Consider the following 57,671-nt stretch of genomic DNA (forward strand, 5'->3'; position numbering starts at 1 on the left):
ACTCCCGAAGCACAGGGGGGACCACTCGCGCCCGGAGGCAGACGAGTGGGGGTAGTGGGCCCGCCTACGGGGATCGCCCCCGCGTCGGTTTTCGGACTCTAACCCTTGGCCACCGGTGAGGGGCGCTGTGACAGAAAACTTCCCCCTGGGGAGGGAACCCTTGCTTTCCCTTTCACCGGGCGCTACGGAACTTCACCAGTCGCTTCGGGATGAGGACGAGCTGGATATGAACTTCCGTACGACGTAGACGAGTCCACCCACCAGGGCCACGAACAGCAGCAGCTTGAAGAGCAGGGTGAAGACGAAGCCGACGACGCTCGCTATCAGCCCGCCGAAGACCACCAGCGCGATGACCGGCACCGCGATCCACTTCACCCACCACGGCATACCCGCGAAGATCTCTCGCATTGCCCTCGCCCTTACCTTTCTCCGCAGATTCTGTTACCGCCCGCGCTTCGACCGCGCTACGACAGCTGTCGCGGTGCCACGGGATCTCCGCGACCGCCGGGAAACTCCGCTCCTGTGCAGATTTCCCACTTCACGCATTCGATGCTAGGTCGGAAAAAGCCAGTTCGGGGCCGTGCGATCCCTTGCCCTCCCCTGACTCGCCCCCTAGGGAACCCTGAGTCCGAGGCCCTGAGAGCCGGGCGGGCGCGAGGCCGGAGCGCCCGGAGCGCCGCGCTGCCCCGAGCCCCGCCTCACCGCTCCGGCGGCGAGAACACCACGAGAACCCGCAGGTCCTCGCTGATGTGATGGAACTTGTGGGGCACCCCGGCCGGCACGTACACCACGCTGCCGCGGGCGACCTCCGTCGTCTCCATCCCGACCGTGATCGACGCACGGCCGCTGACCACCATGTACACCTCATCCTGCCGGTGCGGCTGCTGCGGGTCGCTGTCGCCCGCGTCCAGCGCGTAGAGCCCGACCGACATGTTCCGCTCCCGCAGAAACTGCAGATACGCGCCGTCGTTCGCGGCCCGCTCCGCCTCCAGCTCGTCCAGTCGGAATGCCTTCATCGCTCTTCTGCGCCCCTTGCCCCAGGTCGTGGACCGACCACTGTTTCCTCGCGTCTGCCACGATCAGACACATGAAGAATTTCGTAGTCAAGACGATCGCCAACGCGGCGGCCCTGGCCGTGGCCGTGTGGCTGCTCGACAAGATCACGCTCACCGGAGACAACACCGGCGAGAAGACCCTCACGCTGCTCGTCGTCGCCCTGCTGTTCGGCCTGGTGAACTTCGTGGTCAAGCCCGTGGTGCAGGTCCTGACCTTCCCCCTGTTCGTCCTGACCCTCGGCCTGATCACACTGGTGGTCAACGCCCTGATGCTGCTCCTCACCTCGTGGCTGGCCGACAAGCTCGACGTCAGCTTCCACGTCGAGGGGTTCTGGACCGCCGTACTGGGTGGCCTGATCATCTCGATCGTGTCCTGGGCGATGAACGTCGCCCTCCCCGACCACAAGGACTGACCCCACCCCATGCCCCACGCCTCCGCGCCCGCGCCGTCCACCGGCCCCGTCCCCGTGCCGTACGCCGTGTGCTTCGTCTGCACCGGCAACATCTGCCGCTCGCCCATGGCCGCGTCGGTCTTCCGCACGCTCGTCCGTGACGCGGGCCTGGACGGACTCGTCGTGGTGGACAGCGCGGGCACCGACGGCTGGCACGAGGGCGACCCCGCCGACCCCCGCACCGACGCCGCGCTGAAGTCCGCGGGCTACGAGACCGGCCACACGGCCCGTCAGTTCCAGGCGGACTGGTTCGCCGGACGCGACCTGGTGATCGCCCTGGACCACGGCCACCAGCGCACCCTGCGCCGCCTGGCCCCCACCCCCGCGGACGCGGACAAGGTGCGCCTGCTGCGCTCGTACGACCCGGATGCCGGCGACCTGGACGTCCCCGACCCGTACTACGGCGACGCCGACGGCTTCGTCGAGTGCCTGACAATGGTGGAGGCGGCGAGCGAGGGCCTGCTCGACGCGGTACGGGACGCGGTGGAGGGACGGGCGGCATGACGGACGAGGAGCGGGCACCGGAGCGGATACCGGGGCGCGCTGCGGCCCCCGCGCACACCGACGAAAGCACCGGCGCGCCCCTGACCGGCGAGGACAGCACCACGCCCGCCTTCGGCGACGGCACCCGCGCCGTGCGGGCCGGCCTCCCCGAACCGGCGAAGCACGAGCCGACCCTGCCGGGCCCCGTGTTCGCCGCGCACTTCCACCTCCCCGGCGAGCCGACCGGACCGTACACGTACGGCCGCGACGAGAACCCGACCTGGACCCACCTGGAGCGCGCCATCGGGGAGCTCGAATCCCCCGCGGACGACTCCGTGGAGACCCTGGTCTTCGCGTCCGGAATGGCCGCGATCTCGGCGGTGCTCTTCTCCCAGCTCCGCGCGGGCGACGCCGTGGTGCTGCCCGACGACGGCTATCAGGCGCTGCCGCTGGTGCGCGAGCAGCTCACGGCGTACGGCATCGAGGTCCGTACCGCGCCCACCGGCGGCGACGCGCAGCTCGACGTCCTCGACGGCGCCCGCCTCCTGTGGCTCGAGACGCCCTCCAACCCCGGCCTCGACGTGTGCGACATCCGCCGCCTCGCCGACGCTGCCCACGCGCGTGGCGCCCTGGTCGCCGTCGACAACACCCTCGCCACCCCGCTCGGCCAGCGTCCCCTGGACCTCGGCGCCGACTTCTCCGTGGCCAGCGGCACCAAGCAGCTCTCCGGGCACGGCGATCTCCTGCTCGGGTACGTGGCCTGCCGCGACGCCGAACTGACGGCCGCCGTCCGGCGCTGGCGCAAGATCGTCGGCGCCATCCCGGGCCCCATGGAGGCCTGGCTCGCCCACCGCTCGCTCGCGACGCTCCAGCTGCGGGTCGACCGGCAGAACGCGAACGCCCTGGCCCTGGCCAAGGCCCTGCGCGACCGCGCCGACGTGACCGGCCTGCGCTATCCCGGCCTGCCCGACGACCCCTCGTACAAGCTCGCGACGCGGCAGATGCGGCGTTTCGGGTGCGTGGTGTCGTTCGAACTGCCCTCACGCGCGGGTGCCGAGCGTTTTCTCGGCGCGCTGCGGCTCGTGGACGACGCGACAAGCTTCGGGGGCGTACGGTCCACCGCCGAGCGGCGCGGGCGCTGGGGCGGGGACGCCGTTCCGGAAGGCTTCATCCGCTTCTCCGCGGGCGCGGAGGACGCGGACGACCTGGTGGCGGACGTGCTGCGGGCGCTGGACGAGGCGAGGGACTGACACCGGCCGCCCCGCCTCGCACAGGCGAACCATTCCGGCTACGTACAACGGACAGTCCGAGCCTCCCCCCTCGTGGCTCGGACTGTCCCGGTTCCGCGCGCGAAGAACCGCGCGAACAAGGCTAGTTGACTCTGTGTCAGTGTCCAATCACAGTAGCGACAGCAACCTATCGACAAATTTATAGTTGGCGGGCGCCGGGGGCCGACAGGGGGAGCTGAAGGAGTAGGTGGCGACATGGATCTGGCCCTGTTGCGGACCTTTGTGACCGTGCACCGGGCGGGGTCCTTCACCCGGGCCGCGGCTCTCCTCGGCCTGTCCCAGCCCGCCGTGACCTCCCAGATCCGCACGCTGGAACGGCAGGTCGGACGCCCGCTCTTCCTGCGCCAGGCGCGTGGCGTGACCCCCACGACCACGGGCGACGAACTCGCCCACAAGGCCGCCCCGCACCTCGACGCCCTCGTCGAGATCGCCGAGACCGGGATCGACAAGGACTCGTCGGTCCGTACGCTCCACCTCGCCGGACCACCGGAGTTCACAGCCGAGCGCGCCCTGCCCGCCCTCACCGCGCTGACCGGCGACGACGGACAGGGACTCGCGCTGCGCGCCTCGTTCGGCAACGCGGAGGAGGTCCTGGAAGGGCTCGCCGCCGGGCACCACGACCTGGCGATCACCACGGCCCGCCCTCGCGGCGCCCTGCTCACCGCGACCCCCCTGTGCGACGAGGAGCACGTCCTGGTCGCCGCTCCGCCCTGGGCCGCCCGGATCGGCCCCGGCAAGCTGCGGCGCAAGGGCGCGAGCACGGTGGAGAACCTGCCGGTGGTCGAGGTGCACGAGTCGCTGCCACTCGTCTCGCGCTACTGGGCCGCCGTCTTCGACTCCCGACCCGCCACGTCGGGCACCGTGATCGTGCCGGACCTCCGGGCGGTGCTCGCCTGTGTGACCACGGGCGCCGGGCTCGCCGTCCTGCCGCGCTATCTGTGCGCCACCGCCCTCAAGAACGGTGAGGTCGTGGCGTTGCTCGAACCGGCAGTGCCGCCCCTGCGGACCTACTTCCTCGTCGTACGCACCGGCACACTCGCCATGCCGCACATCGCGCGGGCGCACGAATGGCTGCTGCGTGCTGCCGCCGAGTGGACCTGAGGACGGTCCAGCGCGGGTCGCGATGTTTCACGTGGAACAGTCCGGGCCACATTTCTCCCATGACCGTCCGACCCGTGGTCAAGCGCACCGCACGTGCCGTCCTCCTCGACGGGGACGACCTGATCCTCATCAAGCGGACCAAGCCCGGCGTGGATCCGTACTGGCTCACCCCGGGCGGCGGTGTCGAGGAGGAGGACGCGACCGTCATCGACGCGCTCCACCGGGAGGTCCACGAGGAGCTGGGCGCCAAGATCGTCGACGTGGTGCCGTGCTTCGTGGACACCGTCGAGCACATCGGCGAGGACGGCGGCGCGACCGGTGTGAAGGTGCAGCACTTCTTCGTCTGCCGGCTGGAGTCCATGGACCTCGCCCAGCGGCACGGCCCCGAGATCGACGAACCCGCCGGTGAGTACGAGATCGTGCGGGTGCCGTTCACCCGGGTCGGGATCGCCTCGGTGCATCTGGTGCCGCTGTCGCTGCGGCACTATCTGGACGGGAACATCGAGGGCGTACGGGCGATGCACGCGCCCGACCTGGGCTGACCGCTCAGCCGCGGGGTGAGCGCCCCCGGCTCGCGGGTCAGTCGCCCGCCGCGACCAGTTCCTCCACCGAGTCGTGCCGGATGCGGCCGACCGGGATGCCCACGTCCCGCAGCGCGTCCACGCCGCTGCGGATCATCCCGGGCGGGCCCGAGAGATAGGCGTCGTACTCGTTCCACGGTCCGTACTCGCGCACGGCGTCGGGCAGTTGGGCCCGGTTGTCGACGACCGGGCGGACGGCCAGCCATGGGTGGGTCTGCTGGAGGCGCAGCATCGTGTCGATGTCGTACAGGTCGTGGTCGGTGCGCGCGCCGTAGAAGACCTCGACCGGTCGCCGCCTGCCGTGCTCGGCGACGTCCTCCACGAGCGCCTTGATGGGCGCTATGCCGGTCCCCCCGCCCAGACACAGCAGCCCGCTGTCGGTCGAGTGGTCCACGGTCATCGAACCGCCGGGCGGGCCGAGCCGGACCACGTCGCCGGGGCGGGCGCGGTGCACCAGGGCGTTGGAGACCCAGCCCGCCGGGACCGCCTTCACATGGAAGGAGAGCAGTCCGTCGGAGCGGGGCGCCGAAGCGAACGAGTAGTGCCGCCATATGCGCGGCCACCAGGGCGTCTCCAGGCTCGTGTACTGGCCGGCGAGGAACGGGTAGGGCTGGTCGGGGCGGACGGTGACGACAGCGATGTCAGGTGTCCTGAGGTCGTGCGAGACGACCTCCGCGTACCACCAGGCGGGCGCCCGCAGTTCGTCCTCGGCGGCCGCGTCGATCATGACCTGGGAGATCGTCGTGTACGCCCGCACCCAGGCGGCCTCGGTCTCCTCGTCCCAACTGGCGCTCGCGTACCGGCTCAGCGCGCCGATCAGACACTCCCCGACGGCCGGGTAGTGCTCGGGCCGGGTGCCGTACTTGCGGTGTCCGCGGCCGAGACCGCGCAGATACGTGACGAGTACGTCGGCGTGGTCGATGTTCTCCGCGGCGGTGAGCAGCGCCTTGAGCAGCCGGTCGCGCTGGGTGTCCATCGCGGCCGGGAACAGGTCGCGCAGCTCCGGGTGGCGGGTGAACAGGAGCGCGTAGAAGTACGAGGTGACCTTGTCGGAGACGGGTGCGATCTCGGCCATCGTGCGCTGGACGAGGACGGCGTCGGGGGAGGCGGTCGACTGGCTGCGGGTGGGGGCCGTGACGGCCGGGGCGGCATCAGCGGGAGCGGCTTCTACCAGGGCGACTTCAGCGGGGATCGCTTCAGCGGGGACCGCTTCAGCCGGGATCGCTTCAGCCGGGATCGCTTCAGCGGCGCCGGGCGTGTCGGTGCGGGTGTCCGTCTGCGTGTGCCCGTGCGTGTCGGCGGCCGGGACCTCCGGCGTCGGCGTGATCTCGGCATCCGGTGCAGGCCGCACCTCGGCGTGCGTGACGCCCACCATCGCGTCCGCGTCCGCGACAGGGTCCTCGTCGGCCACCGCGTGCGCCACGTCCTCGTCGGCGTACAGCACCTGCGACTTGGGCGCCGGTGTGGATATCCGCCCCGCACCCGGCTCCGCCGCGTCCGTGGCTGCCGGTCTGCCGAGGGGGCGTATCGCCGACACCCGCCGCCCCGAGGGCGCCTCCCGGACCCCCTCCTCGGGTTCGGGCGCCGACTCGGCCTGCTCCGCCGTCCGCGGCCCCTGCGCACCCTCCTGAGGCGTCGGTGACCTGCGTGGTGTGAACCAGCCGCCAGAACCGCCGCTGTCCCCGGAAGAGCCGTTGCCCGCCGACGTGGTGGTCGGAGCGTCCATGCTGTGCCTCGCCTCGAACATCTCTGGTCGGTCGTGCACTTCCTCAGCGGAAGGTGCGTGCTTCCCTCGCTCTGTCCCGCCGGCCCATGTCGATCACATTGAACCCCGGCGCCCCAAGACCTACGGACAAGTAGGGAGAGAATGTGACATTGGCCGCAGTCACCTCATCCGCAGCATCGCAGCCGCGCCCCTTGTGCGGAGCGCAAAGCCGGAAGTACGGGTTGTCGATCTCTTTACCTCGTTAGGCTTTGTTGATCTGCGTCCGCGCCCCCTCGGTTGCGCCTTCCACGCCCCTGGCTCGAACCGTTCTCCCCCCCTGGCTTGAACCGGAGTCGACCATACCGGCCGCCGCTCAACGCACAAGTGCCCTTCTTTCACTCGGAATTCAGGGCTCCACCCCCATCAATTGCCTCGATTACCGGCGTGCGCACCAATTCGTACGCCTTCCACAAATCGCGCCCGACATACGTGTGTGTGGCCAGGTCGATCAGCCGCGGATCCGCGTTGACCCCCACCGAGACGGGCACCGCAGCGAACAGGGCCAGGTCGGACAGTGAGTCTCCGTACGCAACGCAATCGGCCGGACTCACCCCGAACTCTTCACAGAGCCGGTTCGCGATCTTCACTTTGGCCGCCGGGTCGAGGATGCCCGCGGGATTCACGGGCTCGGTGAACGGCACGGCCGGGAAGCGCGAGCCGTACGCGGCATGGGCGCCCCACCCCAGGAGGCGCTCCACGAAGAACGACGGGGAGAGCGAGACAACGGCGCAATAGTCGCCGTTCGCACGGATCTCGGCCCAGGTGTCCCGGATGCCACCCAGCCACGGCGCCCCCTCGAAGGCCGCCGTCACATGGGCGTCGGTGAGGTCCGCCCACAGCGCGTGCACCCGCACCGCGTACTGCGCCGAGTCGATCTGCCCGGCGATGAACTCCCGCTCCAGCTCGGCGATCTCCCGCTCCAGGCCGAGCTGACGCGAGATCTCCACGGGCGCGGCCGTGCCGTACAGCAGCGTGCCGTCCAGGTCGAAGAGGTGTAGGCGTGCCATGTACGCCGAGGCTAGTACCCGCGGTTACTCCCGCTGTCAGACGCCCCGCACCGCTGCTCCCGGCACCGTGTTTCACGTGAAACTACGCCGCCCCGCACGCCGGGCCACCCTCGTCGTCCACGTCGCCGCCTCCGCCGGCTGGCTCGGGCTCACGCTCGGCCTCGTCGCGCTCGCCGCGGCCGCGATCACCACCGATTCCGCCCCGACCATCGAGGCCTCCGTCCGCTCGATGAAGGTCTTCACCGACTGGCTGGTGCTGCCGCTGGCCTTCCTCACGCTGCTGAGCGGAGTCCTGCTCTCCCTGGGCACACCCTGGGGTCTCGCACAGCACCGCTGGGTCTATACGAAGTTCTGGCTGACCCTGGTCACCGTGACCGCGTCGACCTTCGCACTGCGGCCGGGAGTCAACGACGCGGCGGCGACCGTGTCGGCCGGAGAGCAGCTGGCCGACTCGACGGACCTCATCGCCGGGCCCATCGTCTCGATGAGCGCATATCTGTTCATGATGGTCATCTCGGTCCTCAAGCCCTGGGGCCTGACCCGGCGCGGCCGGCGCCTGCGCGCAGCCCACCGCACTGACCAGAAACAACTTGGCCAAAAGCAGCGTGCTTCTACCCACAAAAAGGTGGACGCCGAGGTCATGCGTCAGACAGCCTGACCCGCGTGTCGACACCTACCCTCTCCGCACTGCCCATCCGCAGGCTGACTCCCCGTGACCTCACGGCCTGCGCCGATCTGTCCGAGGACCGCGGCTGGCCCCGCGAGGAACACAAATGGGGCCTGCTGCTCTCGGCCGGAACGGGCTACGGCATCGACGACCCCGACGGCCCCGGCCTGATCGCCGTGTGCGTCGTCACCCAGTACGGACCCCATGAGAACCCTGGACTCTCGGCGATCGGCATGGTGCTGGTCGCCGAGAGTCATGCCCGCAAGGGCATCGGCCGCCATCTGATGCGCAACGTCATCGAGGCCGCGAGCACCACCCCGCTCACCCTGCACGCGACCCCGAACGGCCGCCCCCTCTACGAACAGCTCGGCTTCAAGACGACCGGCCGCGTCGAGATGGTCACCGGCCACTTCACGCCCGCCACCTCGGACGATCAGGCTCCGGGCATCACCACCCGGGCGGCGACCGCGGAGGACCTGCCCACCCTCGTCAGGCTCGACACAGAGGTCTTCGGCCTCGACCGCACCCACGTACTGACCCGCCTCCCGGCCTTCACCGACCAGCTGAGGGTCGCGGAGGCCGACGGCGAGATCATCGGCTACGCGGGCGCGTGGCCGAACATGCAGACGCACGTCGTCGGCCCGCTGATCGCCCGCGACACGGAGACGGCGAAGGCGCTCATCGCGTCCCTCGGTGCCCACACCGACCGGCCGCTGCGCACGGACATCGACGTGCGCCACGAGGAACTGCTCACCTGGGTCAAGGCGCGGGGCCTGGAGACCGTGGCGTTCAACGCCGTGATGACGTACGGAATCCCGGAGCTGCCGGGTGACTGGACGCGCCGGTTCGCCCCGCTGACGGTTGCCGCGGGCTGAGCCCGCTCGTCGCCGCGGGCTGACGCGCAGTCCGCCGTGCGCGAGCACGTCGAGGCCCGCCCTCAGGTGCCAGGTTCGTCTGGCGCGTGAGGGCGGGCCTCGTTGTGGCCTGTACGCGTCCGCTCGGGGCCGTACTACGGCGGGAGTACGGCCCCGTACGGCCGGGACGCCTGGTGTGGCCGGGCGTCCGGGCGGCCCTGCTACGCGAGGTTCCGCACGGCCGTCGTCGCGAACTCGTGGTCCTGCTCGGGCGCGCCGCCACCGACACCGATCGCGCCGATCAGGCGGCCGTCACGGTGGACGGGCACGCCACCCGCGATGAACAGCAACGGCCGGTCGAGGGCGGTCGGCAGGGTGTGGAAGGGCGCACCGGGCTGCACCGCGTCCACGAGGTCGGCCGTCGGGGCGTTCAGCTGAAGGGCGGTGAACGCCTTGCGGGTGCTGGTCTCGCCGGAGATCAGCACGGCCCGGTCGTCGCGCCGGAAGGCCAGGAGGTGGCCACCGGCGTCGAGGACGGTGACGCTGACCGTGACGTCCGCGGCCTCGGCGGCACGGCGGGCGGCGGTCACGAGGACCTCGGCGTCACTGGTGGTCAGCGGGGCGACGGCGGCGGTGGGGGTGGTCGTGCTCATGAGGGGTTTCTCCTTGGGGGTTCTGCTTGGGGGTTCTGCTTGGGGGTTCTGCGGGGGCGGTGGGATCCGGCGTGGGGTGCGGGGTCCCGGGGCCGGATCCGGGTCCTGCGGGATGTGGTCAGTGGTGGACGGGCGTCGGGGCCTCGGCCAGGGGCACGGCGCCGGTGACGACCTTGCCGGGGGAGGTGGACCGGCGCTCCAGGGCGGCCGAGAGGAAGGCCAGGCCGAGGGCGGAGCCGGCGAGTGCGGCACCCACCCAGTTCGGGGCCGTGTAGCCGAAGCCGGCGGAGATCACGAAGCCGCCGAGCCAGGCCGCGAGGGCGTTGCCGAGGTTGAAGGCGCCGATGTTGGCGGCGGACGCGAGCGTCGGTGCCGCGGCGGCCTGGTCGAGGACCCGCTTCTGCAGCGGCGGCACGGTGGCGAAGCCGAAGGCGCCGATCAGCGCGACGGAGACGGCAGCCGCGACCTTGTTGTGCGCGGTGAGCGTGAACAGGGCGAGCACGACGGCGAGGGCACTGAGCGAGACGTACAGCATCGGCATCAGGGCGCGGTCGGCGAACTTGCCGCCGATCAGGTTGCCGCCGACCATGCCGAGGCCGAAGAGGACCAAGAGCCAGGTCACGGAGGAGTCCGCGTAGCCGGCGACTTCCGTCATCATCGGCGTGATGTACGTGATGGCCGCGAACACACCGCCGAAGCCGAGGACGGTCATCGCCATGGCGAGGAGCACCTGTACGTTGCGGAAGGCGCCCACCTCGTCGCGGAGCCGTACGCCTTCGGGCTTGGGCAGGTCCGGCACGAGCTTGGCGATACCGGCGAGGCCGAGCACGCCGAGGGCAGCCACGATGACGAACGTGATGCGCCAGCCGACGACCTGACCGACGAACGTGCCGAGCGGGACACCGACGACGTTGGCCACGGTCAGACCGGTGAACATCATGGCGATCGCACCCGCCTTCTTCTCCGGGGCGACGAGCTCGGCCGCGACGACCGAACCGATCCCGAAGAAGGCGCCGTGGGCGAGCGAGGCGACGACGCGGCCCGCGAGCATCACGCCGAAGCTGGGCGCGAGGGCGGAGAGCAGGTTGCCCGCGATGAAGAGACCCATCAAGAGCATCAGCATTCGCTTGCGGGAGATCCGCTGGCCGAGGACGGTCATGAGCGGGGCTCCGGCGACGACACCGAGGGCGTAACCGGTGACGAGCAGACCGGCGGTCGGGATGGAGACGTTGAAGTCACCCGCGACCTCGGGCAGCAATCCCATGATCACGAATTCCGTGGTGCCGATTCCGAAGGCCCCGATCGCGAGGGCCAGAAGCGCGAGAGGCATGGAACTACCTTCCAGACGGTTGCAAGAGCGCTTAACGTGCGTCCACAATAGTTGCATGCGCGGGTTAATTGCAAGCGCTGGATATTGCAGCGGTGGACTATCCTGGACGCAGCCGCTCAAGGACGCGGGCAGCGGCCGGTCACGGCCGCGGGAAGTCACCCGGAGTACGGGACCCGTCCGAGCCGTAGGAAGGCGTCCGGGACGCAGGAAGACGGAGGAGAAGTCATGACAGCGACAGACCCCGCACTCACCGCCCTCGCCCAGGGCTGGTGCGCTCTCTCCCTGCTCCACGGGAAGATCGAGGCCCATGTAGAGCGGGCCCTGCAGGCCAAGCACAGCCTGAGCGTGCGGGAGTACAGCCTGCTCGACGTCCTGAACCGCCAGCACGACGGCGAGGGCGGCCATCTGCAGATGAAGCAGGTCGCCGACGCCGTCGTCCTCAGCCAGAGCGCCACCACCCGCCTGGTCACCCGCCTCGAGGAGCGCGGACTCCTCTCGCGCTACCTGTGCCCCACCGACCGGCGCGGCATCTACACCGAGGTCAGCGAGAGCGGAGCCGCGCTCCTCGGTGAGGCCCGCCCCACCAATGACACGGCGCTGCGCGAGGCCCTGGACGAGGCCGCCAAGAACCCCGAGCTGGCACCGCTGGTCCAGGCGGTCGAGGCGGTCCGCACACCCGCCTAGGTCCACGGTCCGCACAGTCGCGTAGGTCCGTACGTGCCTGCCTGGGGCCATACGTCCGGGGCGCCCGTCCGCCTGGGCCCGGCCGTCCGATCAGCGCCCGCATAGGCTGCGGCCATGGGAGATCTTGAGATACGACCCGCCGTGCCCGATGACATCCCCGCGATCGTGGCGATGCTCGCCGACGACCCCCTGGGTGCCCAGCGCGAGTCACCGGACGACCTCACGCCCTATCTGCCGGCGTTCCAGCGACTCGCCGAGGACCCGAACCAGAACCTGGTCGTCGCTGTGCGCGAAGGCCGTGTGGTGGGCACGCTGCAGCTCACGATCGTGCCGGGCCTCTCCCGCAAGGGCGCGGTCCGGTCGATCATCGAGGCCGTCCGCGTGCACGCGGACGAGCGGGGCAGCGGGCTCGGCACCCGCTTCATCGAGTGGGCCGTCGACGAGTCCCGGCGGCAGGGCTGCCAGTTGGTGCAGCTCACCTCGGACGTCAAGCGCACCGACGCGCACCGCTTCTACGAGCGCCTGGGCTTCACGGCGTCGCATGTGGGCTTCAAGCTTCAGCTCTGACTACGTGAGGGCTCAGACCACGTGAAAGGTCCGGTCATGTGCGGACCCATGTGGAGGCTCCGGCCGCCTGCTGGTCCACCTGGAGCTCGCGCCACACGCGGGTCCACCTGGAGCGCGCGCCACACGCGGGCTCTGATCGCGGGGCTCCAGCCCTGACAACGCCCACCGGGGTGTCCTGTTTCACGTGAAACAGGACACCCCGGACGACCTACGCGAGCCCGCGCCACCCCTCCGGGTCCACCCCGCCCGGCACCGGCGCCCCCGCCTCGTACGGCTCACGCGTGAAGACGAACGACGCGAGGTCGAGGTGGCTCACCGAACCGTCCGCCCGCCGCACGGCCTCGAGCCGCTCGCCCGCGAAGTACCCGTCGAGCCCCGTCCACGTCCCGTCCCCGTTGGGCCGGAACCGCGAACTGCGTCCCCCACCCGTCAGCGGCCCCAGCTCGACCGCCCCGTCGGCCGCGAGGCGCAGCACAGACACATTGGTCCCCCAGTACCAGGGCCCGGCCAGCTCCAGGACCGCCGGGTCGACCTCCGGCAGCGGACGCCACGGCTCGGGGATGCGCGGCTCGGCCTCCGCGACGATCTGCAGGAGTTCCGCGGCCACGAGGGCCACCGGCACCCCGGACGTGCAGTTGGCAAGGACCACCGCGACCACCCCGTCCTTCTCGCTCGTCCACAGCGACGCGATGAACCCGGGAAGTGAGCCCGAGTGACCGGCCAGCGTGTAGCCCTTCCCGCCGACCAGGTCCACGCCCAGGCCGTACGTCCGCTCCCAGTTCCCAGCCTCCGCAGGCGCCGCCGGCGTCTTCATCTCGCGGACCGAATCCACGCCGAGCACTCGGTCGTCACCCTGGATCAGGAAGACGCCGAACCGCGCCAGGTCGGCGGTGGTGGACCACAGCTGTCCGGCCGGTGCCATCAGCCCCAGGTCCTCGGTGGGTTCGGGCAGCAACACGTCCGCCCAAGGGTGTACCGCCCAGCCACCGGCGGACGGGGCTTGCGGGTGCCCACTGGTGCGGGTCATACCGAGCGGCTCCAAGACCTCACGCCGCAGCACGTCCTCCCACGGCTCCCCGCGCAACGCCTCCACCAGCGAACCGAGCAGTGTGTAGCCGGGGTTGGAGTAGTGGTGCCGACGCCCGACGGGGTGCTTGAAGGGCTGCTCGCCCAGCACATCGCTCAGCTCGGGGCGCAGCGAGGCCGAGCTGCGCTCCCACCAGACACCCGGCGTCTCCGCTCCCAAGCCGCCCGTGTGCCCGAGGAGTTCCGCGATGGTCACCTCGCCCACGCCGGTTCCCGGCAGATGCTTCTCCAACGGATCCGAGAGGTCGAGCACACCCTCGTCGCGCAGTCGCATCACGAGGACCGCGGTGAACGTCTTGGTGATCGACCCGATGCGGTACTGAACGTTCTCGTCCGGCGCGTGTCCCGCCACCGAGGTACGGGCCCCGGTCCACACCAACTCACCGTCCCGGGCGATCGCAGCGACCAGCGAAGGAGCCCTCCCCTCCGCCTGGGCGGTGGCGATGCGATGGGTCAGGGACCTGCGGGTGCTCGGCAGCAGCTCTTCATGAGTCATGGGGCCAGTCCATACGGGCGGGTGGCGCGCGTCGAGTCATTTCCGACACCACCGCGTGACCTGACCAAACGTGTTTCACGTGAAACACCCCTGCGCGCACGTCCCCCGCCCCTCGCTGCCGCCCCTGGCCGAAGCACCCCCACTCAAGGGACCACTTCACGCCGTTGTGCGCACTCTTTGCAGCCGGTGCGTAACGCGACGCTCTCCATACCTACCGGGCGGCGGGAGTTTCATGATCGCCTCGGGACACCAGATCATCGAGCACAGGATCGACCGGTCTTCGCATGACCTTCGTACCGCCCGCGACGAGCGAAACCCACCCGCGCCGCTCCGCTAACATGATCCGACTCACGACGATCGCCTCGATCGCCCGCGTTCACCGAAATGCACGTCAGCCAGCACGAAGAGTTACCCAATAGCTAGCATCTACCAAATCGGCCAAACAATTGATACCTCACACGTCGCGGGCATTCTCGCGAATAAAAAGCAGAATTAATTTCACCGCGTGGCGTCAACCACGGCCGATGCTATGGGCCGCAGCAACTCTGGTGGCCCTGGGGTTCCTCATCGCGCTGGAGATCGCCGCGCGGCATTACGGTCTGCCGGGACCGATCACTAACCAGGCGCAAGAGGTGATTTTCGCGCCCAGTTCGGGTCCGCTGTTGTACGCCGGCATGGCGTTGATGATGGTGGTCCTCACCTGGCGGCAGCGGTTCATCGCGCTCGGCGTCGCGGTCTGCATCGACATCCCCTTCTTCCTGGGGCGCTGGGCAGTCGACTCCAAGCTGACCTTCGGCAACGGCGCGTTGTGGGTGATGCTGGGCTGCGCGGTCATCGCACTCACACGCCGCACTGGCCGGGAACGCACCCTCCTGCTGAAGGGCGTCGGCCTCGGCCTGCTGCTCGTGGCGGGCCGCAAGACCGGCGACGCCTGGCTGCTGATCACGGCGAAGACCCGCCCGACGGTGCTCGACCAGTACGTGGCCACGGCCGACCACGCGCTGGGCAACCCGTCGTGGGTGGTGGGCCGACTGGTCGCGGCCACCGGCCCGACGGGCATCCGTCTGCTCGACTTCGTCTACGTCCAACTCGCGGTGGCCGCAGTCGTGGTCGCCCTGTACCAGCTGCGCCGCGTGTCCGTGGAGCGCCGCTTCCCGCGGCACCATCTGGTGCGCACGTTTCTGGTCATCGGCCTGCTCGGCCCCGGCATCTACATGATCTTCCCCGTGGTCGGGCCGATCTTCGCCTACGGCACCGGAAGCGAGCACTGGACCAACCCCGATCTGTGGCCCAGCACGCCTCCCACCGCGCAGTGGGCGGTGGCGGATCTGTGGCCGGACACACCACCGTCGATCAGCACCCCGCAGGCGTTCCCCTTCGACGAGGTCACCCCGCGCAACTGCATGCCCAGCCTGCACACGGCATGGGCCACAGCAATCTTCATTCATTCCCGAAAGGGTCCGCGAATTCTCCGGTACGCGGGCACATTCTGGCTTTTGGCCACTCTAGGCGCGACGCTGGGATTCGGGTACCACTACGGCGTGGATATCATCGCCGGAGTGGTCTTCACCCTCACGATCGAAGCAGGACTGCGCACCCTCGACCGCGGCTGGGACCGCTCGGGAGTTCGGTTCACCGCTTACGGTGCGACGGTATTCACCGCGCTTTTGCTGTCGTATCGCTTTCTGCCGGTGGAAATGGGCAAGAACCCGTGGCTGTTCGGACCACTACTGCTGCTTGCAATGGGCTCAGTGATCTACGGCTACGTACGGACCATGAAACTGTGGGAGCCGAAGGCGACACTGATCCGGCAACGCGAACCGGAATCGCAGCCGGAACTGGTTTGAGCCACGCGGTTGCAGACGTAGGGCCCGTCCCCGGGTGGGGGCGGGCCCTACGTCTGTCACGGGAGGGCGGGGCCCTACGTCTGTGCCATGTCCACGAAGCGCGAGTAGTGGCCCTGGAAGGCGACCGTGATCGTCGCGGTCGGACCATTACGGTGCTTGCCCACGATGATGTCGGCCTCACCCGCGCGGGGTGACTCCTTCTCGTACGCGTCCTCGCGGTGCAGCAGGATCACCATGTCCGCGTCCTGCTCGATGGAGCCGGATTCACGCAGGTCGGAGACCTGGGGCTTCTTGTCGGTGCGCTGCTCGGGACCACGGTTCAGCTGCGAGAGGGCGATCACCGGCACCTCGAGCTCCTTGGCGAGGAGCTTCAGGTTTCGCGACATGTCCGAGACTTCCTGCTGCCGGCTCTCGGCACGCTTGGAGCCACCGGACTGCATCAGCTGCAGATAGTCGATGATCACGAGCTTGATGTCGGCGCGCTGCTTGAGGCGACGGCACTTGGCGCGGATCTCCATCATCGACAGGTTCGGGGAGTCGTCGATGTAGAGCGGGGCGGCCGACACCTCGGGCATCCGGCGGGCGAGCCGGGTCCAGTCTTCGTCCGTCATCGTGCCGGAACGCATGTGGTGCAGCGCCACCCGTGCCTCCGCGGACAGCAGACGCATCGCGATCTCGTTGCGCCCCATCTCCAGGGAGAAGATGACGCTGGGCAGGTTGTGCTTGATGGACGCGGCCCGCGCGAAGTCGAGCGCCAGCGTCGACTTACCCATGGCGGGACGGGCCGCGATGACGACCATCTGGCCCGGGTGCAGACCGTTGGTGAGCGAGTCGAAGTCGGTGAAGCCCGTCGGCACACCCGTCATCTCGCCGCTGCGCGAGCCGATCGCCTCGATCTCGTCGAGCGCGCCCTCCATGATGTCGCCGAGCGGCAGATAGTCCTCGCTGGTGCGCTGCTCGGTGACGGCGTAGATCTCGGCCTGTGCGCTGTTGACGATCTCGTCCACATCGCCGTCGGCCGCGTACCCCATCTGCGTGATGCGTGTGCCGGCCTCGACCAGGCGGCGCAGGACCGCGCGCTCGTGGACGATCTCCGCGTAGTACTCGGCATTCGCCGCCGTCGGGACGGTTTGGACGAGCGAGTGGAGGTACGAGGCGCCGCCGACCTTGGTGATCTCACCGCGCTTGGTGAGCTCGGCGGCGACGGTGATGGGGTCGGCGGGCTCGCCCTTGGCGTACAGGTCGAGGATCGCGATGAAGATCGTCTCGTGCGCCGGGCGGTAGAAGTCGTGGCCCTTGAGCACCTCGACGACGTCCGCGATGGCGTCCTTCGACAGCAGCATGCCGCCGAGCACGGACTGCTCCGCATCGAGGTCCTGCGGCGGGACGCGCTCGAAGGACGTGCCGCCGCTGTCCCAGCCGCCCTCCCTGCCCCGCTCATGCTGCTCCTGGCCACGTCCGCCGTCGCGGCGCGGGCGGGAGACGGGCAGACGGTCCCCCGGACCGCTGTCGGCCCACGGGTCGTCCAAGGGCTCGGAAATACTCACCGGGCCACCTCCTCCCGTCCGCCACGCGGACCTCGCCGTGCCTCTCTTTCCTACGGCACGACACTGACAAATAAGGGGGCCCAACTCCGGTTCTGACGCGTCGGATTTGCGGGGTTTCCGGGATGGCAGGACGAGGCGGGCGCCGGACCACGGTAGGCCCGCAGGCACCGTCAGCCAATCTGGTTATCCACAGGCGGTGTGGATGACGGGCGTGATGCTGTGGAGAACCCCGCAAAACCTGTGCACGGTCCGGTGGACAGCCCTGTGAACAAGCCCTCATGACCTTTTCCACACCCACTTTGACCTGCACCTTTACCGTCCACCGGCTGTGCAGAAGAAAAACTTCCCCAGTCGGCCCAAGATCTTGACGAACCAGGCCCCGCCCGATGCGCACACCCGAACCAAGTAAGGGTCCTAAGTCAGTTGCATCTCTTACCTGTGGAAGATTAGATTGATGCTCATGACACAGGCTCCCGCGGCGCCCAAGGCCGCCCGGCGACGGCACGACCGAGAGATCGTCGCCCTCGCCGTCCCCGCCTTCGGCGCACTCGTGGCCGAGCCCCTCTTCCTGATGGCCGACAGCGCCATCGTCGGCCATCTCGGCACCGCGCAGCTCGCCGGCCTCGGCATCGCCTCGGCCCTCCTGGGAACGGCCGTCAGCGTCTTCGTCTTCCTCGCGTACGCCACCACGGCCGCCGTCGCCCGCCGCGTCGGCGCCGGAGACCTCCAGGCCGCGATCCGCCAGGGCATGGACGGCATCTGGCTCGCCCTGCTCCTCGGCGCCGCCGTCATCGCCGTCGCCCTGCCGACCGCTCCCGCACTGGTCGACCTCTTCGGCGCCTCCGAGTCAGCGGCCCCGTACGCGGTCACGTACCTGCGGATCTCCATCCTCGGCATCCCTGCGATGCTCGTCGTGCTCGCCGCCACCGGCGTGCTCCGCGGCCTGCAGGACACCAAGACGCCGCTGTACGTCGCCGTCGGCGGCTTCGTCGCCAACGGCGCCCTGAACGTGCTCCTCGTCTACGGCTTCGGCTTCGGCATCGCCGGTTCCGCCTGGGGCACCGTCCTGGCCCAGTGCGGCATGGCGGCCATCTACCTCTACGTCGTCGTCCGCGGCGCCAAGCGGCACGGGGCCTCCCTGCGCCCCGACGCGGCCGGCATCAGGGCCTGCGCCCAGGCCGGAGTCCCCCTCCTGGCCCGCACGCTCGCCCTGCGCGCCATCGCCCTGATCGCGACAGCCGTGGCGGCACGCCTCGGCGACGCCGACGTGGCGGCCCACCAGATCGTCCTGTCCCTGTGGAGCCTGCTCTCCTTCGCCCTCGACGCCATCGCGATAGCCGGGCAGGCCATCATCGCCCGGTACCTGGGCGCCAATGACCCACAGGGCGCCCGCGACGTCTGCCGCCGCATGATCCAGTGGGGCTTCGTCTCAGGCGCCGCCCTGGGCCTGCTCGTCGTCGCGGCCCGCCCCGTGTTCGTCCCGCTGTTCTCCGGCGACGCCGCCGTCCAGGACGCGGCGCTGCCCGCTCTGATGGTGATAGCCCTCGCGCAGCCCATCTGCGGCATCGTCTACGTCCTCGACGGCGTCCTGATGGGCGCGGGGGACGGGCCGTACCTCGCCTGGGCCATGCTGGCCACCCTCGCGGTCTTCGCCCCCGTGGCGCTCCTCGTGCCCACCCTCGGCGGCGGCCTGACCACCCTGTGGGCCGCGATGACGCTCATGATGACCGTGCGGGCACTGACCCTGTGGCTCCGGTCGCGCTCCGGGCGCTGGATCGTCACGGGCGCCACGCGCTGACGTCCGGGCACCCACCCGCCGAGCCGCAGCGAGCGAACGTACCGAGTCTCCTCGTGCCGTGTTTCACGTGAAACACGGCACCCCCAGCAGCGCACAGCAAAGGGGCCGCACCCGTAGGTGCGGCCCCTTCACTCAGTCCTGCGAGCGCATTGCTGCGACTCAGGCAGAGACGACCTCGACGTTGACCTTCGCGGCCACCTCGGGGTGCAGACGCACGGACGTCGCGTGGGCGCCCAGGGTCTTGATCGGCGCGCCAAGCTCGACACGACGCTTGTCGATCTTCGGGCCACCGGCAGCCTCGATCGCCGAAGCGACGTCAGCCGGGGTGACGGAGCCGAAGAGACGACCGGCGTCGCCGGAGCGGACGGCCAAGCGGACCTTGACGGCCTCGAGCTGGGCCTTGATCTCGTTGGCCTGCTCGATGGTCGCGATCTCGTGGATCTTGCGAGCACGACGGATCTGCTCGACGTCCTTCTCGCCACCCTTGGTCCAGCGGATAGCGAACTTCCGCGGGATCAGGTAGTTGCGGGCGTAGCCGTCCTTGACGTCTACGACCTCGCCGGCGGTGCCGAGGCCGGAGACCTCGTGGGTGAGGATGATCTTCATGTTTCGGTCACCCTTCCCTTATCGCGCGGTGGACGTGTAGGGCAGCAGCGCCATCTCACGGCTGTTCTTCACGGCCGTGGCGACGTCACGCTGGTGCTGCGTGCAGTTGCCGGTCACGCGGCGGGCACGGATCTTGCCGCGGTCGGAAATGAACTTCCGCAGCATGTTCGTGTCCTTGTAGTCCACGTACTGGACCTTGTCCTTGCAGAAAGCGCAGACCTTCTTCTTAGGCTTGCGCACAGGCGGCTTCGCCATGGTGTTTCTCCTGTGTGATCAAGAAGTGTGGGTACGACCCGCCTTCTCGCTCTGAGGCCCAGAGGCCCGAGGCTTAGAAGGGGGGCTCGTCCGAGTAGCCGCCGCCGGAGCCGCCGGAGTTTCCACCCCAGCCGCCACCGCCGCCGCCCTGCTGCTGGCCGCCGCCACCGGCAGGCGCACCGGTCGCCCAGGGGTCGTCGGCGGGAGCACCGCCGCCACCCTGCTGCTGACCGCCGCCGGAGCCACCGCCCCAGCCGCCGCCCTGCTGGCCGCCGCCACCGCCGCCGTACCCACCCTGGCCGCCGCGACCGGTGGTCTTGGTGACCTTGGCCGTGGCGTTCTTCAGGCTGGCGCCGACTTCCTCGACGTCCAGCTCGTAGACCGTGCGCTTGATGCCCTCACGGTCCTCGTAGGACCGCTGCTTCAGCCGGCCCTGCACGATGACGCGCATGCCTCGCTGGAGCGACTCGGCGACGTTCTCCGCCGCCTGACGCCAGACCGAGCAGGTCAGGAACAGGCTCTCGCCGTCCTTCCACTCATTGGTCTGCCGGTCGAAGGTGCGGGGGGTGGACGCGACACGGAACTTCGCGACCGCCGCACCGGACGGGGTGAAGCGCAGCTCGGGGTCGTCGACAAGATTGCCGACAACCGTGATGACGGTCTCGCCTGCCATTGGGGGAACCTCTCGGCGGGTTTGCTGCTGGCTGCTTTTACTGCTGCTACTCGGATCCCGAGTGCCGTCGAGCCCGAGGGCTCAACGGGCCTGAGCCAGAGGACTCAGTGCATCTCGGGGCGGAGGACCTTGGTCCGGAGGACCGACTCGTTCAGGTTCATCTGGCGGTCGAGCTCCTTGACGACCGCAGGCTCGGCCTGCAGGTCGATGACCGAGTAGATGCCCTCGGGCTTCTTCTTGATCTCGTACGAGAGACGACGACGGCCCCAGGTGTCGACCTTCTCGACCTTTCCGTTGCCCTCACGGACGACGGAGAGGAAGTTCTCGATCAGCGGGGAGACAGCGCGCTCCTCGAGATCGGGGTCGAGGATGACCATCACCTCGTAGTGACGCATGTGGAACCCACCTCCTTTGGACTCAGCGGCCACGGTCGTTCCGTGGCAGGAGGGTCGTGATGCGTACGCAACGGTATCGGCCGCCACTGACAATCGGCCCCCGCGGACGGGGGCTCGTGCTGTGGCCTGGGCAGACACCGGTGCAGACGGTACAGACTACCTGCACCTTGCCTTCCGGTTGAAATCCGGCGGTGGGCGGGCAGAATCTGTACACATCGGGTGTGTATGGCGCTACGATGCGCCGCCTTCCGCAGGAGGTGCCTCCATGGCACAGGCAATGCGACGTGACACCGCAGGCTCTCTCTTCGCCACCGACGGCAAGCCCCATCCGCTCCAGGACACGCTGCTCGGCGTGACGCTGGTGCTCGGGGCCATCGCCTTCGTGACCGCGATGTTCCACAACCTGCACCTGCTCAGTTCCTGGACCGGCCTGGTCGGGATCTTCACGGGGGCCTACGGCCAGTTCATCTCGGTGACGACCCGCGAGCGGTTCTTCCTGATCGTCGGGCTCGGCGCCTCGGCGGTCGGCTTCTTCCTGGGCATGGCGCACGGCGGACTCTTCGGGGGACTCTGGTAGCCGGCGAACTCCGGTGAACACACGGCGGACCTGCCGCTGAGGAACCCGCACCGTCCCTGGTCGGAGCACGACCGGGGACGAAGGTTCCATACGCCCAGACGGGGCGCTCGCAGGGCGCAGTAGGCTTCGGCGCGAGAGCCGGAGCCCCTGTACCCATGGGGACACACCAGCCCGAGGAGCGCCGCGAATGAGCCTGACCCTGAGGACCATCAGCCGAGAGCAGCATCTGGCGTACATCCAGAGCCTGCCGTCGGCAAGCCATTGCCAGGTCCCCGCATGGGCAGACGTGAAGAGCGAATGGCGCTCGGAGAACCTGGGCTGGTTCGACGACAGGACCGGCCAGCTCGTCGGCGTGGGCCTCGTCCTCTACCGCCAGCTGCCCAAGGTCAAGCGTTATCTCGCGTATCTGCCCGAGGGTCCGGTCATCAACTGGTACGCCCCGAACCTGGACGAGTGGCTCCAGCCGATGCTGGCGCACCTGAAGAAGCAGGGCGCCTTCTCCGTGAAGATGGGCCCGCCGGTCGTCATCCGCCGCTGGGACGCCCCCGCGATCAAGTCCGGCATCCAGAACCCGGACGTGAAGCGGCTGCGCGATGTCGAGCCGACGACCATCGAGCCGCGCGCCTTCGAGGTCTCGGACAAGCTCCGCCGCATGGGCTGGCAGCAGGGCGAGGACGGCGGCGCCGGCTTCGGTGACGTGCAGCCCCGCTATGTCTTCCAGGTGCCGCTCGCCAACCGCGCGCTTGAGGACGTCCTCAAGAACTTCAACCAGCTGTGGCGCCGCAACATCAAGAAGGCCGAGAAGGCCGGTGTCGAGGTCGTCCAGGGCGGCTACCAGGACCTCGCCGAATGGCAGCGCCTCTACGAGATCACCGCGATCCGCGACAAGTTCCGCCCGCGGCCGCTGGGCTACTTCCAGCAGATGTGGCAGACCCTCAACACCGAGGATCCCAACCGCATGCGGCTGTACTTCGCGCGGCACAACGGCGTGAACCTGTCGGCGGCGACGATGCTCGTCGTGGGCGGCCACGTCTGGTACTCCTACGGCGCGTCCGACAACATCGGGCGTGAGGTCAGGCCCTCGAACGCGATGCAGTGGCGGATGCTGCGCGACGCCTACGCACTCGGTGCCTCCGTCTACGACCTGCGGGGCATCTCCGACTCGCTGGACGAGACGGACCACCTCTTCGGCCTGATCCAGTTCAAGGTCGGCACCGGCGGCGAGGCCGTGGAGTACGTCGGTGAGTGGGACTTCCCGCTGAACAAGCTGCTGCACAAGGCTCTCGACATCTACATGTCGCGTCGCTGATCCCGCACCGCTTCCTTCCGCATTTCCTTCCATACCTCTGTTACACCGCAGACACCAGAAAGGTTCCGGGACCAGCCATGGCGCTCACGCTCTATGTCGACACCGCGCGCTGGCGGGCACACCAGAAGCACATGCTGGAGCAGTTCCCGGGCATCGTCCCGGTCTGCAAGGGCAACGGCTACGGCTTCGGTCACGAGCGGCTCGCGGAGGAGGCCACGCGATTCGGCTCGGACGTGCTCGCCGTCGGCACGACCTACGAGGCCGCCCGGATCAAGGACTGGTTCGGCGGTGACCTGCTGGTCCTGACGCCGTTCCGCCGGGGCGAAGAGCCTGTGCCGCTGCCCGACCGCGTCATCCGCTCCGTGTCGTCGATCGACGGCGTGCACGGCCTCGTGGGCGCCCGCGTCGTCATCGAGGTCATGTCCTCGATGAAGCGGCACGGCGTCAGCGAGCAGGACCTGCCGCTGCTACACGCGGCGATCGAGGACGTACGCCTCGAGGGCTTCGCCATCCACCTGCCGCTCGACCGCACCGACGGCTCGGACGCCGTCGAGGAGGTCATCGCCTGGATGGACCGGCTGCGCGCCGCCCGCCTGCCCCTGCACACGATGTTCGTCAGCCACCTGAAGGCCGGCGAACTGGCCCGCCTCCAGCAGCAGTTCCCGCAGACCCGCTTCCGCGCGCGCATCGGTACGCAGCTGTGGCTCGGCGACCACCACGCGACCGAGTACCGGGGCGCCATCCTGGACGTCACGCGCGTCATGAAGGGTGACCGTTTCGGCTATCGCCAGCAGAAGGTCGCCTCCGACGGCTGGCTGGTCGTCGTCGCGGGCGGTACGTCGCACGGCGTCGGCCTGGAGGCCCCGAAGGCACTGCACGGCATGATGCCGCGGGCGAAGGGCGTGGCCCGCGCGGGCCTCGCGACCGTCAACCGCAACCTGTCGCCGTTCGTCTGGGGCGACAAGCAGCGCTGGTTCGCCGAGCCGCCGCACATGCAGGTGTCGCTGCTCTTCGTGCCGTCGGACGCGCCGGAGCCGAAGGTGGGCGAGGAGCTGGTGGCCCACCTGCGGCACACGACCACGCAGTTCGACCGGATCGTCGACCGCTGACTCGTCGGCTCGAAGGGTCGCTCCAAGGAAATGCCGAAGGGCCGGTACGCCTCCCGCGTACCGGCCCTTCGTCTTGCTCGGCGGGGCGGACCCGCGCCCGCCGAACACCCGCTCTCACTGCCTTGTTCGCTCAGGGCGAACGGTCGCTCCCCGTCCCCCACTGAACGCACGAGCCCGCTCCGTCCGGCGCAGCCTGCTGCGGCGGATGCGCCGCCGGACCGAGCACGAAGACGTCCGGAGCGCCGTCGAGGACCCCTCCGGAGGGGTCGTCCTCCCCGGTCCGCCGCACCACGTCCCGCTCCGGCATGAGGATGTCGCGCACCACCACGGCGCACAGGTACAGCGTCCCCAGCAGGTGGACCGCGATGGCCAGTTGGTAGCCCTCGGTCGGCAGGCCCTTGTGGGCGTCCCCGCTCGTCGTGAACGCGAGATATCCCCAGATCCCCAGGAAGTACGCGACCTCGCACGCCTGCCAGATGAGGAAGTCGCGCCAGCGGGGACGGGCCAGCGCGGCGAGCGGAATCAGCCACAGGACGTACTGCGGCGAGTAGACCTTGTTGGTGAGGATGAAGGCGGCGACCACCAGGAAGACCAGCTGGGCAAGGCGTGGGCGGCGCGGCGCGGTCAGGGCGAGGGCGGCCACTCCCAGACAGCAGAGGATCATCAGGGCAGCCGCGAGCTTGTTCACCGTGTCCGTGGTCAGCGGGTCGTCCATGCGCTGGGAGAGGATCAGCCAGAACGACCCGAAGTCGACCCCGCGCTCCTGGCTGAAGGTGTAGAACTTCGCCCAGCCCTCGCGGATGTGGAAGCCCGTCGAGTCGTGGCGGATCATCACCGGCAGGTTCACCGCGAGCCAGGCACCCACCGCGCTCCCCGCGGCCAGCCAGAAGGCCCGCCAGCGCCCGGCCCGCCAGCACAGCACGAGCAGCGGCCCGAGCAGCAGCGCCGGATAGAGCTTGGCGGCCGCCGCGAGGCCGATGAGGATCCCCGCGGGCACGGCCCGCCCACGCGACCACATCAGCATCGCCAGGGCCGTCAGAGCGACCGCGAACAGGTCCCAGTTGATGGTGGCCGTCAGGGCGAAAGCGGGGGCCAGGGCGACGAGCAGGGCGTCCCAGGGCCGGCGCCGGTGGATGCGGGTCACACAGACCGCGATGATGACCGTGCAGATCATCAGCATCCCGGCATTGACCATCCAGTAGAACTTCTCCTGGTGCTGGATGGATCCGCTGCCCGGCGTCAGCCAGGCGGCCACCTGCATGAAGAGACCGGTCAGCACCGGGTACTCGAGGTACTCCATGCCGACGTCGGCAGGCAGCTTGTCGAAGTACGGCACCAGTCCGTCGGCGAAGCCGCGCCCCTGGTAGAGGTGAGGGATGTCGGAGTAGCAGGCGTGCGTGTACTGCGAGCTCGCGCCGACGAACCAGGCGCCGTTGTAGCAGGGCATCTTCTGCACCATGCCGAGTGCGAACATGCCGATCGCGACCAGTGCGATGACGCGTACCGGGGTCAGCCAGGCCATCGCCAGAAGGGCTCTACGGCCGATCGGTCCGCCGATCAGCTCGCTGCCGGCCGCGGCGACCTCGTCCTGTTTCGTGGGGAGCACAGGCTGCGGCGCCTGCTCGGGTACGGACTGATGCGCGCGTGTGGGGGGCATCTTCTCTGCGCTGGGCATGGCGCACATCCTGCCGTACAGCTCTGAGAACTCCGGCTGTACGTGCCCGAGAACCCTCCGTACCGCCGACAGACGGCTGAAAGGCCCTGCCCGAAGCCCTACGGGCGGGCCGTACGACAGCGCGACAAGGCCGCCGCACCCTTGCCGGATGCGGCGGCCTTGTTTCACGTGAAACATGCCGTTTCCGTGGATCACGCCGTTTCACGTGAAACGTACGCGGGACTCGGCTCAGCCGGTCGGACCGGCCCAGAACCCCCCGTCGTTGTCGTTGCCGTTGTTGCCGCCGTTGTCATTGCCACCGTCGGGCTCACCGGTCGTCGGTGATGGCTCACCGCCCGGACCACCGTTGTTGCCGCCGTTCTCAGAGCCGCCGTCCGTCACACCACCGTCGTCCTCACACCTGGGGTCCCAGGGCTTGCAGGACTCGGTCGGGTCGGGGGACTCAGTCGGCTTCGGAGGCTCGGACGACTTGGTCTCGGACGGGGTCGGCGACGGGGAGTCGCTCGGCTCGGGCTCCTCGCTCGGCGTCGGGGAGGGCGGCGGGATGTCTCCGACGATCTCGCCGATCGGGCCCGGCTCGGGGAACGGGATGGCGCGCTTCCCCTTGAGTGCCTCTTCCATGTAGTCCTGCCAGATCTGCGCGGGGAAGGAGGCGCCGTGGATCTTCTTCTCGCCACCAGTCCCGAACATCTCCAGGAACTCGCGCTTGCTGTTGTTCTCGTCGTCGTCGAGCCGGTACATGCTGATCGCCGTCGACAGCTGCGGGGTGTAGCCGACGAACCAGGCGGACTTGTTGCCGTCGGTCGTACCGGTCTTGCCCGCCACTTGGCGGCCGGGCAGCTGGGCGGAGGTGCCCGTGCCCTTGTCGACCACAGTCCTCAGCACGTCGGTGACATTGTTCGCCACCTCAGGGGTGAAGGGGCTCTTGACCTGTTCCTTGTGCTGGAAGACCGTCTCACCCTCCTTCTTGACCTCCTTCACCGAGAACGGATCCCGCTGCTTGCCCTGGTCGGCGAACGTGGCGTACGCCCCTGCCATGCGGATCGCGCTCGGTGACGAGGTACCGAGGGAGAAGGACGGGTAGGTGGCGCCCGCCATGGACTTGTCGTCCTTGAGGCCGGCGTCCATGGCCGCAGCCTTCACCTTGTCGAGCCCGACGTCCATGCCGAGCTGGACATAGGCGGAGTTGACCGACTCCCGCATGGCCTCGCGGAGGTCGATCCTGTAGGACGGCGGGTTGTACGACTGCTGACCGTCATTGGTCTGCAGCCACTCCTTGCCGTCCTTGTCCTGCCAGACGGAGCCGTTGTAGTTCTTGATCTTGAGCTTGTTCTTGCCGCTGTACTTGCTCTTCGGGTTGACGATGGTGCGCTCGGTATCGCTCTGCGACTCGCCACCGTCCTTGTCACGGACGCCGTTCTTGAAGGCCGCCGCCAGCACGAAGGGCTTGTACGTCGAGCCGACCTGAGCACCGGTCGTGTCCGCGTTGTTGGTGAAGTGCTTCGTCGCGTCCTCACCGCCGTAGATGGCCTCGATCGCCCCGTTATTGGGGTTGACCGACGCGCCACCGAACTGAACGTGCGTGTCCTTGTCCGGGCGCAGCTTCGGCTTGATCTTGGCCTTGCGGACCTTCTCCACCGCGTCCTCGAGCTGATCGACCTTCTTCTTGTCGAAGGTCGTGTGGATCTCGTAGCCGCCCTGTTCGAGCTGCCCGGCGGTGACATTGCTGTTGTTGATGACGTACGCCTTGGCGAGCGAGACCAGGTAGCCGATCTGGCCGCTCAGCTTGACGTTCGAGCGCGGGCTCTCCAGCTTCGGGAAATCCGTGTACTTGTTGCGGACCTCGGCACTGAGGCGGCCGTCCTTGACCTCCTCGTCGAGGATCCACTTCCAGCGCTTCTCGGCCCGCTCCCGGTTGGCCTTGGGGCTGGCCGCAGGGTCGATCTCGGGGTAGCCGGCCGGGTCGTAGTACGTCGCGCCCTTGAGCACGGTCGCGAGGAGTGCGCACTGGCTCGGGTTCAGGTCCTCGGCGTCCTCGCCGAAGTAGGCGCGGGCGGCGGCCTGGATGCCGTAGGCGTTGCGGCCGTAGTAGGCGGTGTTCAGATAGCCCGCCATGATGTCTTCCTTGCTCACCTCCCGGCCGACCTTTATGGAGATGAACAGCTCCTTGAACTTCCGCGTGAACGTCTGCGACTGGTCGTCGAGGCGGGCGTTCTTCACGTACTGCTGCGTGATGGTCGAGCCGCCCTGGGTCTGACCGCCCTTGGCCATGTTGACGACGGCCCGGGCGATGCCCATCGGGTCGACGCCCTTGTCCTTGTTGAAGGTCTTGTTCTCCGCCGAGATGACGGCGTTGCGCATCGCCCTCGGGATGTCCGCGTACTTGATGATCTGGCGGTTGGTCTCGCCGCCGGTCGCGACCATCTGGGAGCCGTCGGCCCAGTAGTAGACGTTGTTCTGGGCCCGCGCCGCCTTGGCGACCTCCGGCACCTCGACGAGGGCGTACGCGATGCCGACGACCGCCAGCATGCTGCCGAGGAACCCGATGAACAGGCCGGTGACGAGCCGCCACGACGGCAGCCAGCGCCGCGCCCCGGACTTGCCCGCGCGCGGGTAGTCGATGAAGCGCTTCTTGGCGGGCTCGTGGCCACGCCCTCTGCCCCGCCCCCGGCCGGCGTTCTCGGCGGCCCTGCGACGGCCACCACCACCCCCGACAGAACCGCTGCGGGCCGCGCGCCGGGCCTCGGCGCGACCGCCGTAGGGCCGCTCCTCGCCCCCGGGGCCCCCCGGCCCGTACGACGACGGGGCTGACGGCGATGACGGCGATCCAGTGGCGTCACGCGGTGCTGCACGACGGCCCGACGGCGCTCCGGACGCGCCGGATGCGCCACGCCTGGCCGCGGCGCGTCCGCCGCCCTGCGGCTGCGGCGGTTTGCGACGGTGCTCGCTCATCGAACGACTACTCCTCGGGCAGGCGCGGGTCTCCGCGCCTGGAAACGGCGGCTGGTTTCCGGTCCCCCCGATGTACGGATGCGCCCGTTCCGGCACTCATCCGCACTGCACCGGGGACAGCGACGCCACCTCGCGTCACTTGGTTCCCGGCGGTATGCATGGCGCACAGACTACGCACCGTCAAAACCCTCTTAGGACCGAAGTTCACCCCAAAACAGGCAAGTTACTTCCTACGAATCGGTGATGTGATGCCGTTCACCGTGCCCCCTCTTGTCGCAGGCGGCACGTCGTTCTATCGTCGTGATGTATCGAGCCGATACATCAGGTCGGCATAAAGGGCCGTGTGCGGCAGACCGGGACAGACGGGAGGCGACGATGAGCAGACGCTCCGGCATCCTCGAGTTCGCCGTGCTCGGCCTGCTCCGCGAGTCCCCGATGCACGGCTACGAGCTGCGCAAGCGGCTCAACACCTCACTGGGTGTGTTCCGCGCCTTCAGCTACGGGTCGCTCTACCCATGCCTCAAGACTCTGGTCGCGAACGGCTGGTTGATCGAGGAATCGGGTGCTGCCGGAGAGGCCCTGGCTCCCCTCGCGGGGCGCCGCGCCAAGATCGTCTATCGGTTGACGGCTGAAGGTAAGGAACACTTCGAGGAACTGCTCTCGCAGACCGGCCCCGATGCGTACGAGGACGAGCACTTCGCTGCCCGCTTCGCCTTCTTCGGCCAGACCTCGCGGGACGTGCGGATGCGGGTGCTCGAGGGCCGCCGCAGCCGCCTGGAGGAGCGCCTGGAGAAGATGCGCGCCTCCTTGGCCCGCACCCGGGAGCGCCTCGACGACTACACGCTTGAGCTGCAGCGGCACGGGATGGAGTCCGTGGAGCGCGAAGTGCGCTGGCTGAACGAGCTCATCGAGAGCGAGCGCGCGGGACGCGACCAGCAACGGTCCGCACCCGACGGCTCCGCTCAGCAGAACAGCACATCTGGGGAGTCGGGCGTCCTGCCCCGGCGGCGGGGCAGCACCCCGCCGCCGGATGCGTCCGACGACACCACCAAGTGAGCCTCCGCATTCGGCGGAGTCTCATCCGGAATACCGAGATCACACAGGGAGCAACCGGAATGGGTTCGGTTCGCGTAGCCATCGTCGGCGTGGGCAACTGCGCCGCCTCGCTGGTCCAGGGCGTCGAGTACTACAAGGACGCAGACCCGGACGCCAAGGTCCCGGGCCTGATGCACGTCCAGTTCGGCGACTACCACGTCGGTGACGTCGAGTTCGTCGCCGCCTTCGACGTCGACGCGAAGAAGGTCGGCCTCGACCTCGCGGACGCGATCGGTGCCAGCGAGAACAACACCATCAAGATCTGCGACGTGCCGAACTCCGGCGTGCAGGTCCAGCGCGGCCACACCTACGACGGCCTGGGCAAGTACTACCGCCAGACCATCGAGGAGTCCGCCGAGGCCCCGGTCGACGTCGTCCAGATCCTCAAGGACCGCAAGGTCGACGTCCTGGTCTGCTACCTGCCGGTCGGCTCCGAGGACGCGGCGAAGTTCTACGCCCAGTGCGCCATCGACGCCAAGGTCGCCTTCGTCAACGCCCTCCCGGTCTTCATCGCCGGCACCAAGGAGTGGGCGGACAAGTTCACCGAGGCGGGCGTCCCGATCGTCGGCGACGACATCAAGTCGCAGGTCGGCGCGACCATCACGCACCGCGTGATGGCGAAGCTGTTCGAGGACCGCGGTGTCCGTCTTGAGCGCACCATGCAGCTCAACGTCGGCGGCAACATGGACTTCAAGAACATGCTGGAGCGCGACCGCCTCGAGTCCAAGAAGATCTCGAAGACGCAGGCCGTCACCTCGCAGATCCCCGACCGCGAGCTGGGCGAGAAGAACGTCCACATCGGCCCGTCGGACTACGTCGCGTGGCTCGACGACCGCAAGTGGGCGTACGTCCGCCTCGAGGGCCGCGCCTTCGGCGACGTCCCGCTGAACCTGGAGTACAAGCTCGAGGTCTGGGACTCCCCGAACTCGGCCGGTGTCATCATCGACGCCCTGCGCGCCGCGAAGATCGCCAAGGACCGCGGCATCGGCGGCCCGATCCTGTCGGCGTCCTCGTACTTCATGAAGTCCCCGCCGGTGCAGTACTTCGACGACGAGGCCTTCGAGAACGTCGAGAAGTTCATCAAGGGCGAGGTCGAGCGCTGAGCCGAGCGCCAACTCAACCGCGGGGCCGACTGCTGAGTCGGCCGCTTCGGTAGCCAGTCGGGGTCCCCGGGTCATATGTGCCCGGGGACCCCGCTCGTATGTGAGGCTGTGCCCCATGGCTGTCGTCGGTGACCTGCGCGTTCTCCTGCGGCTGCGGGATTTCCGGCGCCTGCTGGCCGTGCGGCTCGTCTCCCAGGGCGCGGACGGCGTCTTCCAGGTCGCGCTCGCCGCGTACGTGGTCTTCTCGCCGGAGAAGGAGACGTCCGCCGCGGCGATCGCCTCCGCGATGGCGGTACTGCTCCTTCCGTACTCCCTCGTCGGCCCGTTCGCGGGCGTCCTGCTCGACCGCTGGCGACGGCGCCAGGTGCTGCTGTACGGCAATGTGCTGCGGGCCGCCCTCGCCTGCGTGACCGCCGTGCTGATCCTCAGCGACACCCCGGACTGGCTCTTCTACGCGTCCGCGCTCTGCGTCACTGCCGTCAACCGCTTCGTCCTCGCCGGGCTCTCGGCGGCGCTGCCGCGCGTCGTCGACTCCGAACGCCTGGTCCTGGCCAACTCCATCTCCCCGACCGCGGGCACCCTGGCCGCCACCGCGGGCGGCGGTCTCGCCTTCGTGGTACGCATCGTGGCCTCGGACTCGGACGCGGCCGTGGTCCTCCTAGGCGCCGCGCTCTATCTGTGCGCCGCGCTCGCCTCCCTGCGGATGTCCCGCGAACTCCTCGGTCCCGATCCGGAATTGGTGCAGCCGCACCTGCGCACGGCGCTCGCCGGGACCGCACGCGGTCTCCTTGCCGGCGTACGCCATCTCGCCGAGCGGCGCCCGGCCGCGCACGCTCTGGTGTCGATGACGCTGATGCGGTTCTGCTTCGGCGCGCTCACGGTGATGGTGCTGATGCTGTGCCGGTACGCGTGGGGGTCGACGGAGGACGACGGGCTCGCGCTGCTCGGGGTCGCCGTGGGGATCTCCGGTGCGGGGTTCTTCGCGGCGGCCGTGGTGACGCCGTGGGCAGCGGGGCGGTTCGGGCCCCGCGGCTGGCTCGTGCTCTGCGCCGCCGCGGCGGCCGTCCTGGAGCCCGCGCTCGGCCTGGCCTTCGCCCCGGTGCCGATGTTCGTCGCCGCCTTCGTCCTGGGGCTGACCACCCAGGGCGCGAAGATCGCCACGGACACGGTCGTCCAGGCCGCCGTGGACGACGGCTTCCGGGGCCGGGTCTTCTCCCTCTACGACGTCCTCTTCAACATCTCCTTCGTCGGCGCGGCAGGCGTCGCCGCCCTGATGCTGCCCCCGGACGGAAAATCGGCTTCCTTGGTTGTCACGGTGGCCGTTATTTACGCGGCGATTGCTGTGGCTATGGCCAGGTTTGACGACCAGTAAGTGTCACATCAGTGCCACAGAGGTCCACTGAGCTTCAATCCGCGCTCGGGATCTCGGTAACTTACGGGGGTCGTTTCGCGCCATCGCGCATCCCAGCCACACGCCTTGCGCTCTCTTCTAGGGGGATCCCCGTGTCCACTCCGCCGCCCCAGGGCCAGAATCCATTCGCCCAGGGCCAGCAGCCCTACGGCCAGCAGCCTCAGGGCGGTGCGCCGTACGGCCAGCCCCAGGGTGGGGGCGACCCCTACAGCCAGGCCCCCGGCCAGCCGTACCCGCCGCAGCCGGGCGCTCCGCAGCAGCCGGGCGTGCCGTTCTACCAGGGCGGCCCGGACCCGCAGGCTCCGCGCAAGAGCAAGAAGAAGCTCATATTCTCCATCGTGGGTGTCGCCGTCGTCGCGCTGATCGCCGGTGGCGCGGTCCTGGCGGGCAAGGACGAGGCAGCCGCAGCCGAGGTCGGCGACTGCATGAGCGTCGGCAACCCGACGAGCTCCACCGACCCGGACTTGAAGATCGTGGACTGCGGCGACAGCAAAGCCGCGTACAAGGTCGCAGAGAAGAAGGACAGCGGAACCTGCGACATCAGGAAGTACGCCCAGTACCGGGAGACGGGTCGCGGTGACGACTTCACGCTCTGCTTGGAGAAGCTGAAGAAGTAAGCAGCCTGCATGCATGAAGCGGGGCGATGTTTTACGTGAAACATCGCCCCGCTTCATGCATGAGGGGCGCTGTGTTTCACGTGAAACACAGCGCCCCTTCGCATGCTCACCTCTACTGCTCCTGCGCAGCCCACCACTCCTTGAGCGCCGCCACCGCCGCGTCCCGCTCCATCGGCCCGTTCTCCAGGCGCAGCTCGAGCAAGAACTTGTACGCCTGACCGACGGCAGGGCCGGGGCGGACGGCGAGGATCTCCATGATCTCGTTGCCGTCGAGGTCGGGGCGGATCGAGTCCAGCTCCTCCTGCTCCTGGAGGCGGGCGATGCGCTCCTCCAGGCCGTCGTAGGCGCGGGACAGGTTGTTGGCCTTGCGCTTGTTGCGCGTGGTGCAGTCCGAGCGGGTCAGCTTGTGCAGGCGGGTCAGGAGCGGGCCCGCGTCGCGGACGTAGCGCCGGACCGCGGAGTCCGTCCATTCGCCCTCGCCGTAGCCGTGGAAGCGCAGGTGCAGCTCCACGAGCCGTGAGACGTCCTTGATGAGCTCATTCGAGTACTTCAGGGCGGTCATGCGCTTCTTGGTCATCTTCGCCCCGACCACCTCGTGGTGGTGGAACGAGACCCGCCCGTCCGACTCGAAGCGACGCGTCCTCGGCTTGCCGATGTCGTGCAGCAGTGCGGCGAGCCGGAGCGTCAGGTCCGGGCCCTCGGTCTCCAGCGCCATCGCCTGCTCGAGGACGATCAGCGTGTGGTCGTAGACGTCCTTGTGCCGGTGGTGCTCGTCGCGCTCCAGGCGCAGGGCGGGCAGCTCCGGCAGGACATGGTCGGCGAGGCCGGTGTCCACGAGGAGAGCGAGGCCCTTGGCCGGGTGCGCGGACAGGACCAGCTTGTTCAGCTCGTCCCGGACGCGCTCGGCGGAGACGATCTCGATGCGCCCGGCCATCGCCTTCATCGCGGCGACGACCTCGGGGGCCACCTCGAAGTCCAGCTGCGCGGCGAAGCGCGCGGCCCGCATCATCCGCAGCGGGTCGTCCGAGAAGGACTCCTCAGGGGTGCCGGGGGTCCGCAGGACGCGCTCGGCCAGGTCACCAAGGCCTCCGTGCGGGTCGACGAACGTCTTCTCCGGGAGCGCCACAGCCATCGCGTTCACGGTGAAGTCACGGCGGACGAGGTCCTGCTCGATGGAGTCGCCGTACGACACCTCGGGCTTGCGCGAGGTCCGGTCGTACGCCTCCGATCGATATGTCGTCACTTCGACCTGGAAACGCTGCTCGGCGCCGTCCACACGAGCGTCCTTCTGGCAGCCGACCGTCCCGAAGGCGATCCCGACCTCCCAGACCGCGTCGGCCCACGGACGGACGATCTTCAGTACGTCCTCGGGGCGGGCGTCCGTCGTGAAGTCCAGGTCGTTGCCGAGCCGGCCCAGGAGCGCGTCCCGGACCGATCCGCCCACCAGGGCGAGCGAGAACCCGGCCTCCTGGAAACGGCGGGCGAGGTCGTCCGCGACGGGGGAGACGCGCAGCAGCTCGCTCACAGCGCGGTCCTGCGCCTGGCTCAGGGCACGGGGATTGTCTTCGTTGGCGTTCGGCACAACAGAAAAGGGTACGTGCCCCGGGCGCCGGGGGCCGCCCGGATTTCCGCGGGCCTCGTCAGTGCCGCACACGGCGCTCACCACCGGGCTTGCGGGCGTCGCCGCCAGGCCTTCCGATCTTGTGGAGCAGTCCGCGGCACTTAGCCCCGGCGCACCTCGTTACCATGCGTGGACGCAGCGAACGACAACCACCGACACAGCTGACGACGACGAGGGACGGGCAACGCGTGGCCGAGGCGGCAGATTTCCCGGGGACCAGCCCCTCACCTGCCCGCCGGTGGTTCCGGCGGACAGCGACACTGCTGGCCGGGGCACCACTGCTGGCCGGGCTGCTCCAGGTGCCCGTGAGCCCCTCCGCGCATGCCGCCGGTACCGGAGTGACGACGGGCACAGCGACCACGACCGGGTCAGTGGGCACGTCGCATGCCGCGGGCGCCCACACCGGCGCCGCGGACGCGCGCAAGGCCTCCACGGGCACGAAGGCCACCCCCACCGGCTCCCGCACCGTCGATGTGTCCCTGGACACCCTCACGCCCAGCGCGCCGCGCGACGGCGACACCGTCGTCGTCTCGGGCAAGATCACCAACGAGGGACGCCAGGCGATCACCGACGCCCATGTGGGCCTCCGCGTGGGCAGCGCCCTCGGCGGCCGCACGGACATCGACAGCGCCGCGAAGCGGACCACCTACCAGCCCGGGCTCGACGGCTCCGAGGTCGGCGGGAAGTACGTGGAGAAGTTCTCCCGGCTCGCCCCGGGCGTCCCATACGACTTCAGCATCTCCGTGCCCGTGAACGCCCTGCGCCTCGGCATGGACGGCGTCTACCAGCTCGGCGTCACGCTGACCGGCCAGACGCCCGCACAGCCCTACCCCCAGGTGCTCGGCATCGAGCGGACCTTCTTGCCGTGGCAGGACGGGGCGGCCGACACGAAGACCAAGACGACGTACCTGTGGCCGCTCATCTCGACCACGCACCTCACGTCGAGGACGCGCTCCGACGAGGAGCAGACGCCGCTCTTCAAGGACGAGAGCCTCGCCAAGGAACTCCAGACGGGCGGGCGGCTGCAGCAGCTCCTGACGCTCGGCAGCCAGCTCGACGTCGCCTGGGTGATCGATCCTGACCTGCTGGTCTCCGTCGACGCGATGACGACGAGCTACGACGTCGAGGGGCCGGACGGCACGACCGTCGCGGGCAAGCACCAGGCCGTCGCGAAGCAGTGGCTCAACCAGCTCCACAAGGCCGTGAAGGGCAAGAAGGTCGTCGCGCTGCCCTTCGCCGACCCCGACCTCGCCTCGCTCGCCCACAACGGCAGGGCCGTCAAGGGCTCGCTCGGCCACCTCAAGGAGGCCACCGAGGTCGGCGCCCAGGCCGTGGAGGACATCCTCAACGTCAAGCCCAGCTCGGACTTCGCGTGGCCCGCCGAGGGCGCGGTCGACCCGTCGGTCGTGGACGTCGCCACGTCGGCGGGCGCCCACTCGGTGATCGCCCGCAGCGACAGCCTGCGCGAGACGGGCGGGCTGCTGTACACCCCCAACGCCGCGCGGCCCATCGGCGGCGGGACGACCGCCGTGGTCGCCGACGCGCGCCTCTCGACCGCGTTCCGCGGCGACATGACGGGGGCCGAGGACTCCACCCTCGCCACCCAGGAATTCCTGGCCCAAAGTCTCATGATCACGCTGCAGGATCCGGACAAGCAGCGCAGCGTCGTGGTCGCCCCCCAGCGCATGCCCACGGCCAGCCAGGCCCAGACCATGGCGCGGGCGCTGGCCGCCCTCGACGACAAGCGCTGGTCGCAGCCGCAGTCCCTGACGGCGGCGGCGAAGGCCGAGCCGGACCCGAACGCCACCACCCAGGTCCCCTCCGCCGGGTCCTACCCGTCGTCGCTGCGCAAGCAGGAACTGCCCCGCTCGGCGTTCGAGGAGGTCCAGAACACCCAGGGCAAGCTCGACCGCTTCAAGCAGATCCTCTCCCAGGCGGACCGCGTCATCACCCCCTTCGGGCGGGCGATGGACCGTGAGATGTCCACGTCGTGGCGCGGCCGCCCGACCGACGCCCAGAACTTCCGCAAGGGCGTGCAGGGGTATCTGACGAGCCTCATCCAGCAGGTGAAGCTGATCAACAAGTCCGAGGTGAAGCTCTCGGGCCGCAGCGCGACCATCCCGGTCACGGTGCAGAACAACCTGGTGCAGGGCGTCGACCACCTCGTCCTGCGCCTGACGTCGACCAACCCCACCCGTCTGAAGGTCGGCGACGGGCTCTACGAGGAGCAGCCCGTCCGGATCACGGGCGGCGGCCACACCCAGTCCGTGAAGTTCACCACCACGGCCAACGCCAACGGCCCGGTCACGGTCTACGCGCAGCTCTACACCGAGGACAACGAGCCCTACGGCGCGCCCGTCCGCTTCGACGTCAACGTCACCGAGTTCACCGCGACGGTGATGCTGGTCATCGGCGGCGGCGTCCTGCTCCTCGTCCTCGCCGGGTTCCGCATGTACACCCAGCGCAAGCGCGCGGCGCGGCGGCAGGCCGAGGCGGGCCCGGACGGCGGCCCCGACGGCGATTCCGACGCCACCCCCGACACCTCTCCCGGCACCGACCCCGGATCGGCCGATCCCGAGCAGCCGAGTGACCCGACACCGGACACCGCTGCCGAAAGCACCGAGCCTTCGCACACGGGTGAGAGAGTGGACCGTTGAGCGATGTCGTGGCCGGTGGGCCCGCGGACCATGAGGTGGGGTAAACCATGAACGCGCCGTACGACGGTGAGCGCGGCCAGGGCGCGGGCAGCTCCGGTGCGGCCGGGGACCCGCCTCCCGGCCCCCACGAGGACGGTCAGGTGCCGCCGCAGCACGCCCCGGACGCCTACCTCCAGGACGCGTACGCCCAGGACCCCTACCGGGCCCAGGACCTCTCGGCCCAGGACCCGGTGGCCGAGGCGCTCTACGACCGCGCGGCCCACCCCCCGCCGCCGCCCGGCAGCTACCCCGACCCGCAGCAGCTCTACGCCCAGCCGCCGTCGGCGCAGTACCAGCCGGACCCCCGCGTCTGGGCCCAGACACCGCCGCCGGAGCCGGACGGCACCACACGCCACCTCCCCTACGGCGACGACCCGCGCACCACGCAGTACGTGGGCGTGGACGACCTCGTCACCCAGGCGGGCGAGGAGCGGCACCAGCCGGACGCCTTCGCGCACCTCTTCCGGGACCAGCAGGGCAGCGGCCACCGCGACCCGCGGGCGGGCTACGGCGACCCTCAGGCCGCCGACCCGCGCGCCCAGCAGGGCTACGAGGGCCAGCAGAACGCCCCGTACCAGGGACAGCACGGCGGGGGATACCAGGGCCAGCACCCCGGCTATCAGGACCCGCAGGCGGGCGGCTACCAGGGACAGCCCGGCACCGGGTACCAAGGGCAGCCCGCCGGTTACCAGGACCAGCAGGGCGCTGCCTATCCCTACCAGCAGCAGCCCGGCCAGGCCGCCTACCCGGACCAGCAGCAGCACGGCGCCGGGTACGCCCACCAGCAGGGCGCCGGCTACGCGGACCAGCAGCACGGCACGCCGTACGCGTACCCGCAGAGCGACGCCGCGTACAACGACCAGCAGGGCGCCCAGTACGCCCAGCAGGCCTCCCCGTACGCCAATCAGCAGGCCGGTGGCTACTACCAGGACCCGAACCAGTACCCGGATCCCGGCCAGTACCAGGACCCGAACCAGGGCGGCTACTACCAGCAGCCGCAGTACGGCGGCCAGCGCCCGCCCGCGGGCCAGGAGGAGCTGGCGGCCCCGGCCGTCCCGGCGCCCGCCAAGGCGCCCTCGCAGGCTCCCGCGGCGCCCGCGGGGAAGACCGGCGGCCGCGCGTCCAGCCTCCTGAAGTCCAGCGCCGTGATGGCCGCGGGCACGATGGTGTCCCGCCTCACCGGCTTCGTCCGCTCGGCGATGATCGTCTCGGCGCTCGGCATCGGTCTGCTCGGCGACACCTTCCAGGTCGCCTACCAGCTGCCGACGATGATCTACATCCTCACCGTCGGCGGCGGCCTCAACTCGGTCTTCGTGCCGCAGCTCGTGCGCGCCCAGAAGAACGACGCGGACGGCGGGCAGGCGTACGCCAACCGGCTCCTGACGCTCGTCATGGTGGCGCTCGGCGTACTCACGGTGCTCGGCTGGATCGCCGCACCGCTCCTGGTGCACCTGCTCTCCACGCCGGTCGCCAGCGACCCGGCGGCCAACGAGGTGGCCATCACCTTCGTCCGCTACTTCCTGCCGTCGATCTTCTTCATGGGCATCCACGTCGTGATGGGGCAGATCCTCAACGCCCGCGGGAAGTTCGGCGCGATGATGTGGACCCCGGTCCTCAACAACATCGTCATCATCGCCACGCTCGGCATGTTCCTCTGGGTGTACGGCACGTCCGAGAAGTCGGGCATGCGCGTCACGTCGATCCCCGACGACGGTGTGCAGCTGCTCGGTGTCGGCGTCCTCCTCGGCCTCGTCGTCCAGTCGCTCGCGATGTTCCCCTACCTGCGCGAGACCGGCTTCAAGCTGCGGCTGCGCTTCGACTGGAAGGGCCAGGGGCTCGGCAAGGCCGCCATGCTCGCCAAGTGGACGATGCTCTTCGTCCTCGCCAACCAGGCGGGCGCGATCGTCGTGACCCAGCTGGGCACCGCGGCGGTCAAGCACTCCGGCATGGACGGCACCGGCTTCTCCGCCTACGCCAACGCCCAGCTCATCTGGGGGCTCCCACAGGCCATCATCACGGTCTCCCTGATGGCCGCCCTGCTGCCGAGGCTGTCGCGCTCGGCGCACGAGGGCGACACCGGGGCCGTACGCGACGACATCTCGCAGGGCCTGCGCACCTCGGCCGTCGCGATCGTGCCGATCGCCTTCAGCTTCCTCGCACTCGGCATCCCGATGTGCACGCTCATCTTCGGCTCGTCCGGCGTCAACGGCGCCACTCGCATGGGCTACATGCTGATGGCCTTCGGCCTCGGCCTGATCCCGTACTCCGTGCAGTACGTCGTCCTGCGCGCCTTCTACGCGTACGAAGACACCCGCACCCCCTTCTACAACACGGTCATCGTGGCCGCCTTCAACGCTGCCGCCTCCGGCATCTGCTACCTGGTGCTGCCCGCCCGCTGGGCCGTGGCGGGCATGGCGCTCTCCTACGGCGCCGCGTATGCGATCGGTGTGGGCGTCGCCTGGCAGCGGCTGCGCAAGCGTCTGGGCGGCGATCTGGACGGGGCGAACGTGATCCGGACGTACGCCCGGCTCGCGCTGGCCTCCGTGCCGGGTGCGATTCTCGGCGCCGGGGCCGGGTACGCGATCACGAAGGCGCTCGGGCAGGGGGTCATCGGCTCGCTGGCCGCGCTGATCGTCGGTCTGGCCGTGCTCTTCGGGGTCTTCTTCGTGGCCGCGCGCCGCATGCGGATCCAGGAGCTGAACTCGCTGGTCGGTATGGTGCGCGGGCGACTGGGGCGCTGATGTGAAGGAGTCCGCACAACCATCGTCGGCCACCGCGTGTCGTGCATAGCGCCGGACTGTGGGCACAATTGGCTTTGGCGTCTGACGAAGCGCAACGGATGGGGAGGCAGGAACGACGGTGGCGGAACGGAGCACGGCTGCCGTCGACGTGGCAGACAACAGCGGCGACGAGCCGCTGACCGCGCAGGCGGGACAGTCCACGGCCGACGGGGTGGCCCAGACCCGGGAGCGGGACACGGCGGACGACGGAACAGCCAACACGAACGAATCCACCAGCCCGCCCGGGGTGACAACTCCCCCGGAACTGCACAGCGGTCACAAACTCGCCAGACGCTATCGCCTCGAAGAGTGCGTCACCCGTCTGGACGGTTTCAGCAGTTGGCGTGCGGTCGACGAGAAACTGCGCCGGGCCGTGGGTGTGCACCTGCTGCCCGCCGACCATCCCCGGGCCCGCTCGGTGCTCGCCGCGGCCCGTTCCGCGGCGCTGCTCGGTGACCCCCGCTTCGTGCAGGTCCTGGACGCGGTCGAGGAGAACGACCTCGTCTACGTCGTGCACGAGTGGCTGCCCGACGCCACGGAACTGACCGCGCTGCTCGCGGCAGGCCCCCTCGAGGCGCACGACGCCTACCAACTCGTCAGCCAGGTCACCCAGGCGATGGCCGCAGCGCACCGCGAGGGCCTCGCACATCTGCGGCTGACCCCGAGCGCCGTGCTGCGCACCTCCTCGGGCCAGTACCGCATCCGCGGCCTCGCCGTGAACGCCGCGCTGCGCGGCATCAGCACCGAGACCCCGCAGCGCGCGGACACCGAAGCCATCGGCGCCCTGCTGTACGCCGCGCTGACCCAGCGCTGGCCCTACGACAGCGACGCCTACGGCCTGTCCGGCCTGCCCAAGGGCGTCGGCCTGCTCCCGCCGGACCAGGTCCGCGCAGGGGTGCACCGCGGCCTGTCCGAGCTCGCCATGCGCGCCCTCGCCAACGACGGCGCGACGGCGTCCCGCCAGGAGCCCGCGTGCCCGACGCCGGACGACCTGGTGAAGGCCATCGCCGAGCTGCCCCGCATCCGGCCCCCGGAGCCGGCCTTCACGGCCCCTCCGGAGTACCAGCGCACGACGTACCAGCAGGGCAACTACGGCCGGGGCGCCCCGCCTCCCGGCACCACGCAGGTCGTCCCGGCCCCGCCGCCCCCGCTGCAGAGCCGCACCGGCAAGGCCCTCAAGTGGGCCGTCTCCGCGCTGCTCATCGCCGCGCTTGGCCTGGGCAGTTGGCAGCTCGCGGACGCGCTGATGGACCAGAACAAGAACGGCGACTCCAACACGACGAAGACGACGGACGGCGACGACAAGAAGCAGCCGAAGCCGCCCAAGCCGATCGCGATCCAGAACGCACAGGAGTCACCGCTCGGCGGCAAGCTGCAGGACCCCGAGAACGTCTCGAAGACGTGGGACGGCGACACCTCCACGCTCTGGCGCACCAAGTCGTACGTCGACGGCCCGCGGCTGGCCCCGTACCGCGCGGGTGTCGCCATCGTCTACGACCTCGGCTCCGAGAAGAACGTCACGACTGCCTCGCTCGGCCTCAAGTACCCGGGCTCCGAAACGAAGGCGACGCTGTACGCGGCCGACTCCATGTCGCCGAGCGGACCGGTCAGCTCGATGAAGAAGATCGGTGACGGCACGACCGCGGGCACAACCCTGAAGATCAAGGCCGACAAGCCGGTCAAGACGCAGTACGTGCTTGTCTGGATGACGGACGTGCCGAAGTCCGGCGCGGACGGCTACTACAGCGCGGGCTACAAGCAGGGCATCACGGACGTGAAGTTCAAGGGCTGACCGGGCCGGCGCACGCTGAGGGGCGAGGGGAGGGGTTCCACGTTGGACAGCACCGAGCTCGGTGAGCTCACCGACCAGGATCTCCTCGCGCGCCACGTCGACGGCGACAAGGACGCTTTCGGTGAGATCGTCCGCCGCCACCGCGACCGGCTGTGGGCCGTGGCCCTGCGCACCCTGGGCGACCGCGAGGAGGCCGCGGACGCCGTCCAGGACGCCCTCGTCTCCGCCTACCGCGCCGCGCACACCTTCCGCGGCCAGTCCGCCGTGACGACCTGGCTGCACCGCATCACCGTGAACGCCTGCCTCGACCGGGCGCGCAAGGCGGCATCCCGGAAGACCTCTCCCGTCGACGACGCCGAGCGCCTGGACCAGCTCCTCGAACCGCACGAGTCGGCCGCGGCGCCCGTAGAGCGCGGCGATCTGCACCGGGAGCTCCTGGAGGCACTCGGCACCCTGCCGCCCGATCAGCGTGCCTGCCTCGTGCTGGTGGACATGCAGGGCTATCCCGTGGCCGAGGCGGCCCGGGTGCTCGACGTCCCGACCGGCACGGTGAAGAGCCGCTGCGCGCGCGGCAGAGCCCGGCTGCTGCCTCTCCTCACGCATCTACGGACCGAAGCACCGTCCCGACGTGAGGACGACACGGGCGGCGGCAAGGACGCTCCCAGAAAGAACGCCCCGGGACGGAACCGGACCGAGGGGACAACCGTCCCACCGGCAGCGGAACCTCAGGAAGCGGGGCCTCCTTCGGAAGCGGGACCCGGTGACTCAGCGGCAGTGAAGGGCGGAGGTGGGCGAGCGTGACCACGACGACAGACTCAGCTGGGCACCCGGACGTCGCCGAGATCTCCGACCTCACCGAAGGCCTGCTCTCCCCGTCGCGCACCTTGGACGTGCGTCAGCACCTGGACGACTGTCCGCTCTGCGCCGACGTCTACGCGTCCCTCGAAGAGATCCGCGGCATGCTCGGCTCGCTTCCCGGGCCACCCCGCATGCCCACCGACGTCGCAGAGCGCATCGACGCGGCCCTGGCGGCGGAGGCACTGCTCGACGCGACGGCCGCGGCGACTGTCGCCGAAGTCGAGGGGGCGGGTCTCGACGGCTCCGACCACGAGAGCGATGCCGCCACCGCCGCCGGTCGTGAAACCGCCGCCGAACCCGTCGCGCATGTTTCACGTGAAACATCGCTCCCGGACACACCCAAGCCGACCGCCGGATCCGGCACCGGCGCCCTGCCGACTTCGACCTCGATCAGTTCCTCAGCCCATGGCCCCGGCGGACACCCGCGTGCGGCCACCGGCCCGGGTCGCGGCGGACGCCTGCGGGGCCGCCGACGCCGTACGACGATGCTCGGAGCCGTCTTCACCGCTGCCGCCCTCGGCCTGGGGGCCCTGCTGATCCAGCCGTGGAGCGATGACTCGACGGAGTCGCCCACCGCCTCCTCGACGGGCAAGGACACCTTCTCGAAGAGCAAGCTCGAAGCTCAGGTCTCCGACCTCCTCTCCGAGGAGCAGAAGATCTCAGGCACGGACACGGGGGGCAAGAAGCCCTCCTTCGACACCCGGTCCAGCCCCGATGGAACCCCGCAGAAGGGCTCCACAATGCGCGAGGAATACGTCGAGGTGCCCGCCTGCATCGAGAAGGGCCTCGGCGGACGTACGCCGCTGGCCGCCAGCAAGGGCACGTACGAGGGAACGAACGCCTACCTCGTCGTCGTGCCGCACGACACCGACGGAGCGAAGGTCTCCGCCTTCGTCGTGGACGCCGCCTGCGTGAGCGCGTCCGCGTCGGCCGACGCCACGGGCAAGGTCCTGCTCACGGAGTCCTACGCCCGCCCCTGAGGCCGTACACGCCCCCTCCTGACCCACTTGCCGGCCGCGGCGCCGGGCTCCCTTGCCGTGCCTCGGCACGCGCTCCTTCCGTGTGCTCGGACACGTGGGGAATGCTCGCCCCGTAGGATCCGTTGGGTGGGGTGAGAGTCCTGAGACAGGCCCCCGGCAGTACGCAGTAGTCCCCAGAGACGAGGAATCAAGCCGTGACCGACGTCCGTAACGTGATCATCATCGGCTCCGGGCCCGCCGGCTACACGGCGGCGCTCTACACCGCGCGCGCCTCTCTGAAGCCCCTGGTGTTCGAAGGTGCCGTCACCGCGGGCGGTGCGCTGATGAACACCACCGATGTGGAGAACTTCCCGGGCTTCCGGGACGGCATCATGGGCCCCGACCTCATGGACAACATGCGGGCCCAGGCCGAGCGCTTCGGTGCCGAGCTCGTCCCTGACGACGTGGTCGCCGTCGACCTGTCGGGTGAGATCAAGACGGTCACGGACACCGCGGGCACGGTCCACCGCGCGAAGAGCGTCATCGTCACGACCGGCTCACAGCACCGCAAGCTGGGCCTGCCCCGGGAGGATGCCCTCTCCGGACGTGGTGTCTCCTGGTGCGCGACCTGCGACGGGTTCTTCTTCAAGGACCAGGACATCGCGGTGATCGGCGGCGGCGACACGGCGATGGAGGAGGCCACCTTCCTCTCCCGGTTCGCCAAGTCCGTCACCGTGGTCCACCGCCGCGACACCCTCCGTGCCTCCAAGGCCATGCAGGAGCGCGCCTTCGCCGACCCGAAGATCAAGTTCATCTGGGACAGCGAGATCGCCGAGATCCACGGCGACCAGAAGCTCTCCGGCCTCACCCTGCGCAACCTCAAGACGGGCGAGACCTCGGAGCTGCCGGTGACCGGCCTGTTCATCGCGATCGGCCACGACCCGCGCACCGAGCTCTTCAAGGGCCAGCTGGACCTGGACGACGAGGGCTACCTGAAGGTCGACGCGCCGTCGACCCGGACGAACCTCTCCGGCGTCTTCGGTGCCGGTGACGTCGTCGACCACACGTACCGCCAGGCGATCACGGCAGCGGGCACCGGCTGCTCCGCTGCTCTCGACGCCGAGCGCTTCCTCGCCGCCGCTGTGGACAGCGAGAACGCTGCCGCCGCGACTGTCTGACCCAACTCACCCCGCCTGCCCCACCGCAGCACCAAGTTAGGAGCCCCCCGTGGCCGGAACCCTGAAGCATGTCACTGACGCCTCCTTCGAGGAGGACGTGCTCAAGAGCAGCAAGCCCGTACTGGTCGACTTCTGGGCCGAGTGGTGCGGCCCGTGCCGCCAGATCGCGCCGTCCCTCGAGGCGATTGCCGCCGAGCACGGCGACAAGATCGAGATCGTCAAGCTCAACATCGACCAGAACCCCGCGACGGCCGCCAAGTACGGCGTCATGTCGATCCCGACCCTGAACGTCTACCAGGGTGGCGAGGTCGCCAAGACCATCGTCGGTGCCAAGCCGAAGGCCGCCCTCGTGCGCGACCTCGAAGACTTCATCGCCGAGTAGTCGACGCCTACCGCGATGGCGGCAGGCGATGTTTCACGTGAAACACGAATGGGCCAACCCCGCGGGGTTGGCCCATTCGTGTTGCTACAGCGGCCGCAGCACCGGCTCCTTCTGGACCGCTCCGAGGAGGCGGTCGATGGCCAGCTCGACGTCTTCCTTCCACGACAGCGTCGTCCGCAGCTCAAGACGCAGCCGGGGATAGGAGGGGTGCGGGCGGACCGTCTTGAAGCCCACCGCCAGCAGATGGTCCGCAGGGAGCACACAGGCCGGCTTCTCCCAGCGTGCGTCACCGAATGCCTCGATGGCCTTGAACCCCCGGCGCAGCAGATCCTTCGCGACGGTCTGCACGATCACACGACCGAGCCCCTGCCCCTGATAGCCCGGCATGATCCAGGCGGTCATCAGTTGCACGGCGTCCGGCGAGACAGGGCTCGTGGGGAAGGCCGTGGAGCGCGGCACATACGCGGGCGGTGCGTAGAGCACGAAGCCCACGGGCACGTCGTCGACGTAGACCACTCGGCCGCAGGACCCCCACTCCAGCAGGACGGCGGAGATCCACGCCTCCTTCTCCAGCTCCGGCGTACCGGCCTTTACCGCGGCCTGGCCGCTGACCGGGTCCAGCTCCCAGAAGACACACGTGCGACAACGCTTGGGAAGGTCCGGAAGGTTGTCCAGCGTGAGCGGTACGAGCCGTCGCCCCATGAAGGCGGTTCCTCACTTCCTTCGCTCGCGGCGCCACGAGCGGCTGTCAGTGCGCTCCGTTCCCGGAGCAGGCTGCCGACGAAACCACCGACCGCTCCGAGCCCGAGCCCGGCGGTCATCAGTCCTGTGCGGCTCACCGATCGCATGGCCCCTGCCTCCCCTAAGAGGTGCCGTCAGGTGGATGCGCCGTACCCGATCGCATCGTATCCACGATGCGATTGCGCCGAAACCGTAAGAAAGGAAAGAGCAGGCCGTGTTCCGGCACACACCGGACACGACCTGCTCCCACAGGGTTCAGGGCACTTCGCCCTACGGCCTCGAGTGCCTCAGTCCCGCTCGTCCTCCGAGGCCTTCTCGGCCTCAGCCTCGGCCTCGGCGAGCCCGTTCCTCAGCACCGGGCCCTCCTCCGGGGCCAGCGTGGCGAGGATGCGCTCCAGGTCCTCCAGAGAGGCGAAGTCGACGACGATCTTGCCCTTCTTCTGACCCAGGTCGACGCGCACCCGGGTGTCGAACCGGTCGGAGAGGCGCGTGGCCAGACCGGTCAGGGCGGGGGAGACGATCGTGCCGGCGCGGGGCCCCTTCGCCTTCGGCTTGCTCTGCGGCCGCGACCCCATCAGGGTCACGATCTCCTCCACGGCACGCACCGAGAGCCCCTCGGCCACAATGCGGTGGGCAAGCCTGTCCTGCTCCTCCGGATCCTCCACGGCAAGGAGTGCCCGGGCGTGGCCCGCGGAGAGAACACCGGCGGCGACCCGGCGCTGCACCGTCGCCGACAGCTTGAGGAGCCGCAGCGTGTTGGAGACCTGCGGACGCGAACGCCCGATGCGGTCGGCCAACTGGTCGTGCGTGCAGTTGAAGTCCTTGAGCAGCTGGTCGTAGGCCGCGGCCTCTTCCAGCGGGTTCAGCTGGGCGCGGTGCAGGTTCTCCAGGAGTGCGTCCAGGAGGAGCTTGTCGTCCTCCGTCGCCCGGACGATCGCAGGGATGCGCTCCAGACCCGCCTCACGACAGGCCCGCCAGCGCCGCTCGCCCATGATGAGCTCATAGCGCGCGGGCCCCAACTGCCGTACGACGACGGGCTGGAGGAGGCCGACCTCCTTGATGGAGGTCACCAGCTCGGCGAGGGCGTCCTCGTCGAACACCTCACGCGGCTGCCGCGGGTTGGGCTTGATGGAGTCGAGGGGAAGCTCCGCGAAGTGCGCTCCAGCCGGGCGCAGCGGCTCCTCGGCCACAGTTCCGTTCATGGGCTCGTCCGTTTCCTGGGAAACGGGGTGCTGGGGAAGCGAGGCCACCTTCGCGGCCGCCACACCTCGCTCAGCGGTGAGCACCGGCACGGCCGAGGGCGAGGTGGAACCCCCACCCGCGGCCGGGGCCGCCGACTTCTCCGTAGGAGCCGCAGGGATCAGAGCGCCGAGGCCACGGCCCAGCCCTCTCCGTCGCTCGCTCACTGCATCCCCTCCGTCATGTTCTGCTGTTCGTTCTGGTTGCCCGCGTGGGCATGCTGCACGTCGTAGCGCACGCCGACTCCGCGCAGGGCGATCTCGCGTGCCGCCTCGAAGTACGACAGGGCACCGCTGGAGCCCGGATCATAGGTCAGCACGGTCTGGCCGTAGCTGGGTGCCTCGGAGATACGCACGGAGCGCGGGATGCTCGTGCGCAGCACCTCGTCACCGAAGTGATTGCGCACCTCGTCCGCCACCTGCGACGCCAGTCGGGTCCGCCCGTCGTACATGGTGAGCAGGATGGTCGACACATGAAGGAGCGGGTTGAGGTGGCCGCGCACCAGGTCGACGTTGCGCAGGAGCTGGCCCAGACCCTCCAGTGCGTAGTACTCGCACTGGATCGGGATGAGAACCTCCGCGCCGGCCACCAGAGCGTTGACCGTCAACAGCCCCAGTGACGGCGGGCAGTCGATGAGGATGTAGTCCAACGGCTGCTCGTAGGCCTGGATCGCCCGCTGCAGTCGGCTTTCCCGTGCCACCAGGGACACCAGCTCGATCTCCGCACCCGCGAGATCGATGGTCGCCGGGGCGCAGAAGAGACCCTCGACGTCGGGGACGGGCTGGACGATTTCGGAGAGAGGCTTGCTCTCGACCAACACGTCGTAGATGGAGGGGACTTCGGCGTGGTGGTCGACACCGAGAGCCGTGGACGCGTTGCCCTGCGGATCGAGGTCGATCACCAGAACGCGCGCGCCGTGCAGCGCGAGCGAAGCGGCAAGGTTGACGGTTGTCGTCGTCTTGCCTACCCCGCCCTTCTGGTTGGCGACCACCATGACTCGGGTCTGATCCGGTCGCGGCAGGCCCTCACCTGCACGGCCCAGGGCTTCCACCGCCAGCTGGGCGGCACGACCAATGGGGGTGTCGTCCATCGGGCTCGGTGTTTCACGTGAAACATCCTCCCCCGCCGACTCGGTACGGGGACCGGGGACCGGATCGGTCATCGGTCCCGCGATGTTGGCGTCGGACCGCAAGGATTCACTCTCCTCGACTTCAGGCTCGCAATGAACAGAGCCTCCCATGCTTTCGGGGTCGTGAACCAGCGAGGCCCGGTCTTCTGTGGACGAATCCCCCTCTGTGGACAACTCCGTGCCCTTGTCGAGGGAACCAAGCGGCCGACGTTCGCGGGGTTCCGCAGCGCGGCCGCGGCTGATGATGCCATGCAGCAGTGAGCGACGTTTCACGTGAAACACGATGCACGGCGACCGGGGTGCCGCTGGCGCGACACCCCGGTATGCGTACGTTTGACAGCTTTTGTGGAGTACGGCTCGTCGTCAGGACGGATCAGCGACGACCTCACGGAGCCGACCTCGTCACCCCTCAGCGACGGCGTCGCGTCCGCCCCACCCGTGCGGCCTTGGCCCGCTTGGCCGCGAAGCGCACACCGCCGGGGCTCTCCCCGACCTCGACCCGCACCACGGTGGACAGCGGATCCACCACGCCCTCGCCCACCTGCACGACGGAGACGGACTCAGCGCCGAGCTTACTGAGGGCGGCGCCCGCCGCCTTGACCTCTTCCTCGGCGGTGTCGCCCTTGAGGGCCAGCATCTCGCCGTAGGGGCGCAGCAGCGGCACGCCCCAGCCCGCGAGCCGGTCCAGCGGGGCCACGGCCCGTGCCGTCACCACATGGACGGGCGGCAGCTTGCCGAGGACTTCCTCGGCGCGGCCCCGGACGACCGTCACATGGTCGAGCCCGAGCAGCTCGACGACCTCGGTCAGGAAGTTCGTGCGCCGCAGCAGCGGTTCGAGCAGCGTGATCTTCAGGTCTTCCCGGACCAGGGCGAGCGGGATGCCGGGCAGCCCGGCGCCGGAGCCCACATCGCACACCGTCACGCCCTCGGGGACCACTTCGGACAGCACCGCGCAGTTCAGCAGGTGCCGCTCCCACAGCCGGGGCACCTCGCGAGGGCCGATCAGGCCGCGCTGCACTCCCGTCTCGGCCAGCAGCTCCGCATAGCGAACCGCGTCCTGGAACCGCTCACCGAAAACTGTCCGTGCCTGCTCCGGCGCCGGGGGGAGCTCCGCTGCCTCCGTCACGGGGACCGTCCTTCCGTACCGCACTGGGTTCGCTGACTATCAGGCTGACAAAGACCGGCCCCGTCTGCGGACAGACGGGGCCGGGGGAAACGCGTGTGATCAGGCGGGGAGGACCACGACGAAGCGCTGGGGCTCCTCGCCCTCGGACTCGCTGCGCAGGCCGGCGGCCTTGACCGCATCATGCACGACCTTGCGCTCGAAGGGCGTCATCGGCTTGAGCTTCACCGGCTCGCCGGAGCTCTTCGCGTCGGCCGCGGCGTTGGCGCCGAGCTCGGACAGCTCCTCACGCTTCTTCGCGCGGTAGCCCGCGATGTCCAGCATGAGGCGGCTGCGGTCACCAGTCTCACGGTGTACCGCGAGGCGGGTCAGCTCCTGGAGTGCCTCCAGGACCTCGCCGTCGCGGCCGACCAGCTTCTGCAGATCGCGGCTTCCGGCGTCGCTGATGATCGACACGGCGGCGCGGTCGGCCTCGACGTCCATGTCGATGTCACCGTCGAGGTCGGCGATGTCCAGCAGACCCTCGAGGTAGTCCGCCGCGATCTCCCCCTCCTGCTCAAGGCGGGTCATGGTGTCGCCTGCCTCAGCAGCGGCGGAGGTGGTGGTGCCTTCCGTCACGGGATGGACTCCTTCTACTTCTTGGACGGGTGCTTGGGCCGCTGCTGGCCCTTGCGCTGCCCGGACTTGGCTTTGCTGCGGGTGCCCTGGCCGGGCTGCTGACCACCGGAGGCTCCGGGCTTGCCCTTGGTCCCCGCGTCCTTGGCCGCGGCGTCCTTGGGCTCACCGGACTTGTCCGTGTCCTTGGCGGAACCGTCGTCGGACTTGGTCAGCGAAGGCTTGGCACCGGGCTCCGCGTCCGCCTTCGCGGCTCCGGCGGTCGGTGCGGCCTGGCGCTTGGCCTTGCTCTGGCGCTTGGGCTGCTGCCGCTTGGGCGCGCCACCGGCGGCCGGGGTGCCGTCCTCGGTGGTGGTGACGGTGTCGCTGACCATCACGGTGCCGTCCGCCTGGGCTGCGAGACCCGCCTTGTTCAGGCCGTTGATGAACTTGCGCTCGTACTCGTTGCGGTCGCGGCCCTTGGCGACGATGGCCTTGATGGCGCGGGACTGGCCACGGCTGCGAGTCTTCTTGGCCTCGGTGACGTGCTTCTGCAGGCGCTCCAGGTAGGCCGCCTGGGCCTTGGAGCCCGGGGTCGGGTTCTGGCGGATCACGTACATCTGCTGACCCATGGTCCACACGTTGGTGGTCAGCCAGTAGACGAGGACACCGACCGGGAAGTTGATGCCGAAGACGGCGAACATGATGGGGAAGACGTACATCAGCATCTTCTGCTGCTGCATGAACGGCGTCTTCACCGTCGTGTCCACGTTCTTCGTCATCAGCTGGCGCTGGGTGAAGAACTGCGACGCCGACATCAGGATGATCATGAGCGCGGTCACGACGCGCACGTCGGTCAGCGAGGCGCCGAGGGAGGCGACCTTGTCGGCGCTGTCCGTGAACTTCACCGCGAGCGGGGCACCGAAGATGTGGGCGTCACGAGCGCTGTCGAGCAGCTGCTGGTCGATGACGCCGACCTTCTTGTTCGACGCGATGCCGTTGAGCACGTGGTACAGCGCGAAGAAGAACGGGGACTGCGCCAGGATGGGAAGGCACGAGGAGAGCGGGTTGGTGCCCGACTCCTTGTACAGCTTCATCATCTCTTCGGACTGACGCTGCTTGTCGCTCTTGTAGCGTTCCTGGATCTTCTTCATCTCGGGCTGCAGCGTCTGCATGGCCCGGGTCGCCTTGATCTGCTTCACGAAGAGCGGGATCAGGCAGATGCGGATCAGGATCACCAGAGACACGATCGACAGGCCCCAGGCCCAGCCCGTATCAGGGCCGAAGATCGCACCGTACAGCTTGTGGAACTGCACGATGACCCAGGAGACGGGTGTCGTGATGAAGCTGAAGAAACCGGCAATCGTGTCCACTAATCAAGCTCCTTGAGCATGGGACGGGGTCTCGGCGGCCGGGCTCGTGGGAGCCGGGGGAAGGTCTCCGGACGGCACGCCAGCGGCGGAGGGCCCGCCCTTGCGTTCGCGCCAGGCGGCGCGCAGCATCTCGTGCCACCGCGGGCGCTTGCGCGGCGGTACATGATCGACACCGCCGAGCGACCACGGATTGCACCGCAGGATGCGCCAGGCGGTGAGCGCTGTGCCCTTGATCGCGCCGTGCCGATCGATGGACAGATAGCCGTAGTGGGAGCACGACGGGTAGTACTTGCAGACTGGGCCGAGGAGCGGACTGATCGTCCACTGGTACAGCTTGATCAGCGCCAGCAGCGGGTACTTCATCGCGCGCCCCCTCCCAGCAGCCGCTCAAGGGCGGCATCCAGGTCTCGGGCCAGCTGTGCATGGTCGGCGTCGCCCGCACCGGGCAACGCTCGTACGACTACCAGGCTACCGGGGGGCAACGAGGCCAGTCGGTCGCGCATGAGGTGGCGGAGTCTGCGCTTGACCGCGGTGCGGACCACGGCTCCACCCACGGCCTTGCTGACGACGAAACCCGCACGTGTCGGGGGAAGGCTCTCCCCCGACACGTGCGGGTCCGTTGCACCGCTGCGTAGATGGACGACGAGAAGCGGGCGTCCGGCCCGACGACCCCGTCGTACCGCGGTCGCGAAGTCTTCGCGCCGCCTCAGCCGATGCTCGGTAGGCAGCACGACGTCATGACCTAATGCGCTTAGGCGGACAGGCGGGCGCGACCCTTGCTGCGGCGGGACGCCAGGACGGCGCGGCCGGCACGGGTGCGCATCCGCAGCCGGAAGCCGTGGGTCTTCGCGCGACGACGGTTGTTCGGCTGGAAGGTGCGCTTGCTCACTCGGGGGCTCCAGAAATGATGTGTGTGGTGGCGGGACATCGCCTGGCTGTCACCGTGCGCCCACGAGAAGCTCGCATACGCACCGAGTGCACCGCTTCACAATCACAGATCGTGATCTTTGCCCATCGGAGGCAGGCGGCAGCAGCCATCGACAACTCGACCTGGTTACGGTACGCGGGGCTACGCCATCCGGTCAAACCAGCCGTCATGGAGAGACACTGTGCACAGCCTGTGGACAACAACTTGAACCGCACCCGTCGCCCTGACTACCGTGGCTGAACTCCGTTTCATTCCCTTCCCCCCGCCCCTGTCGACTTCCGTCCCTACCCGTCCCAAGAACCACACCTTCGTGGGACCTGTGAGAGAGCGTGCCCTGTGGCTGACGTACCTGCCGATCTTGCCGCAGTGTGGCCACGGGTTCTGGAACAACTTCTCGGAGAAGGGCGGGGGCAGGGGGTCGAGGCGAAGGACGAGCACTGGATCAAACGGTGCCAGCCGCTGGCCCTCGTCGCCGACACCGCTCTCCTCGCGGTGCCGAACGAGTTCGCCAAGGGCGTCCTGGAGGGCCGTCTCGCGCCTGTCGTCAGCGAGACCCTGAGCCGCGAGTGCGGCCGCCCGATCCGCATCGCCATCACGGTCGACGACTCCGTGGGCGAGCCGACCCCACCGGCGCCCCCGGTCCAGCAGCAGCCCCGGCAGCAGCCGCGGTACGACGAGCAGCCGTCCCGGTACGAGGACCAGTCCTCCCGGTACGAGGAGCGCCCGCCGCGGTACGAGGACCAGGAGCCCAACCCTTCCGGTCAGGGGCATGACACCTATGACGGCTACGGCCGCCGCCCCGCCGACGATCACGGCGGCCGCCCCGACCAGCTGCCGACGGCCCGCCCCGCCTACCCGGACTACCAGCGCCCCGGCGCCTGGCCGCAGCAGCCCCAGGACGACTACGGCTGGCAGCAGCCCCGCCTCGGCTACCCCGACCGCGACCCGTACGCGAACCCGCCGCAGCAGCCCCAGCACGACTACCGCCCGCAGCCGCAGGACCGCCACGACCAGCACGACCGCCGGGAGCGGCACGGCATGCCCGAGCCGTCCGGCGGCGCGGGCTCCGGCGAGCACGGCGGCACCGGGCGGCACGGGGGACAGGGCGGGCACGGCGGTCCCGTGGGCCCCGTGGGCCGCGGTGGCACCCCGCTGCCCGCGTCGAGCGGCGCCCCGGGGCCGCTGGCCGCGCAGCCCGCGCCGGCGACGGGCCCCGGTGAGCCCACGGCGCGCCTGAACCCGAAGTACCTCTTCGACACCTTCGTCATCGGCGCCTCGAACCGGTTCGCACACGCGGCCGCGGTCGCGGTGGCCGAGGCGCCCGCCAAGGCGTACAACCCGCTGTTCATCTACGGGGAGTCCGGGCTCGGCAAAACGCATCTGCTGCACGCCATCGGGCACTACGCCCGCAGCCTGTACCCCGGCACGCGCGTGCGCTATGTGAGCTCCGAGGAGTTCACCAACGAGTTCATCAACTCCATCCGCGACGGCAAGGGCGACAGCTTTCGCAAGCGGTACCGCGAGATGGACATCCTGCTGGTCGACGACATCCAGTTCCTCGCGGACAAGGAGTCGACGCAGGAGGAGTTCTTCCACACCTTCAACACGCTCCACAACGCGAACAAGCAGATCGTGCTGTCCAGCGACCGGCCGCCCAAGCAGCTGGTGACCCTGGAGGACCGGCTGCGCAACCGCTTCGAGTGGGGCCTGATCACCGACGTCCAGCCGCCGGAGCTGGAGACGCGTATCGCCATTCTTCGTAAGAAGGCGGTGCAGGAGCAGCTCAACGCCCCGCCGGAGGTCCTGGAGTTCATCGCGTCCCGCATCTCGCGCAACATCCGCGAGTTGGAGGGCGCGCTGATCCGGGTCACGGCGTTCGCGTCGCTCAACCGGCAGCCGGTGGACCTCGGCCTCACGGAGATCGTCCTCAAGGACCTGATCCCCGGCGGCGAGGACGCGGCTCCGGAGATCACGGCGACGGCCATCATGGCGGCGACCGCGGACTACTTCGGCCTCACGGTGGACGACCTGTGCGGATCCTCGCGCAGCCGGGTCCTGGTGACGGCACGCCAGATCGCCATGTACCTCTGCCGGGAGCTGACCGATCTGTCGCTGCCCAAGATCGGCGCGCAGTTCGGCGGCCGCGACCACACGACCGTGATGCACGCCGACCGCAAGATCCGCGCGCTGATGGCCGAGCGCCGCTCCATCTACAACCAGGTCACCGAGCTGACCAACCGCATCAAGAACGGCTGACCGCCAGGTCCGCACGCAGCCTCACGCGGCCTCAGGGCGCTCCGGAGCACGTCCCGGAGCGCCCTTTGCGTTGCCTACACGCCCGCCCAGAGCCGTCCACACACGGGCAAAAAGCCTTCCACGCGCGCGTGCTCACCCGCCTACCCACAGCTGTGCACAACGCAGAGCGGCTCCCGGCCGCGACCTTCCCGACACCTGCCGTTCGAATACCGCTCGCGACGAGGACGTTCTCCACAGATCTGTGGCCTTTGCGCCTTCCACACCCTGGGGACTGGAGAGTTGTCCAGATCGTGTCCACAGGGGACCCTGCTGAATGACCATCAGGCCAGGTCAGGCGGTTGTGGATTCGTGGACGAAGACTCTCCACAGACTGTGGATGAAGATCGTGTCCACAGGGGCGCTCCGAAGTTGTCCACCGGCGGCCCACAGGCTCGCCCCGGTTGTCCCCAACTTTTCCCGGCTTCCCCACAGGGCTGTCCACTGTTCGGCAACGCGACGCGCCCTCTCACCGGGACGAGTGAAAGGCGTCACACAAAGGTGCCGGGTTGGCCTGTGGGGAAGCTGGGTAAAGCTGGGGACAGGGCTGGGGAGAAGTACCCGCCTCCTGTGCATCGGGTGTGCAGAACTTTCGCCCGTCCACAGATTCACCGGGTTGTCCACCGCTGCCGCCCACAGGGCCCGTGGACAAAAAACGGGCGCTGACCTGCGCATTCACGGTTATCCACGGTTTCCACAGGCCCTACTACTACTGCCCCCTAGAGTCACCTGGGAATCCGTTTCGAAGTTGGGGCTGTGCACAACTCGCGGCTCGGCCCTCGGCGACCTCTCGGCACGACTTGACCCCGACGGGCACCAGCTGTCAGTGCGGTGCGTCAGACTGGTCCCCAGTGCCAGCAACAGCAGGAGGGCGGCTAAGTGAAGATCCGGGTGGAACGCGACGTACTCGCGGAGGCGGTGGCGTGGGCGGCACGCAGCCTCCCGGCTCGGCCGCCAGCGCCCGTCCTCGCGGGCCTGCTGCTGAAGGCCGAGGAGGGCGCCCTCTCCCTGTCCAGCTTCGACTACGAGGTCTCGGCCCGTGTCTCCGTGGACGCCGAGGTCGACGAGGAGGGCACGGTCCTCGTCTCCGGCCGCCTGCTCGCCGACATCTGCCGCGCCCTGCCCAACCGCCCGGTGGAGATCTCCACAGACGGTGTACGGGCGACGGTGGTCTGCGGCTCCTCGCGCTTCACACTCCACACCCTCCCTGTGGAGGAGTACCCGGCGCTGCCGCAGATGCCCACAGCGACCGGCACGGTCCCCGGTGAGGTCTTCGCCGCCGCCGCGAACCAGGTGGCGATCGCCGCAGGCCGCGACGACACCCTCCCGGTGCTCACGGGTGTGCGCATCGAGATCGAGGGCGACAAGGTCACCCTGGCGTCCACCGACCGCTACCGCTTCGCGGTCCGCGAGTTCCTGTGGAAGCCGGAGGACCCGGAGGCGTCCGCGGTCGCCCTGGTGCCCGCCAAGACGCTCCAGGACACCGCCAAGGCCCTCACGAGCGGCGACACGGTCACCCTGGCGCTCTCCGGCTCCGGCGCGGGCGAGGGCCTGATCGGCTTCGAGGGCGCGGGCCGCCGCACGACCACGCGCCTGCTCGAGGGCGACCTGCCGAAGTACCGCACGCTGTTCCCGACGGAGTTCAACTCGGTCGCCGTGATCGAGACGCCCCCCTTCGTGGAGGCCGTCAAGCGCGTGGCCCTCGTCGCCGAGCGCAACACCCCGGTGCGCCTCAGCTTCGAGCAGGGCGTGCTCATCCTGGAGGCCGGCTCCAGCGACGACGCACAGGCTGTGGAAAGGGTCGACGCCCAGCTCGACGGCGACGACATCTCGATCGCGTTCAACCCGACGTTCCTGCTCGACGGCCTGAGCGCGATCGACTCCCCGGTCGCCCAGCTGTCGTTCACGACGTCCACGAAGCCCGCGCTCCTGAGCGGCAAGCCCGCCCTCGACGCCGAGGCCGACGACGCGTACAAGTACCTGATCATGCCCGTACGTCTGAGCGGCTGAGCCCACAGGTGTGTGGCCGCGTCCGGGCGTAGGCTCGGACGCGGGTACGAAAGTGCCGCGGGTACGTATGCCGCTCGACGACGAGCGGCGGCGACGTGCCTCCACGCCACATCGCTAGTTAGGAACGCACTGATGGAGCTCGGTCTCGTCGGTCTCGGCAAGATGGGCGGCAACATGCGCGAGCGCATCCGCCGCGCAGGCCACACCGTCATCGGATTCGACCGCAACCCGGACCTCGCGGATGTCCACAGCCTCGAAGAGCTTGTGGGCAGGCTCGAAGGCCCGCGCGTCGTGTGGGTGATGGTCCCGGCCGGGGCCGCGACGCAGTCCACCATCGACGAGCTCGGCGAGCTCCTGCAGCCCGGCGACGTCGTCGTCGACGGCGGCAACTCGCGCTGGACGGACGACGAGAAGCACGCCGAGGAGCTGGCGGCCAAGGGCATCGGCTTCGTCGACTGCGGCGTCTCCGGCGGCGTCTGGGGCCTCAAGAACGGCTACGCGCTGATGTATGGCGGCGACAAGGAGAATGTCGCCAAGGTGCAGCCGATCTTCGACGCGCTCAAGCCGGAGGGCGACTTCGGCTCGGTGCACGCGGGCAAGGTCGGCGCGGGCCACTTCGCGAAGATGGTCCACAACGGCATCGAGTACGCGATGATGCAGGCCTATGCCGAGGGCTGGGAGCTCCTGGAGGCCGTGGACTCGGTCACCGACGTCCGTGAGGTCTTCCGCTCCTGGCAGGAGGGCACGGTCATCCGTTCCTGGCTGCTCGACCTCGCGGTCAACGCCCTCGACGACGACGAGCACCTGGACAAGCTGCGCGGCTTCGCGCAGGACTCCGGAGAGGGCCGCTGGACGGTGGAGGCGGCGATCGACAACGCCGTGCCGCTGCCCGCGATCACCGCGTCCCTGTTCGCCCGCTTCGCCTCGCGCCAGGACG

Annotated in this window: 52 protein-coding genes (1 of these 52 only partly in view); 28 read left to right on the forward strand and 24 right to left on the reverse strand. The window is 69.3% G+C overall.

Annotated elements, in window-relative coordinates; translation table 11 throughout:
• Nucleotides 1-192 precede the first annotated feature (192 nt).
• On the reverse strand, nt 193-408 hold the full coding sequence (locus tag OO63_RS08105; RefSeq protein WP_030357806.1) for a DUF5326 family protein: 216 nt from the start codon (nt 406-408) through the stop codon (nt 193-195).
• Nucleotides 409-698: 290 nt separating this feature from the next.
• Nucleotides 699-1,016, reverse strand: a complete 318-nt coding sequence (locus OO63_RS08110) for a cupin domain-containing protein (protein ID WP_030357805.1) — start codon at nt 1,014-1,016, stop codon at nt 699-701.
• A gap of 71 nt (nt 1,017-1,087) precedes the next feature.
• Between OO63_RS08110 and OO63_RS08115 the strand changes: the two genes are divergently transcribed.
• The 5 genes from OO63_RS08115 (at nt 1,088) to OO63_RS08135 (ending at nt 4,922) form a co-directional block, all read left to right on the forward strand.
• Nucleotides 1,088-1,468 (forward strand): phage holin family protein, encoded by a 381-nt coding sequence (locus OO63_RS08115; protein WP_030357804.1) that lies wholly within the window; start codon nt 1,088-1,090, stop codon nt 1,466-1,468.
• Nucleotides 1,469-1,522: 54 nt separating this feature from the next.
• Nucleotides 1,523-2,011, forward strand: a complete 489-nt coding sequence (locus tag OO63_RS08120; RefSeq protein ID WP_030357803.1) for a low molecular weight protein-tyrosine-phosphatase — start codon at nt 1,523-1,525, stop codon at nt 2,009-2,011.
• Nucleotides 2,008-3,240 carry a cystathionine gamma-lyase gene (locus OO63_RS08125; RefSeq protein ID WP_234311116.1) on the forward strand — a complete coding sequence of 411 codons (1,233 nt, stop codon included), beginning with the start codon at nt 2,008-2,010 and terminating at the stop codon, nt 3,238-3,240. The genes OO63_RS08120 and OO63_RS08125 overlap by 4 nt, the downstream gene beginning before the upstream one ends.
• Before the next feature lie 234 nt (nt 3,241-3,474).
• Nucleotides 3,475-4,380 (forward strand): LysR family transcriptional regulator, encoded by a 906-nt coding sequence (locus tag OO63_RS08130; RefSeq protein ID WP_030357801.1) that lies wholly within the window; start codon nt 3,475-3,477, stop codon nt 4,378-4,380.
• 59 nt (nt 4,381-4,439) lie between these two features.
• Nucleotides 4,440-4,922: an NUDIX domain-containing protein gene (locus tag OO63_RS08135; protein ID WP_030357800.1), complete on the forward strand. Its 483-nt coding sequence runs from the start codon at nt 4,440-4,442 to the stop codon at nt 4,920-4,922.
• Nucleotides 4,923-4,959: 37 nt separating this feature from the next.
• On the opposite strand, the gene OO63_RS43230 is transcribed toward OO63_RS08135, so the two are convergent.
• Both OO63_RS43230 and OO63_RS08145 read right to left on the reverse strand, forming a co-directional pair.
• Nucleotides 4,960-6,687 carry a globin domain-containing protein gene (locus OO63_RS43230; protein WP_169786605.1) on the reverse strand — a complete coding sequence of 576 codons (1,728 nt, stop codon included), beginning with the start codon at nt 6,685-6,687 and terminating at the stop codon, nt 4,960-4,962.
• A gap of 374 nt (nt 6,688-7,061) precedes the next feature.
• Entirely contained in the window at nt 7,062-7,733 is a 672-nt protein-coding gene (locus OO63_RS08145) for an HAD family hydrolase (protein WP_033263930.1), read from the reverse strand.
• 76 nt (nt 7,734-7,809) lie between these two features.
• On the opposite strand from OO63_RS08145, the gene OO63_RS08150 reads away from it, so the two are divergent.
• Nucleotides 7,810-8,391, forward strand: a complete 582-nt coding sequence (locus OO63_RS08150; RefSeq protein ID WP_030357797.1) for a hypothetical protein — start codon at nt 7,810-7,812, stop codon at nt 8,389-8,391.
• A gap of 5 nt (nt 8,392-8,396) precedes the next feature.
• A complete protein-coding gene (locus OO63_RS08155; protein WP_030357796.1) occupies nt 8,397-9,275 on the forward strand; it encodes a GNAT family N-acetyltransferase in 879 nt (292 codons plus the stop codon).
• Between the two features lie 200 nt (nt 9,276-9,475).
• On the opposite strand, the gene OO63_RS08160 is transcribed toward OO63_RS08155, so the two are convergent.
• Together OO63_RS08160 and OO63_RS08165 are read right to left on the reverse strand one after the other, a co-directional pair.
• Entirely contained in the window at nt 9,476-9,907 is a 432-nt protein-coding gene (locus OO63_RS08160; RefSeq protein WP_030357795.1) for a GlcG/HbpS family heme-binding protein, read from the reverse strand.
• Between the two features lie 118 nt (nt 9,908-10,025).
• Nucleotides 10,026-11,237 (reverse strand): MFS transporter, encoded by a 1,212-nt coding sequence (locus tag OO63_RS08165; protein ID WP_030357794.1) that lies wholly within the window; start codon nt 11,235-11,237, stop codon nt 10,026-10,028.
• 225 nt (nt 11,238-11,462) lie between these two features.
• Here OO63_RS08165 and OO63_RS08170 point away from each other — a divergent pair, with 225 nt between their 5' ends.
• Together OO63_RS08170 and OO63_RS08175 are read left to right on the forward strand one after the other, a co-directional pair.
• Entirely contained in the window at nt 11,463-11,921 is a 459-nt protein-coding gene (locus tag OO63_RS08170) for a MarR family winged helix-turn-helix transcriptional regulator (RefSeq protein WP_030357793.1), read from the forward strand.
• Nucleotides 11,922-12,035: 114 nt separating this feature from the next.
• Nucleotides 12,036-12,488 carry a GNAT family N-acetyltransferase gene (locus tag OO63_RS08175; RefSeq protein WP_030357792.1) on the forward strand — a complete coding sequence of 151 codons (453 nt, stop codon included), beginning with the start codon at nt 12,036-12,038 and terminating at the stop codon, nt 12,486-12,488.
• Between the two features lie 208 nt (nt 12,489-12,696).
• On the opposite strand, the gene OO63_RS08180 is transcribed toward OO63_RS08175, so the two are convergent.
• Nucleotides 12,697-14,070, reverse strand: a complete 1,374-nt coding sequence (locus OO63_RS08180) for a serine hydrolase domain-containing protein (protein WP_030357791.1) — start codon at nt 14,068-14,070, stop codon at nt 12,697-12,699.
• 524 nt (nt 14,071-14,594) lie between these two features.
• Here OO63_RS08180 and OO63_RS08185 point away from each other — a divergent pair.
• On the forward strand, nt 14,595-15,917 hold the full coding sequence (locus OO63_RS08185; protein WP_030357790.1) for a phosphatase PAP2 family protein: 1,323 nt from the start codon (nt 14,595-14,597) through the stop codon (nt 15,915-15,917).
• Nucleotides 15,918-15,991: 74 nt separating this feature from the next.
• On the opposite strand, the gene dnaB is transcribed toward OO63_RS08185, so the two are convergent.
• Nucleotides 15,992-17,464: a replicative DNA helicase gene (gene dnaB / locus OO63_RS08190; RefSeq protein WP_030357789.1), complete on the reverse strand. Its 1,473-nt coding sequence runs from the start codon at nt 17,462-17,464 to the stop codon at nt 15,992-15,994.
• 460 nt (nt 17,465-17,924) lie between these two features.
• Between dnaB and OO63_RS08195 the strand changes: the two genes are divergently transcribed.
• On the forward strand, nt 17,925-19,262 hold the full coding sequence (locus tag OO63_RS08195; RefSeq protein WP_030357788.1) for an MATE family efflux transporter: 1,338 nt from the start codon (nt 17,925-17,927) through the stop codon (nt 19,260-19,262).
• A gap of 159 nt (nt 19,263-19,421) precedes the next feature.
• On the opposite strand, the gene rplI is transcribed toward OO63_RS08195, so the two are convergent.
• The 4 genes from rplI to rpsF form a co-directional block, all read right to left on the reverse strand.
• Complete coding sequence (gene rplI, locus OO63_RS08200; RefSeq protein WP_030357787.1) at nt 19,422-19,868, reverse strand: 50S ribosomal protein L9; 447 nt, start codon at nt 19,866-19,868, stop codon at nt 19,422-19,424.
• A gap of 18 nt (nt 19,869-19,886) precedes the next feature.
• Nucleotides 19,887-20,123 carry a 30S ribosomal protein S18 gene (gene rpsR, locus OO63_RS08205; protein WP_006381652.1) on the reverse strand — a complete coding sequence of 79 codons (237 nt, stop codon included), beginning with the start codon at nt 20,121-20,123 and terminating at the stop codon, nt 19,887-19,889.
• A gap of 73 nt (nt 20,124-20,196) precedes the next feature.
• Nucleotides 20,197-20,796, reverse strand: coding sequence for a single-stranded DNA-binding protein (locus OO63_RS08210; RefSeq protein ID WP_030357786.1), 600 nt, complete (start codon nt 20,794-20,796; stop codon nt 20,197-20,199).
• Between the two features lie 104 nt (nt 20,797-20,900).
• The gene (gene rpsF / locus OO63_RS08215) at nt 20,901-21,191 is read right to left on the reverse strand and encodes a 30S ribosomal protein S6 (RefSeq protein WP_016644628.1); all 291 of its coding nucleotides are present in this window, start codon (nt 21,189-21,191) and stop codon (nt 20,901-20,903) included.
• A 265-nt stretch (nt 21,192-21,456) separates the two neighbouring features.
• On the opposite strand from rpsF, the gene OO63_RS08220 reads away from it, so the two are divergent.
• The 3 genes from OO63_RS08220 to OO63_RS08230 all read left to right on the forward strand — a co-directional run bounded on the left by OO63_RS08220 (nt 21,457) and on the right by OO63_RS08230 (nt 24,186).
• Nucleotides 21,457-21,768: a hypothetical protein gene (locus OO63_RS08220; protein ID WP_030357785.1), complete on the forward strand. Its 312-nt coding sequence runs from the start codon at nt 21,457-21,459 to the stop codon at nt 21,766-21,768.
• Between the two features lie 187 nt (nt 21,769-21,955).
• Nucleotides 21,956-23,077: a lipid II:glycine glycyltransferase FemX gene (locus OO63_RS08225; RefSeq protein ID WP_030357784.1), complete on the forward strand. Its 1,122-nt coding sequence runs from the start codon at nt 21,956-21,958 to the stop codon at nt 23,075-23,077.
• 77 nt (nt 23,078-23,154) lie between these two features.
• Nucleotides 23,155-24,186 (forward strand): alanine racemase, encoded by a 1,032-nt coding sequence (locus OO63_RS08230; RefSeq protein WP_030357783.1) that lies wholly within the window; start codon nt 23,155-23,157, stop codon nt 24,184-24,186.
• Nucleotides 24,187-24,316: 130 nt separating this feature from the next.
• On the opposite strand, the gene OO63_RS08235 is transcribed toward OO63_RS08230, so the two are convergent.
• On the reverse strand, nt 24,317-25,870 hold the full coding sequence (locus tag OO63_RS08235) for a glycosyltransferase family 87 protein (protein WP_078619015.1): 1,554 nt from the start codon (nt 25,868-25,870) through the stop codon (nt 24,317-24,319).
• Between the two features lie 219 nt (nt 25,871-26,089).
• The gene (locus OO63_RS08240; RefSeq protein WP_063750380.1) at nt 26,090-28,813 is read right to left on the reverse strand and encodes a transglycosylase domain-containing protein; all 2,724 of its coding nucleotides are present in this window, start codon (nt 28,811-28,813) and stop codon (nt 26,090-26,092) included.
• A gap of 375 nt (nt 28,814-29,188) precedes the next feature.
• Between OO63_RS08240 and OO63_RS08245 the strand changes: the two genes are divergently transcribed.
• The 4 genes from OO63_RS08245 to OO63_RS08260 all read left to right on the forward strand — a co-directional run bounded on the left by OO63_RS08245 (nt 29,189) and on the right by OO63_RS08260 (nt 33,039).
• Nucleotides 29,189-29,869 (forward strand): PadR family transcriptional regulator, encoded by a 681-nt coding sequence (locus OO63_RS08245; RefSeq protein ID WP_030357780.1) that lies wholly within the window; start codon nt 29,189-29,191, stop codon nt 29,867-29,869.
• Nucleotides 29,870-29,928: 59 nt separating this feature from the next.
• Complete coding sequence (locus OO63_RS08250) at nt 29,929-31,011, forward strand: inositol-3-phosphate synthase (RefSeq protein ID WP_030357779.1); 1,083 nt, start codon at nt 29,929-29,931, stop codon at nt 31,009-31,011.
• A gap of 115 nt (nt 31,012-31,126) precedes the next feature.
• Nucleotides 31,127-32,383 carry an MFS transporter gene (locus tag OO63_RS08255; protein WP_030357778.1) on the forward strand — a complete coding sequence of 419 codons (1,257 nt, stop codon included), beginning with the start codon at nt 31,127-31,129 and terminating at the stop codon, nt 32,381-32,383.
• 131 nt (nt 32,384-32,514) lie between these two features.
• Nucleotides 32,515-33,039, forward strand: a complete 525-nt coding sequence (locus OO63_RS08260; RefSeq protein ID WP_030357777.1) for an LppU/SCO3897 family protein — start codon at nt 32,515-32,517, stop codon at nt 33,037-33,039.
• Nucleotides 33,040-33,151: 112 nt separating this feature from the next.
• Here OO63_RS08260 and OO63_RS08265 read toward each other — a convergent pair whose 3' ends face one another.
• On the reverse strand, nt 33,152-34,621 hold the full coding sequence (locus tag OO63_RS08265) for a CCA tRNA nucleotidyltransferase (RefSeq protein ID WP_051810652.1): 1,470 nt from the start codon (nt 34,619-34,621) through the stop codon (nt 33,152-33,154).
• Between the two features lie 227 nt (nt 34,622-34,848).
• Here OO63_RS08265 and OO63_RS08270 point away from each other — a divergent pair, with 227 nt between their 5' ends.
• The 7 genes from OO63_RS08270 (at nt 34,849) to trxA (ending at nt 45,305) form a co-directional block, all read left to right on the forward strand.
• Nucleotides 34,849-37,317, forward strand: a complete 2,469-nt coding sequence (locus tag OO63_RS08270) for a DUF6049 family protein (protein ID WP_030357775.1) — start codon at nt 34,849-34,851, stop codon at nt 37,315-37,317.
• A 47-nt stretch (nt 37,318-37,364) separates the two neighbouring features.
• Nucleotides 37,365-40,097 (forward strand): murein biosynthesis integral membrane protein MurJ, encoded by a 2,733-nt coding sequence (gene murJ / locus OO63_RS08275; RefSeq protein WP_030357774.1) that lies wholly within the window; start codon nt 37,365-37,367, stop codon nt 40,095-40,097.
• A 118-nt stretch (nt 40,098-40,215) separates the two neighbouring features.
• Complete coding sequence (locus OO63_RS08280) at nt 40,216-41,928, forward strand: protein kinase family protein (RefSeq protein ID WP_030357773.1); 1,713 nt, start codon at nt 40,216-40,218, stop codon at nt 41,926-41,928.
• Nucleotides 41,929-41,970: 42 nt separating this feature from the next.
• Nucleotides 41,971-42,729, forward strand: a complete 759-nt coding sequence (sigM, locus tag OO63_RS08285; protein ID WP_030357772.1) for an RNA polymerase sigma factor SigM — start codon at nt 41,971-41,973, stop codon at nt 42,727-42,729.
• Complete coding sequence (locus tag OO63_RS08290) at nt 42,726-43,766, forward strand: anti-sigma factor family protein (RefSeq protein WP_030357771.1); 1,041 nt, start codon at nt 42,726-42,728, stop codon at nt 43,764-43,766. The genes sigM and OO63_RS08290 overlap by 4 nt, the downstream gene beginning before the upstream one ends.
• Before the next feature lie 194 nt (nt 43,767-43,960).
• The gene (trxB, locus tag OO63_RS08295) at nt 43,961-44,923 is read left to right on the forward strand and encodes a thioredoxin-disulfide reductase (RefSeq protein ID WP_030357770.1); all 963 of its coding nucleotides are present in this window, start codon (nt 43,961-43,963) and stop codon (nt 44,921-44,923) included.
• A 49-nt stretch (nt 44,924-44,972) separates the two neighbouring features.
• A complete protein-coding gene (trxA, locus tag OO63_RS08300; RefSeq protein WP_030357769.1) occupies nt 44,973-45,305 on the forward strand; it encodes a thioredoxin in 333 nt (110 codons plus the stop codon).
• 84 nt (nt 45,306-45,389) lie between these two features.
• On the opposite strand, the gene OO63_RS08305 is transcribed toward trxA, so the two are convergent.
• The 9 genes from OO63_RS08305 to rpmH all read right to left on the reverse strand — a co-directional run bounded on the left by OO63_RS08305 (nt 45,390) and on the right by rpmH (nt 52,393).
• Nucleotides 45,390-46,007 carry a GNAT family N-acetyltransferase gene (locus OO63_RS08305; protein ID WP_030357768.1) on the reverse strand — a complete coding sequence of 206 codons (618 nt, stop codon included), beginning with the start codon at nt 46,005-46,007 and terminating at the stop codon, nt 45,390-45,392.
• A 326-nt stretch (nt 46,008-46,333) separates the two neighbouring features.
• Complete coding sequence (locus OO63_RS08310) at nt 46,334-47,452, reverse strand: ParB/RepB/Spo0J family partition protein (RefSeq protein ID WP_030357767.1); 1,119 nt, start codon at nt 47,450-47,452, stop codon at nt 46,334-46,336.
• Nucleotides 47,449-48,525, reverse strand: coding sequence for a ParA family protein (locus OO63_RS08315; protein WP_078619016.1), 1,077 nt, complete (start codon nt 48,523-48,525; stop codon nt 47,449-47,451). The genes OO63_RS08310 and OO63_RS08315 overlap by 4 nt, the downstream gene beginning before the upstream one ends.
• A gap of 298 nt (nt 48,526-48,823) precedes the next feature.
• Complete coding sequence (gene rsmG / locus OO63_RS08320) at nt 48,824-49,540, reverse strand: 16S rRNA (guanine(527)-N(7))-methyltransferase RsmG (protein WP_030357765.1); 717 nt, start codon at nt 49,538-49,540, stop codon at nt 48,824-48,826.
• Between the two features lie 99 nt (nt 49,541-49,639).
• A complete protein-coding gene (locus tag OO63_RS08325; protein ID WP_030357764.1) occupies nt 49,640-50,155 on the reverse strand; it encodes a Jag family protein in 516 nt (171 codons plus the stop codon).
• A gap of 14 nt (nt 50,156-50,169) precedes the next feature.
• Nucleotides 50,170-51,504, reverse strand: coding sequence for a membrane protein insertase YidC (gene yidC, locus OO63_RS08330; protein WP_030357763.1), 1,335 nt, complete (start codon nt 51,502-51,504; stop codon nt 50,170-50,172).
• Nucleotides 51,505-51,507: 3 nt separating this feature from the next.
• Entirely contained in the window at nt 51,508-51,867 is a 360-nt protein-coding gene (gene yidD, locus OO63_RS08335) for a membrane protein insertion efficiency factor YidD (RefSeq protein WP_030357762.1), read from the reverse strand.
• Entirely contained in the window at nt 51,864-52,235 is a 372-nt protein-coding gene (gene rnpA, locus OO63_RS43235; protein ID WP_078619017.1) for a ribonuclease P protein component, read from the reverse strand. Before rnpA ends, yidD begins: the two co-directional genes overlap by 4 nt.
• 20 nt (nt 52,236-52,255) lie before the next feature.
• Entirely contained in the window at nt 52,256-52,393 is a 138-nt protein-coding gene (rpmH, locus tag OO63_RS08340) for a 50S ribosomal protein L34 (protein ID WP_016644655.1), read from the reverse strand.
• A 375-nt stretch (nt 52,394-52,768) separates the two neighbouring features.
• Between rpmH and dnaA the strand changes: the two genes are divergently transcribed.
• The 3 genes from dnaA to gnd form a co-directional block, all read left to right on the forward strand.
• Nucleotides 52,769-54,688 (forward strand): chromosomal replication initiator protein DnaA, encoded by a 1,920-nt coding sequence (gene dnaA / locus OO63_RS08345; RefSeq protein WP_030357761.1) that lies wholly within the window; start codon nt 52,769-52,771, stop codon nt 54,686-54,688.
• Between the two features lie 915 nt (nt 54,689-55,603).
• The gene (dnaN, locus tag OO63_RS08350) at nt 55,604-56,734 is read left to right on the forward strand and encodes a DNA polymerase III subunit beta (protein ID WP_030357760.1); all 1,131 of its coding nucleotides are present in this window, start codon (nt 55,604-55,606) and stop codon (nt 56,732-56,734) included.
• Between the two features lie 132 nt (nt 56,735-56,866).
• On the forward strand, nt 56,867-57,671 hold the 5' portion of the coding sequence (gene gnd / locus OO63_RS08355; RefSeq protein ID WP_030357759.1) for a phosphogluconate dehydrogenase (NAD(+)-dependent, decarboxylating). It continues 80 nt past the right edge of the window; only the first 805 of its 885 coding nucleotides appear in the window; its start codon is at nt 56,867-56,869; its stop codon lies beyond the right edge, outside the window.

Source organism: Streptomyces alboflavus, assembly GCF_000716675.1.
Classification (GTDB): domain Bacteria; phylum Actinomycetota; class Actinomycetes; order Streptomycetales; family Streptomycetaceae; genus Streptomyces; species Streptomyces alboflavus.

Excerpts from the sequence above, each read along its gene's own strand:
- OO63_RS08105 (WP_030357806.1), bottom strand. The coding sequence starts at position 408 with ATGCGAGAGATCTTCGCGGGTATGCCGTGGTGGGTGAAGTGGATCGCG.
- OO63_RS08110 (WP_030357805.1), bottom strand. The coding sequence starts at position 1,016 with ATGAAGGCATTCCGACTGGACGAGCTGGAGGCGGAGCGGGCCGCGAAC.
- OO63_RS08115 (WP_030357804.1), top strand. The coding sequence starts at position 1,088 with ATGAAGAATTTCGTAGTCAAGACGATCGCCAACGCGGCGGCCCTGGCC.
- OO63_RS08125 (WP_234311116.1), top strand. The coding sequence starts at position 2,008 with ATGACGGACGAGGAGCGGGCACCGGAGCGGATACCGGGGCGCGCTGCG.
- OO63_RS08130 (WP_030357801.1), top strand. The coding sequence starts at position 3,475 with ATGGATCTGGCCCTGTTGCGGACCTTTGTGACCGTGCACCGGGCGGGG.
- OO63_RS08135 (WP_030357800.1), top strand. The coding sequence starts at position 4,440 with ATGACCGTCCGACCCGTGGTCAAGCGCACCGCACGTGCCGTCCTCCTC.
- OO63_RS43230 (WP_169786605.1), bottom strand. The coding sequence starts at position 6,687 with ATGGACGCTCCGACCACCACGTCGGCGGGCAACGGCTCTTCCGGGGAC.
- OO63_RS08145 (WP_033263930.1), bottom strand. The coding sequence starts at position 7,733 with ATGGCACGCCTACACCTCTTCGACCTGGACGGCACGCTGCTGTACGGC.
- OO63_RS08160 (WP_030357795.1), bottom strand. The coding sequence starts at position 9,907 with ATGAGCACGACCACCCCCACCGCCGCCGTCGCCCCGCTGACCACCAGT.
- OO63_RS08165 (WP_030357794.1), bottom strand. The coding sequence starts at position 11,237 with ATGCCTCTCGCGCTTCTGGCCCTCGCGATCGGGGCCTTCGGAATCGGC.
- OO63_RS08170 (WP_030357793.1), top strand. The coding sequence starts at position 11,463 with ATGACAGCGACAGACCCCGCACTCACCGCCCTCGCCCAGGGCTGGTGC.
- OO63_RS08175 (WP_030357792.1), top strand. The coding sequence starts at position 12,036 with ATGGGAGATCTTGAGATACGACCCGCCGTGCCCGATGACATCCCCGCG.
- OO63_RS08180 (WP_030357791.1), bottom strand. The coding sequence starts at position 14,070 with ATGACTCATGAAGAGCTGCTGCCGAGCACCCGCAGGTCCCTGACCCAT.
- OO63_RS08185 (WP_030357790.1), top strand. The coding sequence starts at position 14,595 with ATGCTATGGGCCGCAGCAACTCTGGTGGCCCTGGGGTTCCTCATCGCG.
- OO63_RS08195 (WP_030357788.1), top strand. The coding sequence starts at position 17,925 with ATGACACAGGCTCCCGCGGCGCCCAAGGCCGCCCGGCGACGGCACGAC.
- rplI (WP_030357787.1), bottom strand. The coding sequence starts at position 19,868 with ATGAAGATCATCCTCACCCACGAGGTCTCCGGCCTCGGCACCGCCGGC.
- rpsR (WP_006381652.1), bottom strand. The coding sequence starts at position 20,123 with ATGGCGAAGCCGCCTGTGCGCAAGCCTAAGAAGAAGGTCTGCGCTTTC.
- OO63_RS08210 (WP_030357786.1), bottom strand. The coding sequence starts at position 20,796 with ATGGCAGGCGAGACCGTCATCACGGTTGTCGGCAATCTTGTCGACGAC.
- rpsF (WP_016644628.1), bottom strand. The coding sequence starts at position 21,191 with ATGCGTCACTACGAGGTGATGGTCATCCTCGACCCCGATCTCGAGGAG.
- OO63_RS08220 (WP_030357785.1), top strand. The coding sequence starts at position 21,457 with ATGGCACAGGCAATGCGACGTGACACCGCAGGCTCTCTCTTCGCCACC.
- OO63_RS08225 (WP_030357784.1), top strand. The coding sequence starts at position 21,956 with ATGAGCCTGACCCTGAGGACCATCAGCCGAGAGCAGCATCTGGCGTAC.
- OO63_RS08230 (WP_030357783.1), top strand. The coding sequence starts at position 23,155 with ATGGCGCTCACGCTCTATGTCGACACCGCGCGCTGGCGGGCACACCAG.
- OO63_RS08235 (WP_078619015.1), bottom strand. The coding sequence starts at position 25,870 with ATGTGCGCCATGCCCAGCGCAGAGAAGATGCCCCCCACACGCGCGCAT.
- OO63_RS08240 (WP_063750380.1), bottom strand. The coding sequence starts at position 28,813 with ATGAGCGAGCACCGTCGCAAACCGCCGCAGCCGCAGGGCGGCGGACGC.
- OO63_RS08245 (WP_030357780.1), top strand. The coding sequence starts at position 29,189 with ATGAGCAGACGCTCCGGCATCCTCGAGTTCGCCGTGCTCGGCCTGCTC.
- OO63_RS08250 (WP_030357779.1), top strand. The coding sequence starts at position 29,929 with ATGGGTTCGGTTCGCGTAGCCATCGTCGGCGTGGGCAACTGCGCCGCC.
- OO63_RS08255 (WP_030357778.1), top strand. The coding sequence starts at position 31,127 with ATGGCTGTCGTCGGTGACCTGCGCGTTCTCCTGCGGCTGCGGGATTTC.
- murJ (WP_030357774.1), top strand. The coding sequence starts at position 37,365 with ATGAACGCGCCGTACGACGGTGAGCGCGGCCAGGGCGCGGGCAGCTCC.
- OO63_RS08305 (WP_030357768.1), bottom strand. The coding sequence starts at position 46,007 with ATGGGGCGACGGCTCGTACCGCTCACGCTGGACAACCTTCCGGACCTT.
- OO63_RS08315 (WP_078619016.1), bottom strand. The coding sequence starts at position 48,525 with ATGGGAGGCTCTGTTCATTGCGAGCCTGAAGTCGAGGAGAGTGAATCC.
- yidD (WP_030357762.1), bottom strand. The coding sequence starts at position 51,867 with ATGAAGTACCCGCTGCTGGCGCTGATCAAGCTGTACCAGTGGACGATC.